Source organism: Alsobacter sp. R-9 (genome assembly GCF_054612375.1).
The window spans coordinates 75268-131066 of the sequence record NZ_JBTSWJ010000001.1; the positions used below are offsets into that span (position 1 = coordinate 75268).

A 55799-nucleotide genomic window follows, 5' to 3' on the forward strand; every position below is an offset into this window, starting at 1 on the left:
AGGTGGTCGCCAAGGTGGGCGGTCAGGAACTGGTCTGCGTCTTCCGCGAGCGAATCACGGCGAAGCCCGGCGAGTCCATCGGCATCGCGCCCGATCCGAATCTCGTGCATCTGTTCGACGGCGAGAGCGGCGCCCGCCTGAACTGAGATCCTCCGCGGGGGCGCCCGGCGAGGCCGGACGCCCCTGCAACGCCTCCGTCCCGGCCTCGAAGCCGGGTCGTTCAAACAGGGCCGGGAGGCCCACTCCAGGGAAGGACATGCCATGACGAACTTCGATCGTCGTTCCGTGATCAAGGCTGGCGCAACGCTGGGCATCGCCGGCGCCACCGGCCTGCTCGACTACGCGAAGGCCTGGGCGCAGGCCTCGCCGTTCAAGCCGGAGGCGAACGCCAAGATCAGCATCCTGCGCTGGAAGCGCTTCGTCGAAGCCGAGGACGCGCAGTTCATGAAGCTGGTCGACGCCTTCTCGAAGGCGACCGGCGTCCAGGTCGCCGTCTCCAACGAGTCCTTCGACGACATCCAGCCGAAGGCGTCCGTCGCGGCCAACACGGGCACCGGCCCCGACATGGTGTGGGGCCTCCACTCGCTGCCGCAGCTCTTCCCCGACAAGTGCCTCGAGGTGGGCGACGTCGCCGACTACCTCGGCAAGAAGTACGGCGGATGGGTGCCTGCCGCGGTGGCGACGGCCCAGCACAAGGGCAAGTGGATCGCGATCCCGGTCGCCTTCAACGGCGGCTACATCAACTATCGCATCTCGATGGTCGAGAAGGCCGGCTTCAAGGCCGTCCCCGGAGATACCGCGGGCTTCCTCGAGCTGATGCGGGCCCTGAAGAAGAACGGCACGCCTGGCGGCTTCGCCCTTGGCCATGCGACGGGCGACGGCAACGGCTGGGTCCACTGGCTGCTCTGGTCGCACGGCTCGTACCTCATCGACAAGGACGAGAAGGTCATCATCAACTCGCCCGAGACCGCCAAGGCGCTGGAGTACGGCAAGCAGCTCTACGAGACCTTCGTGCCCGGCACCGCGTCGTGGAACGACTCGTCGAACAACAAGGCGTTCCTCGCCGGCGAACTGTCGCTGACCGCGAACGGCATCTCGATCTACGCCACGGCCAAGGCGCAGAACATGACCGCCATCGCCGACGACATGAACCACGCGCTGTGGCCGGTCGGCCCGGTCGGCAAGCCGCAGGAGCTGCAGCTGCTGTTCCCGCTCCTCACCTTCAAGTTCACGAAGAACCCGAAGGCCTGCAAGGCGTTCGTGGCCTTCATGATGGAGGCGGAGAACTACAACCCGTGGCTGGAGGCCGCCGCAGGCTACCTGACGGGGCCGCTCAACGCCTTCGACAGCAACCCGGTCTGGACGAAGGACCCGAAGAACACCGTCTTCCGCGACGCCGGCAAGCGCACGCTGCCGGCCAGCGGCATCGGCCCGGTGAGCGAGAAGGCGGCCGCTGCCATCGCCGACTTCATCCTCGTCGACATGGTCGCCAACGTCTGCACGGGCCGCGAGGACGTGAAGGGTGCCATGGCCGTGGCGGAGCGGCAGGCCAAGCGCCTGTTCCGCTGACACTCGCTGAACCGGCCGCGCGGCGCTGCCGCGCGGCCGCGTTCCTCGTCCGCCGCGCGGACGCCCTCTGCCCGGGGTGAGCACGATGACCGACCGAACTGCGGGCAGCCTCGCCGCTGCGGCGCGCCGACCCTCTGCCTACGACCGCCTGCGCGTCAACCGGAACTGGCTCGGGTTCTGGTTCATGGTCCCGGCGGCGCTGATCCTCATCCTGTTCCTCGGCTATCCGCTGGCGAAGGGAGTCTGGCTCTCTTTCACGGACGCCAAGATCGGTCGGGACGGCCAGTGGATCGGGCTGGAGAACTACGAGTGGCTCGGGTTGCCGTGGTGGAAGGACCGCGACGGCATCTTCTGGCTGTCGGTCTTCAACACGCTCGTCTACACGATCGTCGCGTCCATCGTGAAGTTCGTGGTGGGCCTGTACCTTGCGCTGCTGCTCAACCAGCACTTGCCGTTCAAGGCGATCATCCGCTCCATCGTGCTGATCCCCTTCGTGGTGCCGACGGTGCTGTCGGCCATCGCCTTCTGGTGGATCTACGACAGCCAGTTCTCGATCATCTCGTGGTCGCTGCGCCAGATGGGCCTCATCGACCACAACATCAACTTCCTCGGCGACCCCAACAACGCGCGCGCCTCGCTCATCTTCGCCAACATCTGGCGCGGCGTGCCGTTCATCGCCATCACGCTGCTCGCGGGCCTGCAGACCGTGTCGCCCTCGCTCTACGAGGCGGCGACGCTGGACGGCGCGTCGAAGTGGCAGATCTTCCGGCACATCACCTTCCCGCTGCTGACGCCGATCATCGCGGTGGTGATGACCTTCTCGGTGCTCTTCACCTTCACCGACTTCCAGCTCGTCTGGGCGATGACGCGCGGCGGGCCGGTCAACGCCACCCACCTCATGGCGACGCTGTCCTACCAGCGCGCGATCCTGGCCGGAAACCTCGGGGAGGGGGCCGCCATCGCCACGGCGATGGTGCCGTTCCTGCTCTTCGCGATCATGGTGTCGTGGTTCGGGCTGCAGCGCCGCAAGTGGCAGCAGGGAGGCAGCGATGAGTGAGGCCACCGTCCAGGGCCGCGCGACCCTCACCGACACGTCGGAGGGCATGGCCTATCTCGACACGCTGCCGCGGCGGATCGTGACGGTCTACCTGCCCCTCTTCGTCATCATGGCCGTGCTGATCTTCCCGTTCTACTGGATGGTCCTCACGGCCATCAAACCGGACGAGCAGCTGATCGACATGGATACCTACAACCCGTTCTGGGTGGTGGGGCCGACGTTCAAGCACATCAACAAGCTGCTGTTCGAGAGCAACTATCCGCGGTGGCTCTGGAACACGATGTACGTCTCGGTGATCGCGACGCTGCTGTCGCTCTTCGCCAGCGTGCTGGCCGCCTACGCCATCGTTCGCATCCGCTACAGGGGCGCGCAGTGGGTCGGCGCCGCGATCTTCCTCGCCTACCTCGTGCCCCCGTCGATCCTGTTCATCCCGCTGGCGACCATCATCCAGTGGTACGGCCTGTTCGACAGCCCCCTGTCGCTGATCCTCGTCTATCCGACGATCCTGATCCCGTTCTCGACGTGGCTCCTGATGGGCTACTTCAAGACGATCCCCTACGAGCTCGAGGAGTGCGCCCTGATCGACGGTGCCTCGCGGTGGCAGATCCTCACCAAGATCATCCTGCCGCTGGCCGTGCCCGGGCTGATCTCGGCGTCGATCTTCTCGCTCACGCTGTGCTGGAACGAGTTCATCTACGCGCTGACGTTCCTCTCCTCGACCGAGAACAAGACCGTTCCCGTGGCGATCGTCAGCGAGTTCGTGGACGGCGACATCTATCGCTGGGGCTCGCTGATGGCCGGCGCCCTCGTCGGGTCACTGCCCCTCGTCATCCTCTACTCGTTCTTCGTGGAGCATTACGTCTCCGCCATGACGGGCGCCGTGAAGGAGTAAGCACGATGTCCACGCTCGTCGGTTTCGTGGGGCTCGGCGCCATGGGCCTGCCGATGGCGACCAACCTCGCGCGGCGGCAGTTCCGCGTGCGTGGCTTCGACATGCGCCGCGAGGCGATGGACGCGCTCGTGGCCGCAGGCGGCAGCGGCGCCGCTTCCGCCGCCGAGGCGGCGGCCGGGGCCGAGGTGCTGGTCCTCATGGTGGTCAATGCCGCGCAGGCCGAGGACGTGCTGTTCGGCGCCGGCGCGCTCGATGCGCTCGCCGCCGGAGCGAGTGTCGTCCTGATGGCGACCTGCCCTCCCAATGCGGTCGCGGCACTCGCGGGACGGGTGGCTGCGACCGGCCGCGCGCTTGTCGACGCGCCCGTCTCCGGCGGCGTGGTCGGCGCGACGAAGGGTACGCTGACGATCATGGTGGGCGCGCCGAAGGCCCAGGTGGAGCGGGTGCGACCGGTGCTCGACGCGCTCGGCGACAAGGTCTTCCACGTCGGCGAGACACCCGGCCAGGGTGCGGCCGTGAAGACCGTCAATCAGCTGTTGTGCGGCGTGCACATCGCGGCCGCGGCGGAGGGGCTGGCGCTGGCCGAGAAGGCGGGCGTCGACCCGGCCATGGCCTTGCCGATCCTGCAGGGCTCGGCCGCCGGCAGCTGGATGCTGAATGACCGCGGCCCGCGCATGCTGGAGGACCAGCCGCGGGTCACAAGTGCGGTCGACATCTTCGTCAAGGACCTGTCGATCGTGCTCGACGCCGGGCGGGCAGGAAAGGTGGCCACGCCGCTCGCCGCGGTCGCGCACCAGATGTTCCTCGCGGCCTCGGCCCAGGGCCTCGGCCACGAGGACGACAGCCAGGTGATCGAGGTCTACCGGCAGCTCGCGGGGCTGGACGACTAGGTGGTCCCGCCTGCCGCGGCGGAAGGTCTTGCCTGCAGCGAGAACCGCCGGACGTCTTCAACCAGCGCGATGAAGCGTGCTGCCGCGTGGTCGACGAAGGCGCGGCCGATCTCGGCGCTTGCCGCGGAAGCGTCGCCGAGGGCGCCTGCGGGGTGAAGGTCCTGCGCCATCCACGCGAAGCCGGCGGGGCGGGTGGCGCGAAGGACCGAAAAGGCCGCCTCCATCTCCCTGCCGCGCGAGGCAAAATCCGCCGCGCGGTCCATCCGCACGAGGTCGGGGCGGTGGGCCAGCATGATCGATGTCTCGACGAGTCCGCCGTGCCAGTCGTGCTGAAGGTCCACCTCCGCCACGACGCCCGGCGGCGCGCCGAGGCGTGACCACGAGGTGGTGACGGCCACCATCCCGCAGCGGACGCGCAGGGCCTGGGCGACGATCTCCATGGCGGCGCTGTTGCCGCCGTGGGAGCTGACGAGGACGATCCGGCCGCATCCGGCGCGATGCACCGCCTCGCCGAGGGCCGTCCAGGCGGGGATGGCGAGGGTCGGGGTGAGGTTCAGAGTCCCGGGAAACGCGAGATGCTCGTCCGACGCGCCTACGGATTGCACCGGCAGTACCACCAGAGGCAGTTCAGATGGGGCAGTTGCCAGCACCTGTTGCAGATGCGCGTCCATGATGAAGCGATCGACGCCCAGCGGGAGGTGAGGGCCGTGCTGCTCGACGGCGGCGAGGGGGAGCACGGCGACCGCTGCGAAGAGGGCGCCGGAGTCGAGGTCGGAGCGGGAGAGTTCAGTCCAGTGGCGTGGCAGCATCGGCCGTCCGGCAGGGCGCTTCGAGGTCACGGTGCGTCGCAAGGGCGGGTGCCGATGGCGTGCAGGACGCACTATATGGGGAGCGCCGCGCGACGCCGAGCCCTCTTCGGTCCCGCCGCGGCGAGTCGAGGGTCCCGATGCCGCTTCCTGTCGCCGACTGTCTGAAAAACCTTGCCTTCGCAACTTTCGCGCTGGTCGGTTCCGTGACCGCGGCCGCGGCGCTCGACAAGGTGACGTTCGGCACGAACTGGGTGGCGCAGCCCGAGCACGGCGGATTCTACCAGGCTGTGGCCGACGGCACCTATGCCCGCTACGGGCTCGACGTGACGATCGTGCCGGGGGGGCCGCAGGTGAACAACCGCCTGCTGCTGCCGACGGGGAAGATCGACTTCTACATGGGTGGCAACCTGATCCAGGCCTTTTCGGCGGTGGAGCAGGGCATCCCGACTCTCGTCGTCGCGGCGATGTTCCAGAAGGAACCGCAGGTGATCCTCGCCCATCCGGGGCAGAACTTCGAGCGCTTCGAGGATCTCAGGACGGCGACGCTGTTCCTGTCCAAGCAGACCGTGGCGTCCACCTTTCAATGGATGAAGGCGGAGTGGGGGTTCCGGGACGAGCAGGTGAAACCCTACGCGTTCTCGGTGGCGCCGTTCCTGGCGGACAAGCGGTCGGCGCAACAGGGATACGTGACGTCGGAGCCGCTGGCGATCCGCAAGGCGGGCGGCTTCGAGCCGAAGGTCTTCCTGCTCGCCGACTACGGCTTCGACACGTACTCGACGACCATCGAGACGCGCCGGGAGCTCGTCGATCGCAATCCCGACCTCGTCCGGCGGTTCGTCGAGGCCTCCATCGTCGGCTGGTACACGTACCTCTACGGCGACAACACGCGCGGCAACGCGCTGATCAAGCGCGAAAACCCCGACATCACCGACGAGCTCATCGCCTACTCGGTGAAGGCGATGAAGGACTACGGCATCGTCGATTCCGGCGAGACGCTGGAGAAGGGGATCGGGGCGATGAACGACGCCCGTTTCCGCAGCTTCTACGACCGGATGGTGAAATCGGGGGTCGTTAAGCCCGGGCTCGACATCTCCCGCGCGTACACTCTCTCCTTCGTCAACCGCGGCATCGGGCGCGACCTGAGGCCGAAACCGTGAGCGAGGGGGCGGACACTCGGTCCATTCTCGCTCTCTCGAGCGTCGGAAAGAGCTTTCCCGGCGGCGCCGAGGCCCTCTCCGGCGTCTCCCTCACCCTTCGCCCGGGCGAATTCCTGTCGATCCTCGGCCCGTCCGGCTGCGGAAAGACGACGCTGCTGCGGATCATGGCCGGGCTGGACGAGCCTACCGCCGGCACGATCCACGGCATGGTCTCCCCGGCGTCCGCGGCGGACACCGTCCCCATCGGCTATGTCTTCCAGGATCCGACGCTGATGCCGTGGGCGAGCGCGTGGGACAACGTATTCCTGCCCCTGAGGATTGCAGGAGCGGGACGGCAGGCCGCCGCCGACCGCGTCGCGGCGACGCTCGACTTCGTCGGTCTCGCCGGCTTCGCGGATGCCCTCCCGCACCAGCTCTCCGGAGGCATGCGGATGCGCGTTTCGATAGCGCGCGCCTTGGTTACGCAACCCAAGATTTTGCTGATGGACGAGCCCTTCGCGGCGCTCGACGAGATCACCCGGTTCCGGCTGAACGACGACCTGCTGCGCAGCGTCGCCGCCACGGGTTGCACCGTGGTCTTCGTCACGCACTCGGTCTACGAGAGCGTCTACCTGTCCACCCGCATCGCGGTCATGACCCCGCGCCCGGGCCGCATCGCCGCCGAGATTCCTGTCGCCCTGCCGCACGGGCGGGACGCGGCGCTGCGCGGCGATCCACGCTACCTCGCCGCGGTCGCCGCCGTGTCGGGGGCCCTGCATGCGGCGATGGCCGACGAAGCGGAGCGGGCGGCGTGAGCGCGTCCACCCTTCCGCGCGGCGTCGCGGTCGGCTTGCCTGTGGCCGTGCTGGGACTGGCGGTGGCGGGCTGGGAAGCGGCGGTGCGGCTCGCGGGCATCCCGCCCTACGTGCTGCCGGCTCCGTCGGCGGTCCTCGCGGCGCTGTGGACCGACCGGGCGATCCTTCTGCCGGCGCTGGGCGTCACGCTCGGCATCACGGCGCTGGCCTTCGCTTCGGCGCTGGCGGGCGGGCTGCTGCTCGGCATCGCGCTCACCCGCTCGCCCTGGGCAGAGGCGGCCTTCGCGCCGTTCGCCGTGATCCTCCAGGTGACGCCGCTGGTGGCGCTGGCGCCGGTGCTCGTCATCTACGCCGGCACCGAGGGCACTGTGGCGATCAGCGCCTTCCTCGTCGCGTTCTTCCCGGTGCTGGCGGGAACCATGGTGGGGCTGCAGTCGGCGGACCGCGGCCTGCGCGACCTGTTCCGGCTGCACCGGGCGAAACCGTGGCAGCGGCTCCTGTGGCTGGAGCTGCCCACCGCCGTGCCCTTCGTCGTCGCGGGCGTCCGCACTGCGGCCGGCCTGTCGCTGATCGGTGCCGTGGTGGCCGAGTTCGTCGCGGGCACCGGGGGCGCGCGGGCGGGCCTCGCCTACCGGCTGGTCGAGGCGAGCTACCGGCTCAACGTGCCGCGGCTGTTCGCCGCCGCGGTGCTCATCGGGCTTGCGGGGGTCGCCATCTACGGGGCGGTCGGCCTCGTGTCGCGGATGGTCCTGCGGCGGTGGCGGCCGGGCTGACGCTGAACGCGGAGCACCCCCGCACCATACTTTCCCCGCACGGGGGAGGGGAGCCGGATCCCGAGATGTGGCGGGTCCAGCGTCGCGGTGGGTGCATGACGCGGTGCCGAACGCGGGATACCGGGGCGCCGCCGCATGCTTTACGGTGCCGGCGTTTCGGACGGGCGGGTGGATGACGGTAGGGACCACGGTAACGGGTGACGCGGCTGCGCGGCGCGAGCGGCTCATCGGCATCCTGCTGATGTGCAGCGCCGTGCTGTGCTTCTCCGGACTCGACACGACGGCGAAGTTCCTCAGCCGCGAGTTGCCGACGGCGCAGGTGGTTTGGGCGCGCTACTTCGCCAACGTCATGATCGTGCTCGCCGTGCTGAACCCCGTCACCCAACCCGGCGTGCTGCGCTCGTCGCGCCTCGGGCTGCAGATCGTGCGGTCGGCTCTGCTGCTGAGCTCCACGGGGCTGAACTTCATCGCGCTGCGCTACCTGCAACTCGCCGAGACGACGGCCATCACCTTCATGACGCCGCTCCTCGTCGTGCTGCTGGCAGCGCCGATCCTGGGCGAGAAGATCGGCGCGCGGCGGCTGGGGGCGATCGTCGTCGGGTTCGTCGGCGTGCTCGTGGTGACGCGGCCCTTCGTCGGCGGGATGCATCCTGCCGCGCTCTTCTCCGTGCTGGGCTGTTTCGCCTACGCGACCTACGCCATCACCACGCGGATGCTGGCGCACGCAGACAAACCGCAGACGACGCTGGTGTATTCGGGGCTCGCCGGCGTGCTCGTGCTGACGCCGCTGCTGCCTCTGTTCTGGGTCGACCCGCCCTCGTGGCGCACCTGGGCCTTCATGGCTTCGATGGGCGTCTACGCAGCCGTCGGCCACTACTTCCTCATCCTCGCGCACCAGCGGGCCCCGGCAGGCATCCTCTCGCCGTTCATGTACTCGCAGCTGCTGTGGATGGTGGCGCTGGGCTACGTCGTCTTCGGCGACATCCCGGACGCGTTCACGCTCGCGGGCGGGATCATCGTCGTGGCGTCCGGGCTCTATCTGCTGTCGCTGGAACGGCGGCGCGGGTAGGGGTAGTGCAGCCCTTCACCCAAGTCACCCTGCGTGCGTTGGCGCGACCGGCACGCCCCAGCCCCTCCCCATAAGGCGGCGGGCGGTGCAGCCTGACGCGGACGGGACCTGCCGGTGTCCGGCGCGCGTGCCTTTCATCGCCGCGATTCAGTTGAAGGCCTCTGTCGACCTCCCTCCCGCTTGTGGGGAGGGATCGAGGGTGGAGGCCTTCGGTTCGTGGGGAGCGGCCCGGACGCCCGCAGCCCCGTCACACCGCCACGGAGTGCCGGGCAGCGCCCTTGCGCAGGTAGCTGTCGAAGGCGGCGGCGGCGAGGCGCATGAAGGGGCGGCCAGCCGGCGTGAGGCGGAGGCGGCGGCCGTCCAGCACGAGGACGCCGTCGCGCTGCAGCGCCTCGAGGTCCGGGATGGCATCGTCCAGCGCATCGGCATGGCCGTAGCCGGCGTCGGCGGCGGCGCCGAAGTCCACGGCGAAGTCACACATCAGGCGCTCGATCACGCCGGCGCGGACGTGGTCGTCCGGCGAGAAGGCGATGCCCCGCACGATGGGGAGGCGGCCTTCCTCGACGGCGCGGCGCCAGTTGCCGACGTCGGGAGCATTCTGGACGAAGCCCTGCGGCAGCCGGCCAATCGACGAGGCGCCCAAGCCGAGCAGGGCGTCGGCGACGTCGGTCGTGTAGCCCTGGAAGTTGCGGCGCAGCGTGCCCTCGCGGGCGGCGACTGCCATGGGATCGTCCGGACGGGCGAAGTGGTCGAGGCCGATGACCTCGTAACCCTGGGCCAGCAGGGCGCGGGTCGCGGCGTCGGCCTGCTCAAGCCGCTCGCCCGCGCCGGGCAGCGTGGCGGCGTCGATGAGGCGCTGGTGCGTCTTGAACCACGGCACGTGGGCGTAGCCGAAAATCGCCAGCCGCGACGGCGACAGGCTGGCAGCGAGTTCCGCCGTGTGGATGACGTTGGCGACGCTCTGCTTCGGCAGGCCGTACATGAGGTCGAGGTTGATGGCGTCGATGCCCTGCGCGCGCAGAAGGCCGACGCACTGGGCGACGACCTCGAAGGGCTGCACGCGGCCGATGGCCTCCTGCACGTGCAGGTTGAGGTCCTGCACGCCGAGGCTGGCGCGGTTGACGCCCATGCGGGCCAGGCCCTCGACCAGCGCGGCGTCGACCGTACGCGGGTCGAGCTCGATCGCGTGCTCCTCCACGGCGGAGAGGTCGAACCTCTCGCGCAGCCGGCCGACGAGGCGGTTGAGCCGGTCGGGCCCCAGCAGGCTCGGCGTGCCGCCGCCCCAGTGGATGTGGGTGACGCGCCGTGCCGCGGTGGCGCGGGCCAGCCCGTCGATCTCCTGCAGCAGCGTCTCGGTGTACGTGTCCAGCGGGTCGTCGCGGCGGGCGGCCTTGGTGTGGCAGCCGCAATAGGTGCAGATCGAGCGACAGTACGGGACGTGGAGGTACAGCGAGAGGCTCGCGTCCTCCGGCAGCCCGGCCATCCAGCCGGCGGCCACGGCAGCATCGACTTCGGCGTTGAAATGGGGAGCGGTCGGGTAGCTCGTGTAGCGAGGAACCGACTTCTCGGCGAGGACGAGGGGGGACAGGGGAGCGTTCATGCGCGCACTGTCGCGCGCAGGCCCGGACCGTTCGTTGATCAGGATCAAGGAACGGGACGGTGGGTGGGGGCGGTCTTCATCGCGGCGGTCGTGACCCCCACCCCCAACCCCTCCCCACAAGGGGGAGGGGAGCGGTAAGGTGGCGGTGTCGTGAACGGAGCGCTGCCGCAGGCCGTTTCGGCACCAAAGCCGGCAGCGCGTCCGGGAGTTGAAGCGAGCGGGGCGTCGTCCCCCTCCCCCCTTGTGGGGAGGGGCAAGGGGTGGGGGTTTCGCCGGCTCTTCCCGGACGACCTCCGACCGTGCGCGGAAAGGCGGAAGAAGGACCGCTCAGTCCTTCAGGCCGTTGCGGCGTGCGACGGCGGTGGCGAGCATGGGGACGTAGTCGTCGTCGCCGCCGGCGTTGACGGCCAGCGCGTAGCTGCCCTTCACGGCGTTGCCCAGGGCGTTCGCGACCTCCGCGGCGTTGGCCATCGACTCGAGGTAGCGCATGTCCTTGTAGGCGTTGCGCAGCGTGAACTTGTGGGCGTCGCGATCCTGCTCCAGCGTCCACTTCATGAAGGTCTGGTAGAAGCCGCAGTCCATGCGCCCGCCACGGATGACGCTGTCGAAGCGCTGCGGCGTGATGCCCACCTTGCGGGCCAGCGCCAGTGCCTCGGCGTAGAGCGCGCCGTAGCCCATGGCGATGAAGTTGTTGAGGAGCTTCATGCGGTGGCCGTCGCCGGGGCCGCCGATGTGGATGACGCGGCCGGCCCAGGTGTCGAGCACGGGCTTCAGCCGGACGAAGTCGGCGTCCGTCGCGCCGACCATGGTGTCGAGCGTGCCCTCCCACGCCTCCTTGGGCGTGCGCGACAGCGGCGCGTCGACGAGGCTGACGCCGACGGCGGCGAGCTCGGCGGCGAGCGCGGCGGTCGAGGTGGGGTCGGCAGTCGAGCAGTCGACGACGATGGAGCCGGGGGCGAGGCCCTCCTTCAGCCCGCCGGGGCCGCGGATCACGGCCTCGACCTCGGGCGACCCGGTGACGCAGACGAAGACGATGGTGGAGGCGCGGGCGACCTCGGCGGCGGAGGCGGCCTCGCGCGCGCCGCGCTTCACGAGGTCTTCGACGGGGGCGCGGTTGCGGTGGCCGACGATGGTCAGGGGGTAGCCCTTCTCGACGATGTTCTTCGCCATGCCGTGGCCCATGAGGCCTACGCCGACGAAGCCGATCCGCTCTCCCGATGACGCGTTCGTCATGGTCGTCCCTCCCGATGTCGCATTGCCGACTTGGTTTCAATCGATATGATCAAGGGATTAGAGCATGCCGCGTATCGGGGAAAGCCCACCGCAAAGGGGACCGGCGCAGCGGCGTGCCGGTCGCCGGGCCGCACCGGCGCGGCAAGGGGAGGCGACGGGGGTGGGGATCGAGCAGGGGCGCGTGACGCTGCAGGTGATCGCCGATCGCCTCGACGTCTCCACCGCGACGGTGTCGCTGGCCCTGCGCGGCAGCCCGGTCGTCGCCGATGCCACCCGCGAGCGGGTCCAGGCGCTCGCGCGCGAGCTGGGCTACATCTACAACCGCAGCGCCGCCAGCCTGCGCACCGCGCGCACCAACATGATCGCGGTGGGCTTCCACGACATCACCAACCCCTATTTCGCCGAGTTGCTCTCGGCCATCGAGGACGCCGCCTCCGAGGCGGGCAAGACGATCCTGCTCGGCACCTACGGCGAAAGCCTGCCGCGGCAGGAGCGGGTGCTCGGCTCGCTGCGCGAGTACCGCCCCGACGGCATGATCCTGTGCGCCGCCGGCGGCACGGGGCACGAGACGGTGGAGCACTTCCTCGCCGCGCGCATCCCGGTGGTGCAACTGTCGCGACTCGTGGAAGGGCTCGACCTGGACTTCGTCGGCGCCGACGACCGAAAAGGTGCGGAGGGCGCGGTGGCGCACCTGCATGGGCTCGGCCACCGGCGCATCGCCATGATCGGCGGGACGGACCTCACCTCGACCGGCCGCAACCGGCGGCAGGGCTACCGCGACGGGCTCGCACGGCACGGGCTGGCGTTCGATCCGGCGCTGGTGGTGGACGGCTTCGGCACGCGCGAGACGGGGCTGCGCGGGATCCTGGAACTGCTCGACCGGCCGGATCCGCCGACGGCGGCGCTGTGCTTCAACGACCTCATTGCCTTCGGCGCCATGCTGGGCCTGCGCCACCGTGGGCTGGAGGCGGGGCCGGCGTTCTCGATCGTCGGCTGCGACGACGTGAAGGAGGCGGCGCTGTGGTACCCCGCGCTGACCACCATCCACAACCGCCAGGACGAGATGGGCCGCGGCGCCGCCGAGGTGCTGGTCGCGCGCATCGAGGACCCGTCCCGGCCGACGCGCCGGATCCTGCTGGAGCCGCGGCTCGTGGTGCGCGGCACGACCGCCCCGCCCGCCGCGCGGACGCGCTGAAGTCGGCGCGCCCGGGGGCCTTGCCAGCGGCAGCGGGGCCGTGTTCCCTCCGGGGGACGCCACCCGCCCGGAGCTTCCGATGACCGACTATCCCCGCGACATGACCGGCTACGGCCGCTCGACGCCCGATCCGCGCTGGCCGGGGGGCGCGCATGTCTGCGTGCAGTTCGTCATCAACTACGAGGAGGGCGGCGAGAACAACGTCCTGCACGGCGACGCCGCGTCCGAGGCGTTCCTGTCCGAGATCGTCGGCGCGCAGGCCTGGCCGGGACAGCGGCACTGGAACATGGAGTCGATCTACGAGTACGGCGCGCGCGCCGGCTTCTGGCGGCTGTGGCGCATGTTCACCCGCCGCGCCATGCCGGTGACGGTGTACGGCGTCGCCACCGCGCTGATGCGCGGGCGCGAGCAGGTCGCCGCCATGCAGGAAGCCGGCTGGGAGATCGCGTCGCACGGCTACAAGTGGATCGAGTACAAGGACATGCCGGAGGAGGAGGAGCGCCGCCACCTCTCCGAGGCGATCCGCATCCATGCCGAGGTCACGGGCACTCGGCCGACCGGCTGGTACCTCGGCCGCTGTTCCATGAACACGACCCGGCTGGTGATGGAGGAGGGCGGCTTCGCCTACTCGTCCGACAGCTATGCCGACGACCTGCCCTACTGGGTGCAGGGGCCGAAGGGCCCGCACCTGATCGTCCCCTACACGCTCGACGCCAACGACATGCGCTTCGCCACGCCGCAGGGGTTCAACAGCGGCGACCAGTTCTTCAGCTACCTGAAGGACACGTTCGACGTGCTGTGGCGCGAGGGCGCCGAGGGGGTGCCGAAGATGTTCAACGTCGGCCTGCACTGCCGGCTCGTCGGCCGCCCCGGCCGCGCCGCCGCGCTGGAGCGGTTCCTCGACTACGTGCAGTCGCACGACAAGGTGTGGGTGGCGCGGCGCATCGACATCGCCGACCACTGGCGCGCCGTGCACCCCGCGGGGTGAGGCAGGCGGCAGGGCGGCGGAATCCTTCGGGTCGACTCTTCGCGCCCCCAGCGGGCCCCCACCACCAATCCCTCTCCACGAGGGGGAGCGGAGCGGACAGCGCGAGGCTGCGACGCGTCCGGACATGCGCCGAAGACGGGCCTCCCCTCCCCCTCATGGGGAGAGGCAGGGATGGGGTTAGGGACGCCGGATCGACGCCCCGCCTCACTCCGCCTTCCAGGGGAAGGTCCACGTCTCCGTGAGGGCGCGGTTCCCGGCCTTGAGGAAGGCGCGGATGTCCGTGGACTGGCCCTTCTCCAGCGCCACGTCGATGGCGGCGCGGAAGCCCTCGGTCTTGGGATTGGGCGTGAGCCAGGTGCGGACGATGCGGCCATTGGAGACGGACGGCACGATCTGCACCTTCTCCGGATCGCCGAGATAGTAGGCGAGGTCGCCGCCGGAGAAGTCGATGATGAAGCGGCGCGTGTTGGGCGGCGGCTGCTCGGCGGAGCCGAGCGCACGGGGCGAGGTCTGCCACGTGTTCAGGGCCGCGCCGCCGGGGTGCAGCTCGAAGTCCTTGGTGACCGCGCTGATGCGGTAGCGCCAGACGAGGTTCTGCCCCGGCTCGGGGACGGCCTTCGGCGTCCAGTACGCCACGATGTTGTCGTTGGTCTCGTCGCCTGTGGGGATCTCGACGAGGTCGATGCGGCCCTCGCCCCAGTTGTCGCGCGGCTCCACCCAGTAGCTCGGCCGCAGCTCGTAGCCGAGATCGAGGTCCTGGTAGTGCTCGAAGGTGCGGTCGCGCTGCATGAGGCCGAAGCCGCGCGGGTTGGTGTCGAGGAAGCTCGACACGCTGATCTCGCGCGTGTTGCGCAGCGGGCGCCAGATCCACTCGCCGGCGCCGGTGTGCATCAGCAGTCCGTCGCTGTCGTGCAACTCGGGGCGGAAGTCGTCGAAGAAGCGGCGGTCGTTCTCGCCGACGTAGAACATCGAGGTGAGCGGCGCGATGCCGATGCGCGGCACCGGCCGCCGCGGGACGATGGTGGCGGTGACATCGACGACCGTCTGCGTCGCCGGGTAGACGAAGAACTGGAAGGCGCCCGTCAGTGAGGCGGAGTCCATCAGCGCGTAGACGACGGCGCGGTCGGCGTCGGCGCCCGGCGCCTCGATCCAGAACTCCTTGAAGATCGGGAATTCCTCGGTCTCCTTGGCGCCCACGCCGATGGCGAGGCCGCGAGCGGAGAGGCCGTAGCGCTGGCCGCGGCCGAGGAAGCGGAAGTAGCTCGCGCCGAGGAACGAGATCAGCTCGTCCTGCACCTTGGGATCGTTGAGCGGGTAATGCAGGCGAAAGCCGGCGAAGCCGAGGTTGACCGGCAGCGCCCGGTCGAACTTGTTGCGGCCGTAGTCGAACAGCGAGGCCGAGTAGGGCACCGGCGTCGGGATGCCGTCGCGGATCAGGTTCACCGTCACCGTGCGGGTGAACAGGAAGCCCGGATGGAACATCTGCATCCGGTAGGCGCCGCCGTTCTGGCCGAGCAGCGCCTTGTCCGGACGGAAGCGGATGTCGCGGTAGCTGTCATAGTCGAGCTTGCCCAGCGCGTCCGGCAGCGCCGGCACCGTCGCGTCGTAGGGCAGGGCCGCGAGGTCGCGGGCGCGTCGGACGACGTCATCGTAGCCGAATCGGGTCGGAGCCCCGGCGGCTGGCGCCGGTTGGGTCTGGGCAAAGGCCGGAGAAGCCAGGATGGCGGCGGAGAGGCTCCCGAGGCTCTCGATGAAGCTGCGGCGGGACAGGCGCATGGGGACGGTCTCGGCGGATGGAGGCGGAGGCGTTGCGGGAGGCGATTCGAGCAGGCGGCGGGCCTTTGCCACCGTACCGTCCGGCAGCGCCCGGGGCGCGGCGCGAGGACGAGGCGGTTCGGCCCGTGTTCCACCCGGTTATCAGAGACTTAGAGACGATGTTAGTCATTTTCGAGAGACGCTGAAAAAACGCTTGAATGCGACAGGCAACGCGCCTATCTCTCCCTCGCCCAATTTCGCACGTGCCTGTGGTCGCGTGCTGGTCGGTGGGCATCCGGACAAGAGGCCGGACAGCCGCCCGGGACAGGATCGGGACCAATGGGGTGGGAACCCCGCTGGCGATGATCCCGGCAGCAATGCCGCGTTCCGAACCCTGACCAGCAGCCGGAGGCGAAACCGGCGTACCCTGCTCTCCCCAGGGGACGCGACTTAAAGCAACGACGGAGCGGGCTTTTTTGGTCTCGTCCGGCCCTCCAAAGGCCGGGTCACCGAAGAGGCTTGTCCTTCTTGCCAGGCGTGCGGAGCGGGATCTTCCCGGTCCAATCCAAGGCAGTTCATCGCGGGTGACCTCACCCGGCATCGGCGTCTCCATCGCGCCGTGCCGCGGGACCGTCGCCCGGGTTCGACTCACCGGCGGCGCGAGCCGTCGACCTTGGCCATGCGGCGCCAGCCGCAACTTGATCCCGGGAGGACGTGCCATGACCGCACGCATCCGCGAATTCCTGCGCAACCGACGCGAGGACGGCCCCTGCATGGTCCTCGACCTCGATGTCGTGCGCGACAACTACAACGCCTTCGCCCGGGCGCTGCCGGACACGCGCGTGTTCTACGCCGTGAAGGCGAACCCGGCGCCGGAGGTGCTGCACCTCCTGGCCACGCTCGGCTCCTGCTTCGACACCGCCTCGGTCGCCGAGATCGAGATGGCGCTCGCGGCCGGCGCCACGGCGGAGCGCATCTCCTTCGGCAACACCATCAAGAAGGAGCGCGACATCGCGCGCGCCTTCGCGCTGGGCGTCCGCCTCTTCGCCGTCGACTGCACGGCGGAGGTCGAGAAGGTGGCGCGCGCGGCTCCGGGCTCGAAGGTGTTCTGCCGGATCCTGTGCGACGGCGCGGGTGCCGAGTGGCCCCTGTCGCGCAAGTTCGGCTGCGTGCCGGAGATGGCCACGGACGTGCTGGAGCACGCCCATCGGCTCGGCCTCGAGGCCTATGGCGTTTCGTTCCACGTCGGTTCGCAGCAGTGCAACACCGGGGCGTGGGACCAGGCGCTGGCTTCGGCGTCGGCGATCTTCCGCGAGTGCGCGGAGCGGGGCATCCGCCTGTCGATGGTCAACCTCGGCGGCGGCTTCCCGACGAAGTACCTGAAGAAGATTCCCGGGGTCCAGTCCTACGGGAACGCCATCTTCCAGGCGCTCTCCAAGCACTTCGGCAACCGCCTGCCGGAAACGATCATCGAGCCCGGTCGCGGGATGGTCGGCAATGCCGGCGTCATCGAGGCCGAGGTCGTGCTCGTGTCCAAGAAGGCGGAGACCGACGACGTGCGCTGGGTCTATCTCGACATCGGCAAGTTTGGCGGTCTCGCCGAGACGATGGACGAGGCGATCCGCTACCCGATCCGCACCGAGCACGACGGGGACGACAAGGTCCCCTGCGTGCTCGCCGGGCCGACCTGTGACTCGGCGGACGTCATGTACGAGAAGACCCCGTACTGGCTGCCGGTGAGCCTCGAGATTGGCGACAAGGTGCTGATCGAAGGCACGGGCGCGTACACGACGACCTACTCGGCCGTCGCCTTCAACGGATTCCCGCCGCTGCGATCCTATGTGATCTGACGCGGCGGGCTCCGGCCCACCCGGCGATCCATCGCCTGACGGCTCCAGGCTGGCGACAGCGCAAGGCCCGGCGCGCACCTTCCCGCGCCCTCCACCGGACCCCCGGGTCCGGCTCCCCACCCTGACGGATCGGGACCCCGCCGGCGAAGAGCCCGGCGGAGACGGAGCACGGCCATGAAAGAGATCATCATCCGCACCGAGACGACGGCCGACATGCCGGCGCGCGAGGCCCTCCTCGACGCGGCGTTCGGGCCCGCCCGCTTCCTCAAGACCTGCGAGCGGCTGCGCGAGGGCCGGCTGCCGGCGTTCGCGCTGAGCGCCGAGGACGAGGCCGGCCGCCTCGTCGGGACGGTCCGGCTGTGGCCGGTCGCGGCCGGGCCGGGCCGCCCGGCGCTGATGCTCGGCCCGCTGGCGGTCGACGCGGCGGCGCGCGAGCGCGGCATCGGCGCCTCGCTGATGCGCGCCGGGCTGAACCGCGCCGCGGGGGCGGGCCACGGCGCCGTGCTGCTGGTCGGCGACGCGCCCTACTACGCCCGGTTCGGTTTCTCGGCCGACCTCACGGAGGGCCTGTGGATGCCGGGGCCGGTGGAGCGCGAGCGCTTCCTCGGGCTGGAACTGCAGGCCGGCGCGCTGGCCGGGGCCCGCGGCTTCGTCAGCCCCACCGGCATGGCTGCGCCACGGCCCGACCTCGCCGCCCTCGTCGCCGCGGCCCGCACCGAGCGCGACGTGGCGATTGCGGCGTGACTAGGCAAGTCCTGCCGGAACACAGCGGAGGCCTGTCGCCAGCAGACCCGCATTGCGCACTAGAGGCACGATCGGCCTCCCTCCCCCTTGTGGGGAGGGATTGAGGGTGGGGGTGTCGGGAAGCCAGAGACCGTTTTTCGCGGAAGCTCGGCCAAGCGAACCGTCGATCTGCAGAGACCCCCACCCCTGCCCCTCCCCACAAGGGGGAGGGGAAGCGTCCTTGCTCCTGTCCCGCAGCACGTTCCGCTCCAAACAAGAGGCCGCGTCGACAGCGCGGCGGATTGCGATCCTGCCACGATCCGCTCTATGTCTGCGCCAGACCCCGTGATCCAGAGCGACCGATGACCGATTCCCCGCCCGACCGCCTCTCCGCCAACCCGACGAGCCCGTTCTACGACGAGGCGCTGCTGGAGCGCGGAATCGGCGTGCGCTTCAAGGGCGTGGAGAAGACCAACGTCGACGAGTACTGCGTCAGCGAGGGCTGGATCCGGGTGCAGGCCGGCACGGCCAAGGACCGGCGCGGCAACCCGATGACGATCCTGCTCAAGGGACCGGTCGAAGTCTGGTTCAAGGACGCCGAAGGCGGCTGAGGCCCGGCGGGGGCGGTGCCCCGCGGGCCTGGACCTCATCCGACCGGGCGCTCGTCGGCAATGACCTTGCCGTCGTTGGGCAGGCTGCCAGGGGCGACGAGCTCGATGCGTCCCTTGAGCTTGGTGACGGCCTGCAGCGTCTCACCGAGCGCGGCGACGAAGGCGTCCGAGCACGTCGTCGTCTCGGCGCGCAGCGTCATCTGGTCCTGCTCGTCGGCGCGCGTCACCACGAGGCGGAGCTTCGCCACCTCCGGGTGGCGGCGGGCCACCTCGGCGACCTGCTCGGGCCGCACGAACATGCCCTTCACCTTCGCCGTCTGGTCCGCGCGGCCCATCCAGCCCCGGATGCGCATGTTGGTGCGGCCGCAGGGCGAGGGCCCTTCCATCACCGCCGACAGGTCGCCGAGCGCCAGCCGGATGACAGGGTGGTGCGGATCGAGTGTCGTGACGACGATCTCGCCGACCTCGCCCGGCGCTACCGGGTCACCGGTGCCCGGGCGCACGATCTCGAGGATCGTGTCCTCGCTGACGACGAGGCCGTCGCGCGCCGGCGTCTCGTAGGCGATCACGCCGACGTCGGCGGTCGCGTAGGCCTGGTAGGCGGCGACGCCGCGCGAGGCCAGTTCGTCGCGCAGCGAGGCGGGGAAGGCGGCGCCGGAGACCAGCGCCTTGCGGATGCTCGACGCGTCGCGGCCGACCTCCTTCGCCTTGTCGAGGATGATCTTGAGGAAGTCCGGCGTGCCGGCGTAGCCGACCGGTCGCAGGTGGGCGATGACGTCGAGCTGCTGCTCGGTGTTGCCCGGCCCCGCCGGGATCACCGGGCAGCCCAGCGCGCGGCCGCCGCCATCCATGATGAAGCCGCCGGGCGTGAGGTGGTAGCTGAAGGTATTCAGCAGCACGTCGCCGCGCCGGAAGCCGGCGGCAAAGAGGGCGCGCGCCGCCTGCCACGGGTCGTCGTGGCGGCACTCCGGCTCGAAGATCGGCCCGGGGGAGGTGAACAGCCGCCCGAACGAGTCCAGCGGCGAGGAGATGAAGCCGGCGAAGGGCGGGTCCGCCTTCTGCAGGCCCGGGAGGTCCGCCTTGCGCAGGACCGGAAGGCGGGCCAGCGCGGCTCGCGAGGTCACGGTGGCGGGGTCGACGGCGCCGAGGTGGCGGGCCCAGCCGGGCGCCGCGAGGGCCTTGGCGAGGACGGCCGGCAGGCGGCCGAAGAGGTCGGCCTCCCGCTCGGCCGGGGCGCGGGTCTCGCGGGCGTCGTGGTGCTCTGTCATGGTCGGCCTTCGGACGTTCTGGAGCGGGTCAGGCCAACCAGCGCTTGCGGCGCTTGTAGCTCTTCACCTCGCGGAAGCTCTTGCGGTCGTCGCCGGCGACGCCGAGGTAGAATTCCTTGACGTCCTCGTTTTCGCGCAGGCTGTCGGCGGCGCCGTCCATCACCACGCGCCCGGTCTCCAGGATGTAGCCGTAGGTGGCGTATCGCAGGGCGATGTTGGTGTTCTGCTCGGCGAGCAGGAAGGACACGCCCTCGTTGGCGTTGAGCTTGCGGACGATCTCGAAGATTTCCTCCACCACCTGCGGAGCAAGGCCCATTGACGGCTCGTCGAGGAGGATCATGCGCGGCTTCGACATCATGGCGCGGCCGATGGCGCACATCTGCTGCTCGCCGCCGGAGGTGTAGCCGGCCATCGACCCGCGACGCTGCCGCAGCCGCGGGAAGTACTCGTAGATCGCCTCGAGGTCGCGCTTGATGGCGGCGTTGCCGTCGCGACGGGTGAAGGCGCCGGTGAGCAGGTTTTCCTCGATGGTGAGGTGACCGAAGCAGTGGCGGCCCTCCATCACCTGGATGCAGCCGCGCTTGACCAGTTCGTTGGGCGACATGCGGTCGACGCGCGTGCCCTCGAACTCGATCGAGCCCTTGGTGACCTCGCCGCGCTCCGCGCGCAGCAGGTTGGAGATGGCCTTCAGCGTCGTGGTCTTGCCGGCGCCGTTGGCGCCGAGGATCGCCACGATGCCGCCGCGCGGCACCGTCAGCGACACGCCCTTCAGCACGAGGATGACGTGGTCGTACACCACCTCGATGTTGTTGACCGAGAGGATGGTGTCGGTTCCCGCCGCCGTCGCGGCCACGGCCGAAGCGCTCATGCTGGCTCCATGGGTTGGTGCGGTGCCCGGTTGACGGGCACTCCGGGCGGTGCCGCGCCACCCCCACCCCCGGCCCCTCCCCACAAGGGGGAGGGGTGAGGGTCGAGGGGAGGCGGGAGAGGTCCGGGCCTTACGAGCCCTTCTCGCAGGCCTCGGTGCGCTGCGGCCAGCCGGCGTTCGACTTGGCGTAGTCGGTCGCAGCGGCCTCCAGCAGCGGACGCACCTTGTCCTTCATCGGGGCGAACCACTCGGAGCCCTTCACGTACTTGGTGCCGTCCCATTGGGCGACGTAGACGTTGTTGTGCCCGTTGTGGTCGTCGCAGGTGATCTTCACGGGGGCGGCGAAGCCCTCCATGCCGAGTTCCTTGAGACGGGCCTCGGTGATGTTGAGCGCCTCGAAGCCGCGCCGCACGTCCTCGCCGGTCACCGCCTTCTTTCCGGTGATCTTCTGCGCCGTGCGGATGGCCTCGGCGATCAGCATCGAGTTGTAGACGCCGCGGTTGTAGAGGTTCTCGCCGATCTTCTCCTTCGGCGCGGTGCTCTTCCCCTTGTCGGCGACGTTCTTGATGATGTCCTGGATCACGGGGAAGTTGGCGCCCGCGGCATGGAAGTTAAGGCTCTTGTAGCCCTTGGCGCCCTCGCCGCCCGCGCGGGCGTCGTCGTCGCCGCCGGCCCACCAGACGCCGACCAGCTTCTCCATCGGGTAGTTGTTCTTCACCGCTTCCTTGACGGCCGTCGGGTTCATCGCACCCCAGCCCTGGTTGTAGATCCAGTCCGGGCGGTCACGACGGATGGCGAGCCAGGTGGAACCCTGGTTCTGCATGTCCGCCGCGGCGATGGGGTAGAGCTTCAGCTCGAAGCCGTACTCCTTGGAGAGGTTCTCGAGCAGCGCGATCGGCTCCTTGCCGAAGGGCGCGTCCAGGTGGATGAGGCCGATCTTCTTGCCCTTCAGCTTGTCGAGCCCACCCTCTTTGTCGGCGACGTGCTTGATGAAGGCCGAGGCGCCGTCCCAGTAGGTGACCGGCGGGTTGAATATCCACGGGAACACGTTGCCCACCGCCGAGGCGGAAAGGCCATAGGCCATCGACAGGACCGGAATCTTGTCGACCGAGGCCTTGGGGATCAGCTGCAGGGTGATGCCGGTCGAGTAGGGGTTCACCACGACCGGGTTCTTGCCCTTCAGCGACTCGTAGCACTCGACGCCCTTCTTGGTGTCGTAGCCGGTCTCGCATTCCTCGATCACGAGACGCGCGCCGCCGATGCCGCCGTCGCGCTCGTTGAGCATGCGCAGGTAGTCGCCCATGCCGTCGGCGATCGGGATGCCCGAGCCGGCGAAGGGGCCGGTGCGGTAGGTGAGCAGCGGCACGAAGATCTGGTCCTGCGCCGAGGCCGGCGCCACGGCGACGGTGCCGGCGGTCATCACGGCCGCAACCGTGCCGAGCATGAGTGAGCGAAGTGTCATTCGTCGTCCTCCCAGGATGTCCGCGCCCCTTGGGGGCTTGCGGAGCACAGTGACCGGACGGACCGACCCGGCCCGCCCGCCGTTTCGAACCTCGGCCGTCCTAGTAGGGGAACGGCCAGATGCGCAGTTTCTGCTTCCCGATCTGCCAGAGCCGCGCGAGGCCGTGCGGCTCCACGATCAGGAAGAAGATGATGAGCGAGCCCACCATCAGGAAGGTCAGGTGCTCGGCCGTGGCGCCGGCGAGCGGGATGCCGATGGCCGGCAGGCCGAACTTCAGGATGGTCGGCAGCATGGAGATGAAGGCGGCGCCGAAGAACGAGCCGATGAGGCTGCCCAGCCCGCCGATGATCACCATGAAGAGGATGTTGAAGCTCTGGTTGATGTTGAAGGCGTCGTTGGCCTCGCCGCCGCCGTACCAGAGGAACATCATCACCGCGCCGGCGACGCCGCAGTAGAACGACGACACGGCGAAGGCGAGAAGCTTGGTCGGCAGGAGCTTGATGCCCATCAGCTCGGCGGCGATGTCCATGTCGCGCACCGCCATCCACGAGCGGCCGACGCGGCCGTGGACGAGGTTCGAGGCGAACCAGGTGAGCACCACCACGATGGAGAGCAGCACGAGGTAGCGCGTTTCGACCGTCGCGTTGGCGCCCGTGATGGGCATTCCGAACAGGGTCCGCTGCGGCACCTCGATCGCGCCCGACGCGTTGTAGTTGTAGAGCCAAGGGATGCGGACGAAGCACCACTGCAGGAAGAACTGCGCGGCGAGCGTCGCCACGGCGAGGTAGAAGCCCTTGATGCGCAGGCTCGGCAGGCCGAAGAGCACGCCCACGGCGGCCGACACGAAGCCCGAGGCGACGATCCAGATGATGACGTTCACGCCCGGGAAGATCGTCGTCAGCTTGTAGCAGGCGTAGGCGCCCACGCCCATGAAGGCGCCCGTGCCGAGCGAGATCAGGCCGGTGTAGCCGGTGAGGATGTTGAGCCCGATCGCCGCCAGCGAGAAGACGAGCATCGGGATCATCACGCTCGACAGCAGGAACTCGTTGCCGAACAGCGGGATTCCGACGAAGGCGATCAGCAGGATGACGGCGATGCCGATCCGGTCCTGCAGGATCGGGAAGACCGCCATGTCGGCGGCGTAGCTCGTCTTGTACTGGCCTGCTTCCCTGTAGAACACGTGCGCCGTTCCCTCAGATACGCTCGATGATCTTCTCGCCGAACAGGCCCTGCGGCCTGAACATGAGGAAGAGCAGCGCGATGAAATAGGCGAGCCAGCTCTCGATGCCGCCGCCGACCAGGGGACCCCAGTAGAACTCGCCGAGCTTCTCGCCGATGCCGATGATGAGGCCGCCGACGATGGCGCCCGGCACCGAGGTGAAGCCACCGAGGATCAGCACCGGCAGCGCCTTGAGCGCGATGACGGAGAGCGCGAAGGACACGTCCGAGCGCGCGCCCCACATGATGCCGGTGACGAGGGCGACGATGCCCGCCGTGAACCAGACGATGACCCAGATCTGGTTGAGCGAGATGCCCACCGACAGGGCCGCCTTGTGGCTGTCGGCGACGGCGCGCAGCGCCCGGCCGATGCGCGTCTTCTGGAAGAAGAAGGCGAGCGCGGCGATCATCAGCGCGGCGATCACGGCGGCGGCTATGTCGATCTTCTGGAAGGCCACGAAGCCGCCCAGCATCTGCACCTCGAGCGCGCCCTTGGGCAGCATCAGCTGCTCGGCGATCATCTGCTTCGGGTTCCCGCCGAAGATCAGCTCGCCGAAGCCGATGAGGAAGTAGGTGATGCCGAACGTTGCCATGAACAGGATGATGTCCGGCTGGTTCACCAGCGGGCGCAGCACAACGCGCTCCACCGCCACGGCCAGCAGGAACATCACGCCCAGCGTCAGGATGACGGCGAGGAACGCCGGCACGCCCATCTCGTAGAGGCCGACAAGGGTGAGGCCGGCGAACACCACCATGATGCCCTGGGCGAAGTTGAACACGCCCGAGGCCTTGAAGATGAGCACGAAGCCCAGCGCGATCAGCGCGTAGAGCACGCCGGAGACGAGCCCTTCCCAGATCGTCTGCACGAAGAGGTCCGGCGCGTCCTTCATCTGCCGGAACGGGTCGATGACGATCTTGTCGAGGATGTCGCCCTTGGAGATGACGCCCGTCAGGCTGGCGAGGACGATCAGGGCGAGGACCGCCCCGATGCCCAGCAGCGTCCAGCCGCTGGGGGAGAGACGGAGGGGCGGGTTCGGGGCTTCGATCGCGCTCATGTCGTCCCTCAGTGCGGCACGCCGAGATAGGCGTCGATGACCGCCTGGTCGCTCTTCACCTCGGCCGGCGTGCCGTCGGCGATCTTGCGTCCGTACTCGAGCACGACGACGCGGTCGGACAGGTCCATGACGACCCCCATGTCGTGCTCGATGAGCGCGATGGTGGTGCCGTACTGATTGTTCACGTCGAGGATGAAGCGGGACATGTCCTCCTTCTCCTCGAGGTTCATGCCCGCCATCGGCTCGTCGAGCAGGAGCAGTTCCGGCTCCATCGCCAGCGCGCGGCCGAGTTCGACCCGCTTCTGCAAGCCGTAAGGCAGCTTGCCCACCGGCACCTTGCGGATGTGCTGGATCTCGAGGAAGTCGATGATCTCCTCGACGACCTGGCGGTGCTCGATTTCCTCCCGCATCGCCGGGCCGTGGCGGAAGAGCTGCCAGAAGAAGCTGCCGCGCATCTTCAGGGTGCGGCCGGCCATGATGTTGTCGAGCGTCGTCATGCCCTTGAAGAGCGCGACGTTCTGGAAGGTGCGGGCGATGCCCTGCGAGGCCGCGACGTGCGGTCGCATGCGCTGGCGCGTGGCGCCCTTGAAGGTGATGCGCCCCTGCTGCGGGTGGTAGAAGCCGTTGATGACGTTGAGCATCGACGTCTTGCCCGCGCCGTTCGGGCCGATGATCGCGCGGATCTCGCCCTTGCGGATGTCGAAGGACACGTCGGTGATGGCCTTGACGCCGCCGAAGGCGAGCGAGACGCCGTCCACCGCAAGGAGGACGTCGCCCGCGGCGATTCCCTTGTCCGATCCCGGGGCCCTCATGCCGCGGTCTCCAAAGAGCGGGCCGGAGCCGCCACTGGCTGCACCGTGCAGTCGCGGATCTTCACCCGCGCCGCGATGACGCCCTTGCGACCGTCCTCGAAGGTCACTTCCGTGCGGATGTCGGCCTCCTTCGATCCGTCGTAGAGCGCGGTCACCAGCGGCCCGTACCGCTCGGCGATGAAGCCGCGGCGCACCTTCTGCGTGCGGGTGAGCTCGCCGTCGTCGGCGTCGAGCTCCTTGTGGAGGATAAGGAAGCGCTTTACCTGCGCGCCGCCCATGCGCGGCTCGACGGCCAGCGAGCGGTTCACCTCGTCCACGTGGGCGGCGATCATGTCGTAGACGAGCGGATGGCCGGCCAGCTCCTGGTAGGAGGCGTAGACCACGTTGTTGCGCTCGGCCCAGTTGCCGACGGCCGTGAGGTCGATGTTGATGAAGCAGGAGACGAAGTCCTCCCCGTTGCCGAAGGCCACGACCTCCTTGATGTTCGGGTAGAACTTCAGCTTGTTCTCGACGTATTTCGGCGGGAACAGCGACCCGTCGCGCATCCGCCCCACGTCCTTGGCGCGGTCGATGATCTTCAGGTGGCCGGTGGCGTCGAAGAAGCCGGCGTCGCCCGAGTGCACCCAGCCGTCCGGGGTCTTGGTCCGAGCCGTCGCGTCCGGGTCCTTGAAGTAGGACTGGAAGACCCCGGGCGAGCGGAACAGCACCTCGCCGTCGTCCGCGATCCTCACCTCGACGTCCGGGGCGGGGCGGCCCACGGTGTCGGCCTTGATCTCGCCGTCCGGCTGCATGGTGATGTAGACCGACGCCTCGGTCTGTCCGTAGAGCTGCTTCAGGTTGATGCCGAGCGAGCGGAAAAACCGGAAGATCTCCGGCCCGATGGCCTCGCCGGCCGTGTAGGCCACCTTCACGCGCGACAGGCCGAAGCGGTTCTTGAGCGGCCCGAAGACGAGGATCTCGCCGAGCCCGTAGAGCAACCGGTCGGAGAACGGCACCGGCTTGCCGTCGAGGATCTGCTCGCCGCAGCGCTTCGCCACCCCGAGGAAGTAGTGGAACATCCGCCGCTTGAGGCCTGCCGCGTCCTCCATGCGCACCATGGTGAGCGTCAGCAGGTTCTCGTAGACGCGCGGGGGCGCGAAGGCGTAGGTCGTGCCGATCTCTCGGCGGTCCTCGACCACGGTCTCCGGGCTCTCGGGGCAGTTGACGCAGAAGCCGGCGACGATCGACTGCGCGTAGGAGAAGATGTGGTCGCCGACCCAGGCGAGCGGGAGGTAGGCGATGACCTCCTCCGTCTCGTCGAGCTGGTCGAAGGCGCAACCGTTCCGGGCGGAAATGACCACATTGTCGTAGGTCAGCATCACGCCCTTGGGACGGCCGGTCGTGCCCGAGGTGTAGAGGATGATGGCGAGGTCGGAGCCCGTGCCGGCGGCAATCGACGCGTCGAGGGCGGAGGTGGCCGCGGCGTCCTGGAGCCGCTTCCCGCCGTCGACGATGACGGTGTCGAGGTCGTGGAGGCGGGAATGGTCGTAGTCGCGCAGCCCGCGCGGCTCGTCATAGACGATCTGGCGAAGGGTGGGCACGCGGTCGGCGATCGAGAGCAGCTTGTCGACCTGCTCCTGGTCCTGCACGACGGCGAGCTTCACCTCGGCGTGGGCGAGGACGTAGGCCATCTCCTCGGCGACCGAGTCGGCGTAGACCGGCACCGGCACGGCGCCGAGCATCTGGCTGGCCATCATGGCCCAGTACAGGCGCGGACGGTTCGAGCCGACGATGGCGACCGTGTCGCCGCGCTGGAGGCCTGCTTCCGAGAGGCCGGCCGCGAAGCGGAGGCAGATGTCGTGCACCTGCGCCCAGGTCCACGTCTGCCAGATGCCGAGGTCCTTGTGGCGGATGGCGGGACGGGCGCCGCGCACGCGGGCATTGCGCGCAAGCAGCTTCGGAAACGTGTCCTCGCGTGAAGCCGGCGTGGCTGTCACTTCCATCCTCCTCCCTGGTCCCGGACGTGTCCCGGGCAGTCGCTCGGCCGGCTGTTGGTCGCGGCTCGCTCGACTGGTCGTTCCAAGCGGTTCTCGGCCTTCTTGGATCAGGCCTTCCGCTCTCGTTTCTCTTCTTGTCGCATCATCCCGTCCGCCAGCCGGTCTCCACCTGGCGGAATGATGCGAGAGACATGGAATGCCGCTCTTGCGGCGGCAAGACCGTGTCCGCATCCGAAAGGGTAGTTCGCGCGGTCGCGTTGGCAAGGCCGACTTTGGTCACGGGGCGGCCCCCGAGGAGCGAACTCCAAGCGAATTCGGCCGACAGCGGGCCGAATCCGAGCCTTCTGCCTATTCCGCAGCCAGAGCGCGCGTCGTCTCGGGCGACCGGAAGCGCTCCAGCAGATCGGCCTGCCGGGCCTTCGCCGCGGCGAGGTTGCGGTCCTTCACGTGGCCGAAGCCGCGGATCGTCTGCGGCAGCTCGGCGAGGGCGACGGCGGCGGGAAGGTTCGCCGCGGACAGGTCGCGGGCGATGTCGTCGAGCAGCGCCTCGAACTCCGCGACGAGCCGGCGCTCGGTCCGGCGCTCCTGCGTGTAGCCGAAGACGTCGAATGCAGTCCCGCGCAGGCCCTTGAGCTTTGCAAGAACGCCCATGGCGCGCAGCATCCATGGGCCGAAGGTCGTCTTGCGGGGCAGGCCGGTCGTCTCGTCGCGGCGTGCGAGCAGCGGCGGGGCCAGATGGACGCTGATCCGCAGGTCGCCGTCGAACTGGCCGCGCAGCGTCTTCAGAAACTCGCCGTCCGAATAGAGCCGACCCACCTCGTACTCGTCCTTGTAGGCCATCAGCTTGGCGAGGCTGCGGGCGGCCGCTTCCGTCAGCGCGGTCGAGCCCGGCGCGAAATGCCGCTCGGCGGCGCGGACGCGGTCGATGCGGTCGGCGAAGCGCTTCGCGTAGGCCGCGTCCTGGTAGGCCGTGAGGAGCGCGACGCGGCGCGCGATCACCTCGTCGAGGGAGGTGGAGAGATGCCGGTCGCCGTGGTGCTGCACGGACTGCGTCGGGCCCGCGATCAGCGCCTCCACCGATGCCGGGTCGTGGGCGGCGCGGCGGCCCCAGGCGAAGGCTGCCTTGTTCATGGCGACGGCCTCGCCGTTGAGCTCGATGGCCCGTTCCAGCGCTGCGGCCGAGAGCGGAATCCGGCCCAGCTGATACGCGAAGCCGAGCATGAACATGTTGGCGGCAATGGCATTGCCGGTGAGCGCGGTGGCGATGCGGGTCGCGTCGACGAAGAAGGCGTTGCCGGAGCCCGTCGCGCCGGCGACGGCGCGGCGGACGCGCTCCGCCGGGAGCGAGAAGTCCGGGTTGCGCGTGAAGTCGCCTGGCAGCACTTCCGCGGTGTTGACGACGACCGCCGTCTGTCCCTGCCGGACCGCCGCGAGCACCTTGCGCGTGCCGGTGACGACGAGGTCGCAGCCCAGCACGAGGTCCGCCTCGCCGGCTGCGACGCGAATGGAGTGGATGTCTTCCGGGCGCGGAGCGAGCTTGACGTGGCTGTAGACGGCGCCGCCCTTCTGGGCGAGGCCCGCCATGTCGATCATGCCGCAGCCCTTGTCCTCGAGGTGGGCCGCCATGCCGAGGATCGCGCCGATGGTGACGACGCCGGTCCCGCCCACGCCGGTGACGATGATCGCGTAGGTGCCGTCGAGCGGCGGGAGGGTGGGCTCGGGCAGGTCGCCGGCGCCGTGCAGCACGCCGCCCTTCGGCTCGGCCTTGCGGATCCTGGCCCCCTCGACGGTGACAAAGGAGGGGCAGAACCCCTCGAGGCAGGAGAAGTCCTTGTTGCAGTTCGACTGGTCGATCTGCCGCTTGCGCCCGAACTCGGTCTCGACGGGCTGCACGGACACGCAGTTCGACTTGACGCCGCAGTCGCCGCAGCCCTCGCACACGCGGGTGTTGATAAAGACTCGCTTGTCGGGATCGGGGTACTCGCCCCGCTTGCGGCGGCGGCGCTTCTCGGCGGCGCAGGTCTGGTCGTAGATGACGGCGGTGACGCCGGGCTCCGCCGCGAGGTCGCGCTGCACGGCGTCGAGCTCGTCGCGGTGGTGCCGCGTCATGCCGGGAGGCCAGGCGGTCGCCGGCGGGTACTTGTCGGGGTCGTCGGAGACGAGCGCGATGCGGGTGACGCCCTCGGCCGCCACCTGCCGGGCCAGCATGTCGACGGTCAGGTTGTTGTCGAGGTGCTGCCCGCCGGTCATCGCGACGGCATCGTTGAACAGGATCTTGTAGGTGACGTTCACGCCGGCGGCGTGGGCGAAGCGCAGGGCGAGGATGCCCGAATGGTTCCACGTGCCGTCCCCGAGGTTCTGGAACACGTGGTTGCGAGTGGAGAAGCTCGACTCGCCCACCCAGTTGGCGCCCTCGCCCCCCATCTGGGTGAAACCGTCGGTCGCGCGGTCCATCCACTGCACCATGTAGTGGCAGCCGATGCCGGCATAGGCGCGCATTCCCTCGGGCACCTTGGTCGAGGAGTTGTGCGGGCAGCCGGAGCAGAAGTACGGGGTGCGGGTGGCGACGTCCTTCGTCTCCGCCAGCTGGGCCTGCGCCTGCTTCAGCCGCGCGACGCGGGCCTGCAGCTCCTCATCGGGGCGGACGGCGAGCAGGCGTTCGCCGATGGTGATCGCGATGTCATTGGGATCGAGCGCGCCCTTCACGGGGAAGAGCCAGCGGCCCTGCTCGTCTTTCTTGCCGATGCAGGTGGGCTGGTTGGCGGCGCCGTAGAGCTCCTCGCGGACCTGCACCTCGATGAGCGAGCGCTTCTCCTCGACGACGATGACGAGGTCGAGGCCCTTCACGAAGTCCTTCAGGCCGACAGGGTCGAGCGGCCAGGGGCAGGCGATCTTGTAGAGTCGCAGGCCGAGGTCGTTGGCACGCACCTCGTCGATGCCGAGGTCGTCCAGCGCCTGGCGCACGTCAAGATAGGACTTGCCGACGGTGATGACGCCGATGCGGGCGTCGCGGCCGCCGGTGGTGATGATCCGGTTGAGCCTGTTGGCCTGCACGAAGGCGAGCATGGCGTCGCGCTTCCAGTCGTGCAGCCGCGCCTCCATGTCGAGGATGCCGTCGCGCGGGCGGATGTTGAGGCCGCCGGGCGGCAGCTCGATCTCCGGGCGGATGATGCTCACCCGGTCGAGGCTGCCGTCGACGATGGCGGTCGACTCCACCGTGTCCTTCATGCCCTTGAGCGCCAGCCACGTCCCGCAGAAGCGGCTCATGGCGTAGCCGTAGAGCCCGTAGTCGAGGATTTCCTGAACCCCGGCCGGGTTCAGGATCGGGATCATCACGTCGACGAAGTGGAACTCCGACTGGTGCGCCGTGGTCGAGCTCTCGGCGGTGTGGTCGTCGCCCATCAGCGCCAGCACGCCGCCGTGCGGCGAGGTGCCGGCCATGTTGGCGTGGCGGAACACGTCGCCTGAGCGGTCGACGCCGGGGCCCTTGCCGTACCACAGGGCGAAAACACCGTCATACTTGCCCTCGCCGCGCATCTCGGCCTGCTGCGTGCCCCAGCACGCGGTCGCGGCGAGTTCCTCGTTCAGTCCGGATCGGAACAGGATGTTGCGGGGCTCGAGCTGGCGGCGCGCCTTCATGACCTGCTGGTCGAGGCCGCCGAGCGGCGAGCCGCGGTAGCCGCTGACGAAGCCGGCGGTGTTGAGCCCGGCGCGCCGATCGCGCTCGTGCTGCATCAGCAGCAGGCGGACGATGGCCTGGGTCCCGGTGAGAAAGATGCGGTCCTTCGACAGGTCGTACTTGTCGTCGAGGGACACGTCCCTGAGGCCCGACCCCGACACGCCTGCGTTGCCGTCGCGCATCTCATCCTCCGCCTCTTGTAACGCCGATGGGGCGTTCCGGGGTCCGTGCCACTGCGCGGCCGAACCTTCTCACTCTAATCCGTCTTCTTCGACTTCAGTATAGGACAGTCATACTGACCTATCAATCGGTTTCTCGCAGGCCTGCCGCCAGTCAGGGTACGCATGGACGCGGTGGACGTACTCGTGCTGGCGATCCACCTCGCCGAAGGGGGCGACCGTCCAGTCCCATGCCTCGTCGGGCGGCGGCAGGACGACCCCGCGCATCAGGTCGAGCGTGTCCGTCACGGCGCCCTCGCGGTCCTTCTCGGTCATGACGATGTCGGTGAGCAGGCAGACCGTGCAACGGAACGCAGCGAGATCGTCGAGGTGGCCGCGGACGCTGCGGGCAAGCAGGTCGTCCGGCAGCTGCGCCGCGGAGTCCGGGCGGGTTTCGAGGGCCGTCTGGACCCCGATGGGAATCTGGGAGAGCAGGTTCGCCGAAACGACGAAGTCAACGGACGGGTCGGCAGCAAGCGCCGTCACCGGCTGGCCCCTGCCCTCGGCCGCACCGTCGAGCCAGTCGGCCATGCCGGAGAGGTCGAGCGTGACGAACTCTACCTGCTTCGCGAAGGCGTAGCGCAGGCGAACGGTCGGCAGGTGCACGGCATCGACCAGCACGACGCGCTGGAAGGCGGTAAGGAGTTCCGCCATCGGCACGTCGCGCGCAAGCCCCGACCCAAGCACCACCGCGGTGCGGCGGGACGGCAGGCCCGCGATGGACCGGCGCACGACGGCACGGCACCGCTCGTAGTGCGGACCCCAATGCCTGGCCTGGCGCGCGCCGCGCGACCACAGACCCACGCTCCCCGTCACCAGCCCCATCCTGCGGATGGCGCGCCGGGCTGGCGTGATCGCGGTCAGGAGCAGTTCGGGCAGCATCGGGGCTCGATTCGGCGTCGGCCCAGTGTGCCGGCGTGGTGTGGGCAGGCAAGCGGTGGTGGAGCAGGGCGTCCGGTGAGATCGTCGATGACTTCGCGCCGGTGTCCCTCCTTCGCCCCTTCGGGACACGTTCTCCCCGCCGTGCGGGGAGAAGAGCGGGCGGAGCCGCAACGCTGTCCTCCTGCCTTCCGGTCCGGGACGGACCGCGACGGTGCCACGCCCTTCTCCCCGCGGGCGGGGAGAAGGTGGTCCGCAGGACCGGATGAGGGGTTGCCTGGCGTGGGGCGCCACGAGGAGGGGAGGGCGAGAAAACCGACTGCCATCCCGCCCAATTCGTGCTTTATGCCGGCTCGCCAGCCTTGGAGACGTCCATGTCGACTGCCCGCGCCGCCATCGTCCCCGTCACGCCCTTCCAGCAGAACTGCACGCTCGTCTGGTCGGACGCCACGAAGGTCGGCGCCGTCGTCGATCCCGGCGGCGACGTCGACCGCATCCGCGCCGCCATCGAGCAGGTCGGGATCACCATCGAAAAGATCCTGATCACCCATGGCCACATCGACCATGCCGGCGGGGCGGCGGAACTGGCCGAGGCGCTGGGCGTGCCGGTCGAGGGGCCGCACCGGGCCGACGCCGCGCTGCTGGCGACGCTGCCGGAATCGGGCCTTCGCTTCGGCCTCACCGGTGCACGGCCGCTCACACCGGACCGCTGGCTCGAGGAGGGCGACACGGTGACGGTCTCCGACCTCACCTTCTCCGTGCTCCACTGCCCCGGGCACTCGCCGGGCAGCGTGGTGCTGTTCAACGAGGCCAACCGCTTGGCGCTGATGGGCGACGTGCTGTTCCGCGGCTCCATCGGGCGCACGGACCTGCCGGGCGGCAACCACCAGCAGCTGATCGACAGCATCACCACCAAGGTCCTGCCGCTCGGCGACGACGTCGCCTTCATCTGCGGGCACGGCCCGACCAGCACGATCGGCCAGGAACGGGCTTCGAATCCCTTCATCGCCTGAAGCGGACGAGCCGCTGGCGCGGCCCGTGCATCGCGTGGTCACGCAAGGCCCCGCTCCGGGGTTGACGCAGACCGTCATGACTGTTTCTTACCGGCGCCTTTTCCTTTGCCGGCCATCGCAGGCGCGTCGCCGCCTGCCCTGATCCTGGGAGACCCGTTCATGAGCCATCCCGTCCATGCCCGCATCGATGGCCCCATCGTCATGATCGGCTTCGGCTCGATCGGCCGCGGCACCCTTCCGCTCATCGAGCGGCACTTCGCCTACGACCGTTCGAAGCTCACCGTGATCGATCCGGATGACAGCCATCGCGAGCTGCTGCAGAAGCACGGCGTGACGTTCATCCACCAGCCGGTGACGCGCGACAACTACAAGCACCTTCTCGGCCCGCTGCTGACGGCCGGACCGGGGCAGGGCTTCTGCGTCAACCTTTCGGTCGACACCTCCTCGCTCGACCTCATGGAGTACTGCCGCGAGATCGGCGCGCTCTACATCGACACGGTCGTCGAGCCGTGGGTGGGCTTCTATTTCGACAAGTCGAAGGGGCCTGAGTCCCGCTCCAACTACGCCCTGCGCGAGACCGTGCTGGAGGCACGGCGCCGCAACCCCGGCGGCACGACCGCCGTGTCGTGCTGCGGCGCAAACCCCGGCATGGTCTCGTGGTTCGTGAAGCAGGCGCTGGTGAACCTGAAGACGGACATCGGCCTGCCGGGCGACATCCCGGCGACGAAGGATGGATGGGCCGCGCTCGCCCGCGACCTTGGCGTGAAGGGCATCCACATCGCCGAGCGCGACACGCAGCGCGCCAAGTCGCCGAAGCCGCGGCAGGTGTTCGTCAACACGTGGTCGGTCGAAGGCTTCGTGTCCGAGGGCCTGCAGCCGGCCGAGCTCGGCTGGGGCACGCACGAGCGCTGGATGCCCGAGAACGGCCGCACCCACGCCACCGGCTGCGGCTCTGCGATCTACCTGCTGCAGCCCGGCGCCAACACGCGCGTCCGCTCGTGGACCCCGACGGCGCAGGCCCAGTACGGCTTCCTCGTCACGCACAACGAGTCGATCTCGATCGCGGACTACCTCACCGTGCGAGACGGTTCCGGGAAGGCTGTCTACCGGCCGACGTGCCACTACGCCTACCACCCTTGCAATGACGCGGTGCTGTCGCTGCACGAGATGTTCGGGCAGGAGGGCGTCCGCCAGCCGGACTGGCACATCCTCGACGAGAACGAGATCGTCGACGGCATCGACGAACTCGGCGTGCTCCTCTACGGCCACGGCCGCAATGCCTACTGGTACGGCTCGCAGCTCTCCATCGAGGAGACGCGCATGATCGCGCCCTACCAGAACGCAACCGGCCTGCAGGTGTCGTCCGCGGTGCTCGCCGGCATGGTGTGGGCGCTCGAGAACCCGAAGGCCGGCATCGTCGAGGCCGACGACATGGACTACAAGCGCTGCCTCGAGGTGCAGATGCCGTATCTGGGCCCGGTTGTCGGCGTCTACACCGACTGGACGCCGCTCTCCAACCGCCCGGGCCTGTTCCCCGAGGACATCGACACGTCCGACCCCTGGCAGTTTCGCAACGTGCTCGTGCGCTGAACCGGCCGTCGAGGCTCAGGCGGCGCGGACGCGCCGCCGGCGGCCGAAGGGCCAGGCGAAAAGCCGCATCGCGCCCCAGCCTCCGGCCAGCCCGGCGGCTGCCGCGGCCGCGCCCTCGGCGGTCGTCGGCACGGCGGGCTCGTAGGTTCGCACGGTTCCCCGCAGCACCTGCGGGTCGGGGTCCGACGCCAGCACGGCGATGCGGCCGAAAGGACCGGCCGCCGCCATTGCCTGCTGCTGGCCCTTGAGTGCGTCGAGCCGCTCGGCCGTGACCCGTGCGTCCCTTGCGCGCTGCGCGGCGAGGGGATCGACGTTGCCGGAGAGGCGGGCGATCGCTGCCGCCCGGTCGAGCCCGTACTGCCGGGCATCGGCATCGAAGCGGTCGACGACGGTCTGCAACTCGTCGATCGCGCCGCCCAGTCTCTGCCTGTACTGCTGGGCGAACTCGGGAGCCTGTGAGGCCAGCACCGCGGCCAGGAGACCTGTGGCGAGGCTGAGCGTCCGGGCGAACATGGCTTCAGTCCGACGGTGCGAGGAGCGCCTTCTCGACGAGAGGGCGCGTCTGCACGACCAGACTTCCGCGCAAACGATACGCCTGCGTCTTGCGGCCGGACCGCATCACGAGGATCACCGTCTCCAGCCCAGGGCAGGACGGATCGTTGCAGGTGATCTCGCTCACGGTGACCTCGTCTGCCTCGGCGAGCAGGAGGATCTCGCGGACCCAGTCCTTCACGCGCTGAACGTCCTCGGGGTCGGGCCGGTTCGGCCGAAAGCGGGAGAGGAGGTCCGACAGCGCCATCGCGTCAGCCCGGCAGGGTGAGCAGTCCCGCGGCGCCGCCTTCGGTGCCGAAGACGAGACGCTTGCCGCGTCGGTCCCACGCCAGCGCGGTCACTGCGCCGCGCTCGGGCTCGGCACGGCGAACCAGCAACTCGCCGTTGTCGGTGAGGCGGCACAGGAGGATGAACCCGTCCTCGTAGCCGACGGCCAGCACCAGTGCGCCGGGGTGGAAGGCGACACGCGACACCTTCGCAGGGCGGATCCCGCACTCGCGCGGCGTCTTGCCCATGGGGCCGTCCTTGCTGGCGAACGGCCAGACGATGGCCGCGTCGGCGCCGGAGGTCGCGAGCCATTGCCCATCGTGGGACCACGAGAAGGAGCGCGTCTTCGACGGGTAGCCGGACATGCGCATGTCCGCCTTCTCCGGGAGGCGCCAGCCGTGCAGCGTGTTCTCCTGCATGGAGGTGACGACGAAGCGGCCGTCGCCGGACCATGTCACGTCGAGGTGGGACCCCTTCCACGGCAGCACGTCGGGAGGCGTCTCGGTGTTGGGGAACCAGAGGCTCACGCCGTTGTAGTGGCTCACCGCCAGGCGGTAGCCCTTCGGAGCGAAGGCGAGGCCCTGCGGCGTCGACGGCGCCGTCCACTGGCGCAGGCGGCCCTTGTCGTCGCGGGCGGTCACCTGCTTGCCGGCGGACCACGCCACACCGCCGCCCTGCGCGGCGACGGCGTCGATCCAGCGCCCCTTCGCCTCGCCGAGCTCCGTCGTGCCGCCGTCCGGCGCGATGCGGACGACGCGGCCGTCGTCGCCGCCGGTCACGAGCCCGTCCGCGTCGGCCGTGCCGACGAGAAGGCCCGCGTCGGGGTGGGCGGCGACGCGCTTAGGATCGGCGGTGCCGAGCGACACCGTGCCGTCGCCGAGGCCCAGCATCGGGACGTCACGAACGACCGCGGCCACCACCACGTGCTCGCCGCACGCGATCGGCTCGACGCTCTCGGTGAGCGACGGCAGGCCGGACGCAGGAGGGGACAACCGGGGACCGCTCATTGAACCGCGCAGGCCTCGGCACCCTTGCGGATCGCCTCTCCGTCGAGGTCGCGGCCGATGAAGACGAGCCGGGACTCGCGCGCCTCGCCGGGCTTCCACTCGCGCTGCAGGTCGCCGTCGAGGATCATGTGCACGCCCTGGAAGACGAAGCGGCGCGGCTCGTTAGGGAACGCGACGATGCCCTTGCAGCGCAGGATGTTCGGCCCTTCGCGCTGCGTCAGGTCGTTGATCCACGGCATGAAGCGCTCGGGATCCACCTCGCCGAGGCGCACCGAGATCGACTGCATGTGCTCGTCGTGGAAGTGCTTCAGCCCGCCGTGGTGATGGTGGTCGTGGTCGCAGCCCGGCCCGCACTCGTGGTCGTGATCATGATCGTGGTGGTGATGGTGGTGGCCGTCGTCCTCCTCGAGGAAGGCGGGCTCGATCTCGAGGATGCGGTCGAGGTCGAAGGCGTTGCGGCCGAGCACGGCGTCGAGCGGCACGGCGGCGCGCTGGGTCCGGTGCAGGGTCGCGTAGGGGTTGATGGCGCGGATGCGTCCCTCGACCTCCGCGAGTTCCTGCGGCGACACGAGGTCGGTCTTGTTGAGGATGATGACGTCGGCAAAGGCGATCTGGTTCTTGGCCTCGGGCGCGTCCTTCAGCCGGTCGGAGAGCCACTTGGCGTCCGCGACCGTGACGACGGCGTCGAGCCGCGCCTTGTCGGAGACGTCCTGGTCGACGAAGAAGGTCTGCGCCACCGGCGCCGGGTCGGCGAGGCCGGTCGTCTCGACGATGATGGCGTCGAACTTGCCGCGCCGCTTCATCAGCCCCTCGATGATGCGGATGAGGTCGCCGCGGACGGTGCAGCAGATGCACCCGTTGTTCATCTCGAACACTTCCTCGTCGGCGCCGACGACGAGGTCGTTGTCGATTCCGATCTCGCCGAACTCGTTGACGATGACGGCGAAGCGCTTGCCGTGGTCCTCGGTGAGGATCCGGTTGAGCAGGGTCGTCTTGCCGGCACCGAGGTAGCCGGTGAGGACGGTGACGGGGATTTTCTCGGTCATGGTGGTCTCCTTGCCGGGCGGGATCAGCGCAGCGCCGCTGCGCCCGGCCTCGTGCCTTGCCTGTTCAACTTGTCGAAGCGCGCCAGCAGGCGCTCCCGCCTGAGCCGCGACAGCCGGGCGATCCAGAAGACGCCGTCGCACTGCTCGATCTCGTGCTGGACGCAGGCGGCCATGAAGCCGTCGAACGTCTCCTCGCTCCATTCCCCGTCGACGGTCTGCCAGCCCACGACGACGCGGGCGGGACGCTCGACCGACTCGTGGAGGCCGGGCAGCGAGACGCTGCCCTCCTCGTGGACCTGCGTCACCGTGGACGCCGAAAGCACCTCGGGATTGACCATGACGAGCGGCTGCGGCTTGCCGCCCGGCTTCAGGTCGATCGCCACGATCCGGCGCATGATGCCGAGATGGGGGCCGGCGAGGCCGCGGGCCGGGATTGTCCGCAGCCCGTCGAGCAGCCGCTCCACGTCGCGCCGGAGCGCGTCGTCGAAGGCCTCCACGCGCGCAGCCGGCCGGCGCAGGCGCGGGTCGGGGTAGAGGACGGCGGTCTCGGGCACGGCGGCAGGTCCAGCGGGTCGGCCCGCCCGTCACGACGACAGGGCGGTGGTCAGTTCCCTTATATTGGACCGCATCATGTCGATGTAAGTCCCGGCAATGCCGTCCGGCGCGGAGAGCGCATCTGAATAGAGCCTCCCGCCGACCTTGGCCCCCGTCTCGCGGGTGATGCGGTCCATCAGCCTGGGATCCGTGACGTTCTCGAGGAAGACGGCGGGAATGGCCTCGGCCCTGATCTGCCGGATGATGCGCGCCACGTCGCGGGCCGAGGCCTCGGCTTCGGTCGAGACGCCGAGCGGGCTCACGAAGATGATCCCGTAGGCCTTTGCAAAGTAACCGAAGGCATCGTGCGAGGTGATGATCCTGCGGCGCGACGCAGGAATCCGCGCCACGGCCGCCCGGATCTCGGCGTCCAGAGCGTCGAGCCGGGCGAGATAGGAAGCGGCGTTCGCTTCGTAGGCTTCCTTGCCGGCCGGGTCGGCGGCGACGAGGGCATCGCGGACCTGCGCCACGTAGACCTTCGCATTGGGCACGCTCTGCCAGGCGTGCGGATCGAACCGCCCGTGGTCGTGGCCCTTGCCGTGGTCATGGCCGTCGTCCGTCGCGGCGATGGGCATGATGCCGTTCGTCGCCACCGCGACCGTGGCCTTCGTGCCGGAGGCCTTGACGAGGCGGTCCAGCCAGCCCTCGAAGCCGAGCCCGTTGACGACGACGAGCTTCGCGCCTGCCAGTGCCTTTGCGTCCGCCGGAGTCGGCTGGAACACGTGGGCGTCGCCGTTCGGCCCCACGAGCGTGGTGAGGGCGACGCGGTCACCACCCACGACCCGCACAAAGTCGCCGAGGATCGAGAAGGTCGCGACGACGGGGAGGCGGGTGGTCTGGGCACGCGCCGGAACGGCCGTTCCGGCGGCCAGCACGGCGGCGATGGCAACGAGAGCCCGGCGTCTGTCGATCATGGGGGATCTCCGGTTTCAGGCTTCCAGGTGGCGGCGCGGCAGGTGCCGCGTGACGAGCCCGCCCTGCGTGCCGAAGGCCAGCGAGGCGAGGTAGACCGTTCCGGCGGCGAGGATGATGGCGGGGCCGGCGGGCAGCCCGGCGTGGAACGACACCAGCAGCCCGGCCACGCCCGAGACGATGCCGAGCACCGTTGCGAGGGCGATCATCCGCGAGATGTCCTGCGTCCAGAAGCGCGCCGCGATGGCTGGCAGCATCATCAGTCCCACCGCGAGCAGCGTCCCGAGCGCGTGGAACCCGCCGACAAGATTGAGGACGACGAGCACCAGGAAGACGATGTGTGTCGGGCCGCCGGCGGCGCTGACGGAGCGAAGGAACCCGGCGTCGACGCACTCCAGCACGAGCGGGCGGTAGATCAGCGCGAGGACGATCATCGAGACCGTTGCCACGCCGGCGATGAGGAGCAGCGTCGGGTCGTCGAGGGCCAGCACGGTGCCGAAGAGCACGTGGAGGAGGTCGAGGTTCGAGCCGCGCAGCGACACCAGCGTCACGCCGAGCGCCAGCGAGATCAGGTAGAAGGCGGCGAGGGAGGCGTCTTCGCGCAGCGGCGTCGCCCGTGTCACGAACCCGGCGAGGAGCGCGACGGCGATGCCGGCCGCGAGACCCCCGACAGTCATCCAGCCGAGCGACAGGCCGGCGACGAGGTAGCCGACCGCCGCGCCCGGCAGGACGGCGTGCGCCATGGCGTCGCCGACGAGACTCATCCGGCGCAGCATCAGGAAGACGCCGACGGGTCCCGCCCCGAGAGAGAGCGCCACGCAACCGGCCAATGCCCGGCGCATGAACGCGAAATCGGCGAAGGGGCCGACGAGTAGCGCATAGAGGCCGGTGTCCTGTTCCATGGCGCAAGCGGACCTCGCCACGGCTCGCGCCGGGCCGAAGGGATGGACGGGAGCGGGCGGTCAGGCCGCGCGGCGGCAGGCGGCGGCGTCCGGGTCGGGCGCCTCGAGCATCCGGCGGGCCTTCAGCATGTTCTCGGCGGTGAGGACGGACGCCGTGTCGCCCCACGCGATCGCCTCGCGGGCGACGAGCAGCGTCTCGGGGAACATCGACCGCACCGTCTCGATGTCGTGCAGCACGGCGACGACCGTGCGCTCCTCGGCGTGCCAGCGTCGGACCAGGGCGAGAAGGTCGGCCGCAGTCTTGGCATCGATGGCGGTGAGCGGCTCGTCGAGGAGAATCACCCGGGCGTCCTGCAGCAGGAGCCGTGCGAAGAGCGCGCGCTGCATCTGCCCGCCCGAGAGCGTGCCGATGGCGCGGTCCTCGAAGCCGGTCAGGCCGACGGAGGCGATCGCCGCCTCGATGTCCGCCCGGTCCTTCCGGCCGATGCCGCCGAAGAGGCCGCGCCGGCGCAGGAGGCCCATGGCCACCATGTCGTAGACGTTGATCGGGAAGCTGCGGTCGACGTCCGCGGCCTGCGGCAGCCAGGCAACGGCCTGCGCCCCGCCCTCGACCGAGATGCGGCCCTGAAGCGGCTTCACCGCCCCCGCGATGCCCTTCAGAAGCGTCGACTTGCCCGCGCCGTTCGGACCGACCACGGCCGTGAGGCTGCCGCGCGCAATCGCGCCGTCGAGGTGGTGCACCACCGGATGGCGGTCGTAGCCAAGGGTCAGGTCATGGAAGCGGATGGCGCCGGTCATGACATCATCGCCCACGCCACGAGGCCCCAGAGGGCCGCGGCCAGACCAAGAGCGCCGCCCAGGCGGGTGGTCGCGGACAGCCGCAGCAGCGAGGCCGTCGGATGCGCCGCGAGGGCCGCGTGATGATGATGGTGATCGTGGGCCATGGCGTTCGGGAAGCAGGGCGGTCGGAGTGCCGCCCCGCATGTCCGGAACGTTATAACGTAACATCCGACGATCGCAAGTCGGATGTTACTATGTTACACAGGCTCGTGACGGGCCGTCCGGCTCAGAACGGATGGTACTGGTAGAGCCACGTCTCGCTGAGCACGGTGTCCCCCGACTTGAGGAACAGCCGCATTTCCACGGGGTCGGCGCCGTCGACCGTCAGGTCGAACTGGGCGCGCCAGTGGCCGGGCACGTCATTGGGCACGGCCTCGGTGAAGATGTAGGAGAAGCTCCCGCGGGACGCCCACAGCACCGGCTCGGGCTTCACGCCGAAGGGCAGCCGCGCAAGCACGTCGCCCTTGAACTCCACCATGAACTTGCGCACGCCCTTGGGCCGCGGCTGGCCGGGCTGGCCGCCGTTGCCCAGCCGCGTCGCGACGCAGCGCGCCAGATTTCCCGGGAAGGCCTCGTCGGCCATCCAGTGCAGCCGGTACTTGACGTCGATCGCCTGGCCGGCGGCGGTCGGCTCGGCCGGGACCCACATGGCCACGATGTTGTCGTGGATCTCGTCGTCGGTCGGGATCTCCGTGAGCTGGATAGCGCCCTTGCCCCACTTGCCCACCGGCTCGATCCAGGCGGACGGGCGAAGGTGGTAGCGCACGCCATCCTGGTAGTTGTTGAAGTCCCGGTCGCGCTGGCACAGCCCGTAGCCGCGAACGTCGGTATCGACGAAGCTCGACACCATGATCCGTGGCGGGTTGTTGAGGGGGCGCCAGATCCGCTCGCCGCTGCCCGTCCATATCGCGAGGCCGTCGGAATCGTGGATTTCCGGCCGCCAGTCGACGGCCGTCTGCTTCACGGTCTCGGAATACCAGTACATCGAGGTCAACGGCGCGAGGCCGAGCCGGTCGATCGGCCGGCGCAGGAACAGCGCCGCCTCGATGTCCATGATCACGCCCTTCGTCCGGCGCAGGCCGAACCGGTAGGCGCCGGTCAGGCTCGGGCCGTCGAGAAGGGCGCTGACGTAGAGCGGGTCGTCCTCCTTCGCTGCCGGCTCGAACCAGAACTCGACGAAGTCGGGGAACTCCTCCGGGCTCGCCGTGCCGGGCGCCAGCGCGATGCCGCGGGCCGAGAGGCCGACCTGGCCGAGCTCGCCGATGGCCCGGAAGTAGGATGCGCCAAGGAACGTCGCCCAGGGCTCGAGCTTCTTCCAGTTCGGGCCCGACCGGGTCTCGTGCACCCAGAAGCCGGCGAAGGCGGAGGGTTCCTCCGGCAGCTTGCGGGCGACATGGTCCGGGCCACCCATGAACAGCGCCGGGTTGTAGTGCACCTCGCGGGCCGAGCCGTTCTCGACCACGTGCATCCGCACCGTCTTGGGGAAATACATCCCGACGTGCTGGAAGCTGACCGGATAGACGCCCCCGCTGTTGCTCCACAAGGCAGACTCCAGCTTGTAGCGGAGCTTGCCATGCGCGTCGTAGTCGATCTGCTTGACGATCGACGGGTCGGGGCGGGGAGGCGCCACGTAGGACTTCTGCGCCCGCAGCTTCGCCAGCGCCTTCAGGCTGTCGTAGCTGAAGGGTGTCGCCGGGCCGTAGGTCAACGGCGGGGCCGCCGGCGGATCATCGGCCGCCGATGCGACGGAAGGCAGGAGTGCGGCGGCATTCACCGCGGCGGCGAGCTGGAGGAAATGGCGACGGTCGAGGCTCATGGCAGTCCGCATATTGGGCGCGACATCGATTTGCGCAACCGTCGGCGGCCGACGGTCCACCGCCAAAGGGCCGCCGCGAGCCGGGCGCGGCGCCTTTTCCTGGATCAATGTGGCGGCGGTCTGACCGCCGCGGGGCGCTCTCAGTCGCGGATGGGCTCGACCTGGATGGCCTTCTGCATGAAGCGATACATCGCGTACATGCCCACGGCGGCGAAGAGACCCATCAGCACGAACTCGATGTTGCGGCCGAACACGAGGTGGAGCTCGAACAGCCCGGACAGGGCCCAGCCGGCCGCCAGCGCCACGCCGATGATCTCGGTACCCACGAGGATCCCCAGGCTGACGATGGTCAGCAGGTTCCGTGTGTTGATGGTGCCCTTGTTGGCCACGCGCGGCTCCATGGTCGATCCGGCCTCTTCGACTATATGCTGCGCGGTCCCAAGGCAAGGCGGCGGCGCGCCGCGACCTCCAGCGAGAACCCCGTCCGATGTCCGATGATACCCCCGTCTTCGCCCGTGCCGCCGTCGCGGCCCCGCATGCCGCCGCCGCCGAAGCGGGCCGGGCGATCCTGGCCGAGGGGGGCAACGCCATCGAGGCCATGATGGCCATGGCCTCGACCATCGCCGTGGTCTACCCGCACATGAACGCCATCGGCGGCGACGGGTTCTGGATCGTCCGCGAGCCGGGCGGGCGGGTGCACGCCATCGAGGCCTGCGGCCCGGCGGGCGAGAGGGCCACCATCCGCCGCTACCGAGACAAGGGTCACGACACCATTCCCTCCCGCGGACCCGATGCCGCCGTGACGGTGGCCGGAACGCCGGGCGGCTGGGCCCTCGCCCAGGACCTCTCCCGCAGCCTCGGCGGTCGGCTGCCGTGGTCCGTCCTGCTCGGCGCAGCCATCGGCCACGCCCGCAACGGCTACGAAGTCTCTCCCTCAGAGGCGCGGACCCGCGCGAATGCGCCCGAGGCGCTGGCGGCCGCCCCCGGCTTTGCAGAAACCTTCCTCGTCGACGGCAAGACGCCCGCTGCTGGCACGCTGCGCCGGATGCCGGCGCTCGCCGGCATGCTGGATCACCTCGCGAGCGCGGGTCCGGACGACTTCTATCGGGGCGACGTGGGGCGCGAGATCGCGGCCGACCTCGACCGCATCGGCGCCCCCGTCACCCGCGCCGACCTCGAGCGTTTCCGCGCGCGGATGGTCGAACCGCTGTCGACGGCCATCCCCGGCGCCACGCTCTACAACTTCCCGCCGCCGACGCAGGGCCTCGCCTCGCTGATGATCCTCGGCATCTTCTCGCGGCTCGGCGTGCCCCGGGGAGAGGGCTTCGAGCACATCCACGGGCTCGTCGAGGCGACCAAGCGGGCCTTCCGCGTGCGCGATGCCGTCGTCACCGATCCGGACCGGCTGCGGCTCGATCCGCGCGCGTTCCTGACGCCGGAGCGGTTGGCGCGCGAGGCGGCGCAGGTGTCGATGGAGCGGGCGGCGCTCTTTCCGCTCGCCTGGGGCGAGGGCGACACGGTGTGGATGGGCGCGATCGACGGCAACGGCCTCGCGGTATCCTACATCCAGTCCATCTACTGGGAGTATGGCTCCGGCTGCGTCCTGCCGCGCACGGGCATCCACTGGCAGAACCGCGGCATCTCGTTCTCGCTGGACCCTTCCGCGGTGAACCCGCTGGAGCCGGGCCGCAAGCCGTTCCACACGCTGAACCCGGCGCTGGCGGCGTTGGACGACGGCCGCGTCATCTCCTACGGCAGCATGGGCGGGGACGGGCAGCCGCAGTTCCAGGCGACGATATTCACCCGCCATGCCCTGTTCGGCCGCGGCATTGCCGAAACCCTCGACGCGCCGCGCTTCCTGCTCGGCAAGACATGGGGCGATTCGGCCACCTCGCTGAAGCTGGAGAACCGCTTCGATCCATCGCTCGTGCGCGCGCTTGAGAAGGCGGGACACCACGTGGAGGTGGTGGCGGACGCCTATTCCGACGGCTTCGGCCATGCCGGCATGCTGTCGCGCAAGCCGCGCGACGGCTCTGTGGCCGCAGCGCACGATCCCCGGTCGGACGGCGGTTCGGCCGGCCTTTGAGAGGCTTGCCGCCGTCCCCGCGGCGGGTGAAGGTGGCGCCTCCGCCGTCTCACACCGGACTTCCCATGCTCGACGCCGACGATGCCGTCCACGCCTTCGTGCCCTATCCGCCCGCGCCGGTCGCCAGTGCCACCAGCGGTCCGCTGGAGGGCCTCACCCTCGCGGTGAAGGACATCTTCGACGTCGCCGGCTACCCGACGGGCTGCGGCAACCCGACCAAGCTCGCGCTCTCCGGCATCAAGACGGCGACCGCTCCCATCGCGCGGCGCTTTCTCGACGCGGGCGCGCGTTTCGTCGGGAAGACCCACACCGTCGAACTCGCCTACTCGCTGAACGGCCTCAACGACCATTTCGGCACGCCGACCAACCCGGCCGACCCGCAGCGCGTGCCGGGCGGCTCGTCCTCCGGCTCGGCGGCTGCGACGGCCGCGCGGCTGTGCGACATCGGGCTGGGCTCCGACACCGGGGGCTCGGTGCGCGGACCGGCCAGCTACTGCGGGATCTTCGGCATCCGCCCCACGCACGGGCGCCTGCCGCTGGACATGACGATGCCGCTGGCTCCGACCTTCGACACGCCCGGCTGGTTTACCCGCGACGCGAGGACCTTTGAGCGCGTGGCCGCTGCGATCTTCGACGCGGACACGGCGCCGCTGCCGGCCGAGGTGCGGCTGCTGAAGGCGGACGACTGCTTCGCGCTGGCGCAAGACGGCCCTCGGCGCGCCCTGGACGCGGTGGTCGCCCGCATCGACACGATGCTGCGTCCGGTGGAGGAGATCCGCGCCGTCCCCGGCGGGTTCGACCCGCTCTACTGGGCCTTCCGCCGGCTGCAGGGGACCGAATCGTGGCAGTCGCACGGCGACTTCATCACCCGCTGGCGCCCCGCGCTGATGCCAGCCATCGCCGACCGGTTCTTCTACGGCCGGGACGTGTCGAAGGCCGACGTGAAGGAGTCGGTTGCAGTCCGCAAGGCGTTCAGGGCGGCTTTCCGGTCGATGCTCGGCACAGACGGCGTGCTGCTGCTGCCGACCGTCCCGGGCCCTGCGCCGCGGCTCGACGCGTCGGGCGAGGCGCTGGAGGCCGACCGCGCGCAGGCGCTGCGGCTGCTCTGCCTGTCGGGCCTGTCGGGCTGCCCCCAGGTGTCGATCCCCGCCGGCTTCCAAGACGGCGCGCCGTTCGGCCTGTCGTTGATCGGCCCGGCGGGGTCGGACCTGTCGCTGGTGCGTCTCGCCGTGAAGGTCGCACGCGCCGCGGCGGTGCGGATCGCCTGAAGATACTAAAACTATACCAAGCCTCTTTGCTCGCTTTTCACGGGTGCCGAGCATCATGTAGCCTGAGGTTGCAGATGGCGGCCTCGGGAGGCTTCGATGAGGCAGGCGCTGCATTTCGCCCGTTACGTTCGCCGGATGCGGGAGGTCGAGAGCTACCGGCTCATCGACGTGCTGATCATTGCCGGCCTGACGGCGCTGCTCGTCATCCACGTTGCCAACTTCGCGCACGCGGTCGCCTGAGCCGACGCTTGGCGGCGCCGGTCCGCCGGCGCTAGTCTGCGCCAGGGCCGCCACGGTGCGGCAGGCAGGCGCGACATGGGCGGACATTCGCACGACCACGAACACGGACATGGCCACGGCGGGCATTCGCACGACCATGACCATGAGCATCACCACGACCATCATCACGACCACGACCATTCCGAACTGTCGGAGACGGCCCTTCGGGTCCGGGCGCTCGAGTCGATCCTGACCGAGAAGGGCCTGATCGACCCGGCGGCGCTCGACGTCCTGATCGAGACCTACGAGACGAAGATCGGGCCCCGGAATGGCGCGCAGGTGGTGGCCCGCGCCTGGAGCGATCCCGCCTATCTCGAGCGGCTGCGCCACGATGCGACGGCGGCCATCGCCGAACTCGGCTTCGGCGGGCGGCAGGGCGAGGACATGGTCATCGTCGAGAACACGCCCGACACCCACAACCTCGTCGTGTGCACCTTGTGCTCCTGCTACCCTTGGCCCGTGCTGGGGCTCCCGCCCGTCTGGTACAAGTCGGCGCCCTATCGCTCGCGCGCCGTCATCGACCCGCGCGGCGTGCTCGCCGACTGCGGCGTGACACTGCCCGAGGGCACGTCCATCCGCGTCTGGGACTCGACGGCCGAACTCCGCTATCTCGTGCTGCCGATGCGGCCCGCCGGCACGGAAGGATGGGATGAGGAGCGGCTCGCCGCGCTCGTCACCCGCGACAGCATGATCGGCACGGGGCTGCCGCTCGATCCCGCCGCGGTGCCGGCATGAACGGCGCCCAGGACCTCGGCGGCATGATGGGATTCGGGCCTGTCGTGCCGGAGATCGACGAGCCGCTGTTCCACGCGGCGTGGGAAAAGCGTGCGCTGGCGGTGACGATTGCGGCCGCCGGGCTCGGCGAGTGGAACCTCGACGTGAGCCGTCACGCTCGCGAGACGCTGCCGCCGCCCGAGTACCTGACGTCGAGCTACTACGAGATCTGGATCAAGGGCCTGACGAAGCTCCTGCGCGCCCGCGGTCTCGTCGACGACGACGAAATCGCCGCCGGACGGTCGCTGCGCCTGGCGCGGGCGACGGCTCGGCCGGCGATGACGGCCGAGGCGATGGAGGCGGCGCTGGCGCGCGGCGGTCCGTGCAGCCGGCCGGCGACGACCCCGGCCCGGTTCGCCGTCGGCGACCTTGTCCGCACGCTCAACATCCACCCGGTGGGCCACACCCGCCTGCCGCGCTACGCGCGCGGCAAGGTGGGGCGGATCGAGCGCGTGCATGGTGTGTTCGTCTTCCCGGACAGCAACGCCCATGGCAAGGGCGAGGACCCGCGCTGGTGCTACGGCGTCGTCTTCGACGGGCCGGAGCTGTGGGGACCGGGCAGCGACCCGACGCTCAGCGTCAGCGTCGATTGCTGGGAGCCCTATCTGGAGCCGGCGCCATGACCTCGCCCTCCGCCGCCGCCCGCGCCCTAGCCGCCGTTCCCTCCATCCCGTGCGACGCGGAAGGTCCCGTGTTCCGCGAGCCGTGGGAGGCGCAGGCCTTCGCCATGGCGTTGTCGCTGCACGAAGCGGGGCTGTTCACGTGGCCCGAGTGGGCCGACGCGCTCGCGGACCAGATCCGCAAGGCCGCGGCGGCGGGCGATCCGGACACCGGCGAGACGTACTATTCCCACTGGCTTGCGGCGCTCGAGGCGCTCGTGGTGGCCAAGGGCGCGGCGACGCAGGACGGCCTCGCGGCGCGGCGCGACGCGTGGGACCGCGCGGCCCGGGCGACGCCCCACGGGCAGCCGATCCTGCTCGAGAACGATCCACTCGCCCGGCGGGACTGAGCGTTGGTCGGTTCGAGCGGCGACGTCCGGCCCCCCTCTTCCGCCGCGACGTGGCGTCCGATGACGGAGCAGGACCTCGACGGCGTCTTCGCCGTCGCCTGCGCCATCCACGAGGCCTATCCGGAGCGGAGAGAGGTCTTCGCCGAGCGGCTGGCGCTGTTTCCCGGCGGGTGCTGGGTCCTCACCGGGTCGGCTGGTCCCGTTGGCGGCTATGCCGTCAGCCATCCGTGGCGGGCCGGCGAGCCCGTGCCGCTCGACGCGCTGATTGCCCCGCTGCCGGCGGAAGCCACGCGCTACATCCACGACATCGCCGTTCTGCCGCGGTTGCGCGGGGCGGGCGCCGCCGGAACGATCGTCCGCCGCATCGTGCGGGACGCCTACCGCGCCAACGCGCCGTCCGCCTCACTCGTGGCCGTGTCGGGGACGGTGCCGTTCTGGCAGGGGCACGGCTTCGTTGTCCAGGACGATCCACGGCTGGCGGAGAAACTCGCCGGCTACGGCGGCGACGCGCGCTACATGGTGCGCGACCTGCGGCTCTAGCCGCCGGCCTGAGACCAGAACCCCAGCAGCAGCGCGCTGCCCAGCGCCAGCACGGCGGCGGCGGCCACCACCTCCAGCGCTGACCCGGCCAGTGCCGCGCGCGGTCCGCTCGCCGCGGCGAGCCGCAGCGCGCCGGCCTTGGCGAAGACCGAGAAGGCGGCCAGCGCGCTCGTGACCAGGGCCGTGCCGAGGGCCATGGCGACGGTCGCGGCGACGCCGGCCGCAAATACCGACTGCGCCAGCGCGAAGACGAGCACGATGATCGCACCCGTGCAGGGACGCAGCCCGGCTGCGAGCACGACGCCCGCGGCGCCCTTCCAGCCCTGCGCCGACGCTGCCTCGGGGCCGGGCAGGTGGCCGTGGCTGCAGCCGGGACCGCAGGCCTCGCCCGGCGCATGGTTGTGGGCAACGAGGTCGGGCCAGAGCCGGCCGGCGAGGTCGCCGGCCTTGCGCCACAGCAGCCATGCCCCGACGGCGGCCACGGCGGCGAAGCTCAGCGTCTCCACGGCGCCGGTGACGTTCGTCATCGTCCGGGCAGTGGCGCCGATGGCGAGGCTCAGCACGCTCACAAGGGCGACTGCGACGACCGCCTGGAGGAGTGCCGCGGCGAAGGCCAGCCCGATGCCGCGCCGCAGCGCGCGTTCGTTGGCGAAGATCCAGGCGGAGATGACGGCCTTGCCGTGGCCGGGCCCTGCGGCATGGAACACGCCGTAAAGGAACCCAAGCCCGACGAGCGGCCACACGGAGCCTGCCTCCGAGGCGTAGCTGCGGACCAGTCCGGTGAACTGCCGGTAGAACCCGGCCTGCACCGCGAGGATCCATCCCACGATCCCGCCAGACGCGCCACCCCCCTCCCGGATGCCCACTCCGAAGGGGTTGCGCGGGGGCGGGGGCGGGGCGGGCCCGACGAGGAGGGTGAGGAGTGTTCCAGCCAGCAGCACCACGCCAAGGGCTGCCGCGGCGACGAGCGCGACCCGCACGGCGCGCGCGAGGCGGCCGACCCCCGCCGACGAGCGTGTCTCGAGCGCAGTCATGACGCGGAACCCCTCACGGGCACGCCACGAGCACCTTGCTCGCGAACTGGATGCCCATGTTGGCGTTCGCGAAATAATCCTCGCCGAGCTTCTGCTGGGCGGTGAGGTCCGGCTTCTTCGGCCGGGTGATCTGGACGGCGCAGCCGGCGGGCGCCCCCGCCAGGGTCACGGCCTTGTCGTCCGGCGCGTAGCTGAAGTCGACGAAGAAGGTCGGGTCGTAGACATCGAGGAAGAGGGTCCGCTTGGCGGCGGTCGGTGTCTTGACCGGCAGGAGGAAGGACAAGGTCAGGGACTTGCCGTCGTGATCGAGCACGGCGTCTCGCGGCGCGTCGAAGTCCTGCCGCTTCCCGTCCGCCTTGAGGACGGTGAAGTAACCGAACTCGGCGAGGGATTCCGTGTTCACCTTCGCGAGATCGGCCAGTTCCTCCTGCGAGTAGACGCCGTCCTTGTTGGCGTCGAGGCCCTGGATCGCGAAGGTCGTGTAGCCCTCGTCGAAGGTCCAGCGGTGCTTCACGGCCGTCACCGATCCGCCCGCGCCGTAGACGAGTTCGGCCCGCACCTCGACCCAGACATGGGGGTGCGCGGCAGCCGGCGTGACTGCCGTGGCGGCCCATCCGGCAGCCAGGGCGGCGAAGAAGGGGCGGACGATGCGATGCAAGGCGACCTCCTGAAGCCTGAACGCAACACCACCGAAGCGCGGCAGAACCGTGGCAAGCCTACCTGATTTGCTGGCTTTCAGCATCCGCCGGGCTGCGGCTGCGCTCTTGTCTCGCCTGCGGCAAGATTCCATTGTGGCGGCATCGGACCCTCATCCAGGAACAGCCCATGACGAACGTTTCCCGCCGCCGCGCGCTCGGCCTCGGCCTTTCGGCCGGTTTCTCGGTGTCGATGCTGTCCGGGTCGTCCGAGGAGGCCACCGCGGCATCGGCCAACACCGCGTTCACGCTGCTGCTGGTCAACGACATCTACAAGATGAACGGCGAGAAGGGCCGCGGCGGCTTTCCCCGGCTCGGGGCCATCGTGAAGGCCGAGCGCGCCCGCGGCGTGCCGATGCTCTTCTGCCACGCCGGCGACACGTTCTCGCCGTCGCTGATGTCCGGCTTCGACCAGGGCGCCCACATCGTCGAGCTGACCAACCTCGTGAAGCCGGACGTCTTCGTGCCCGGCAACCACGAGTTCGATTTCGGCAAGGACAACTACCTGAAGCTGATGGGCCAGTCGAAGTTCCCCTATTTCGGCGCCAACATGCGCCAGGCGGACGGCTCGCCCATTCCCGGCATGAAGGATTCCGAGGTCTTCCAGCTCGGCCCGGTGAAGGTCGGCGTGGTCGGCCTCGCGCTCGCGACGACGCCGCAGATGTCCCAGCCGGGCGACATCCGCTTCACCAACGAGCTTGAGGTGCTTCGCGCGCAGGCCGGTCGCCTGCGGCAGGCAGGAGCCGATATCCTCGTCGCGGTCACCCACACCGACCGCACGATGGACGAGGCCATCGTGCGCTCTCGCCTCGTCGACGTGCTGCTGTCTGGCCACGACCACGACCTGTGGATCACCTTCGACGGCAAGACCGTCGCGGTCGAGAGCAACGAGGAAGGCAACTTCGTCACGGCCATCGACTTCGTCGTGCAGTTGACGGGCGAGGGCAAGGACCGCAAGGTGGCGTGGTCGCCGAGCTTCCGCGTGCACGACAGCTCGACGGTGGATCCGGATCCCGAGGTCGCGGCCGTCGTCAAGAAGTACGAGGACATGCTCAGCAAGGAACTGGACGTCGAGATCGGCACCAGCCTGAACGAGCTGGACAGCCGCTCGGCGGTCGTGCGCTCGCAGGAGGCGGCGATCGGCAACCTGATCGCCGACGCGATCCGCTCCGCCACGGGCGCCGACGTGGCCGTCACCAACGGCGGCGGCATCCGCGCCAACAAGCAGTACCCGGCGGGCGTGAAGCTGACGCGCCGGGACATCCTCTCCGAGCTGCCGTTCGGCAACACGTCCGTCATGGTCGAGATCACGGGCGCCGACCTGCGCGCGGCGCTGGAGAACGGCGTTTCGCAGCTGGAGAACCGCGCGGGCCGCTTCCCGCAGGTATCCGGCCTCAAGGTCGAGGTCGACGCCAAGGCGCCGGCGGGCTCGCGCATCGTGTCGGTGAGCGTCAATGGCCAGCCGCTCGACCCGGCGAAGCTCTACAAGGTCGCCTCCAACAACTTCATGCTGTCCGGCGGCGACGGATACACCAGCCTCGGCAAGGGCAAGGTCCTGATCGGCGACACCGACGGCAAGCTGCTGGCGAACGAGGTCATGACCTACGTCCGCAAGTTGCAGACGGTCGACGCCAAGACGGAAGGCCGCATCGTCATCCGCTGATCGGATCCGCACGGCTCTTGTGGTCCGATCCTTTCGCAGGTGCGTAAGCGACCATGAGAGGTTGCCGGGTGGCCCTGCCACACGGGGCCGCATCGGACGGGACCCGGACCGGCGTGCCCCGCACGCCGGTCCCGTGCGTTCCGGGACGACAGGCGGCGCGACTTCCGGTAAGGGTGCGTCGGCGAGAGGTTGGTTTCGATGAACATGATCACGCGCCCCGACACGTCCTCGTTCCGCGCGATGGGTCCGCTGCCGGCCGGGCACCCGGACGTCAAGGCGGGCAAGATCGGGGTCCTGCTGCTCAACCTGGGCACGCCGGACGCGACCGACTACTGGTCGATGCGCCGTTACCTGAAGGAGTTCCTCTCCGACCGGCGCGTCATCGAGACCCCGCGCCTGGTCTGGTGGCCGATCCTCAACCTGATCATCCTGACCGTCCGGCCCGGTCCCAAGGGCAAGGACTACGACTCGATCTGGAACAAGGAGCGCAACGAAGGGCCGCTCAAGACGATCACCCGCTCTCAGGCGGAGCAGCTGGCCGCGCGTATCCGCGACCGCGACCCGCGGATCGTCGTCGACTGGGCCATGCGCTACGGCAACCCCTCGACGCCGGACCGGATCAAGTGGCTGCACGAGCAGGGCTGCGAGCGCATCCTGCTGGTCCCGCTCTACCCGCAGTCCTGCGCTGCGACCTCGGCGACGGCCTGCGACAAGGCCTTCGAGACGCTGATGGGGATGCGCTGGCAGCCGGCGGTACGCGTGGCCCCGCCGTGGCACGACGATCCCGTGTACATCGACGCGCTGGCCAAGACGGTGAAGGCGAAGCTCGCAGAGATCGACTTCGAGCCCGACATGCTGGTGGCGTCCTACCACGGCGTGCCGGAGGAATACCTGCTCAAGGGCGATCCCTACCACTGCCAGTGCCTGAAGACGTCGCGCCTGCTTCGCGAGACGCTCGGCTGGGACAAGGACCGCTTCATGACCTGCTTCCAGTCGCGCTTCGGCTCGGCTGAGTGGCTGAAGCCCTACCTGATCGACACCATGGGCGAGCTGCCGGCCAAGGGCGTGAAGAAGGTCCTCGTCATCGCCCCCGGCTTCTCGGCCGACTGCCTCGAGACGCTCGAGGAGATCGAGGGCGAGAACAAGGAGCACTTCCTCCACCACGGGGGCGAGCAGTTCGCCTACGTTCCGTGCCTCAACGACTCGCCCGAGGGCATGGACGTCATCGCCAACGTGGTCGAGCGCGAACTGCAGGGCTGGGCGACCCTCTAGGGGGCGACAGCGAGCCCGCTTGCCGCGACCGGGGCGGCATCGGAGACTGCGCCCGACGCGATTCGCCAGGGGCAGGGGGTTCGCATGCCGGTATCCGGTTTCACGATCTTCGCGATCGTGCTCGTCGTCTTCGTGATCGTGACCCTGATCGCCGGCATCAAGACGGTGCCGCAGGGCTACAACTACACGGTCGAGCGCTTCGGGCGCTATTCCCGCACGTTGACGCCGGGCCTGGGGCTGATCATCCCCTATGTCGAGAGCATCGGCTCCAAGATGAACATCATGGAGCAGGTCCTGGAGGTGCCCAGCCAGGAGGTGATCACCCGCGACAACGCGACGGTGACCGCCGACGGCGTCGCCTTCTACACCATCCTCGACGCCGCCCACGCCGCATACGAGGTCTCGAACCTGGAGCAGGCGATCCTCACGCTGACGATGACGAACATCCGCACCGTCATGGGCTCGATGGACCTCGACCAGCTGCTCTCGCACCGCGACGAGATCAACGATCGGCTGCTGCGCGTGGTCGACGCCGCCGCCTCGCCGTGGGGCGTCAAGATCAACCGCATCGAGATCAAGGACATCGTCCCGCCGAAGGACCTCGTCGACTCGATGGCACGCCAGATGAAGGCCGAGCGCGAGAAGCGCGCGGCGGTCCTGGAGGCCGAGGGACAGCGGCAGGCCGAGATCCTGCGGGCGGAGGGCCACAAGGCGGCACAGATCCTCGAGGCGGAGGGCCGCAAGGAGGCCGCGTTCCGCGACGCGGAGGCACGCGAACGCGCGGCGGAGGCCGAGGCAAAGGCCACGCTCGTCGTGAGCGAGGCGATCGGCCGCGGCGACATGGGGGCCATCAACTACTTCGTCGCGCAGCAATACGTGAAGGCGCTGCAGTCGCTGGCAAGCGCGCCCAACCAGAAGGTGCTGATGATGCCGGTCGAGGCCGGCGCCTTCATCGGCTCGCTGGGCGGCATCGCCGAGATCGCCAAGTCCGCCCTGTCGGACGGCGGTGCCGGACAGCCGGCGGCGAGGCGGGGGTCGGTCCCGCCCTCCGGCTCCGCGCCAGGCTGAGGCGCGGCCATGGCCATCCTCGATATCGGTCCCTGGGGGTGGGTGATCGGCGGCCTCGTCCTGATGGGGATCGAGCTGCTGGCGCCCGGAGCCTTCATGGTCTGGCTGGGTCTCGCCGCGCTGGTGACGGGCCTGCTGCTGTTCCTCGTCAAGCTGCCCGTCGAGATGACGCTGGTGTTGTTCGCCGTGCTCGCGGTCATCGCCGTGCTCACGGGCCGCCGGTTGATCGGCCCGCCGAGGCAGCGGGGCGAGAGCGCCCTGAACGACCGGGCCGCCAAGCTGCTTGGGCGCACATTCGTGCTGGAGGAGCCCATCTCCGAGGGGCGCGGACGTGTTCGCGTCGACGATACGCTCTGGCGGGTCGAGGGGCCCGATCTCCCGTCCGGCGCGCAGGTCCGCGTCGTCGGAATGGACGGCATGCTGCTGAAGGTGGAGCGAGCCTGAACGCTCAGGCCGCCCCGATCCGCAGCAGGTCCATGATGTGGACGAGCCCGACCGGCCGGCGGTCCTGCGTGACGACAAGCGACGTGATCCGTCGCGTCTCGATCATCTTGAGCGCCTCCGCCAGCAGCGTCTCGGGCGGGACCGTCTTCGGCGACGCGTTCATGATCGCCTCGACGGGCCGCGATGGCAGGTCCGGGCCCATGTGACGGCGCAGGTCGCCATCGGTGATGATGCCGGCGAGGGTCCCGTCCGGGCTCGTCACGAACACGCAGCCGAAGCTCTTGCGCGACATCTCGGCGACGGCGTCGGCCATGCTCGTACCGAGCGGCACGACCGGAAGCTCCTCGCCGCGGTGCATGATGCTGCCCACCTGCTTGAGCAGCGAACCGAGCTTCCCGCCGGGGTGGAAGACGAGGAAGTCCTTGGCGCCGAAGCCACGCGCCTCGAGCAGGGCGACCGCGAGCGCGTCGCCGAGCGCCAGCTGCATGGTCGTCGAGGTTGTCGGCGCGAGGCCGTTGGGGCAGGCCTCCGCGGTGCGGGGAAGAATCAGCCGGATGTCGGCCTGGCGCCCCAGCGCGCTCTCCGGGTTGGAGGTCATGCCGACGAGCTTGACCGAGAATCGGCGCGAATAGGCGACGATGTCGCTCAGTTCGGCCGTCTCGCCCGACCATGAGAGAGCGAGGATCACGTCGTCCGACTGAATCATGCCGAGGTCGCCGTGGCTCGCC

Annotated in this window: 52 protein-coding genes and 2 pseudogenes (1 of these 54 running past the window's edge); 27 read left to right on the forward strand and 27 right to left on the reverse strand. The window is 69.6% G+C overall.

The annotated features are described in order from the left end of the window. The 5 genes and pseudogenes from ACX9GQ_RS00385 to ACX9GQ_RS00405 form a co-directional block, all read left to right on the forward strand. Positions 1–146, forward strand: a pseudogene (locus ACX9GQ_RS00385) (sugar ABC transporter ATP-binding protein); the annotation flags it as partial. A 115-nt stretch (positions 147–261) separates the two neighbouring features. Further along, positions 262–1569, forward strand: coding sequence for an ABC transporter substrate-binding protein (locus ACX9GQ_RS00390; RefSeq protein WP_459627544.1), 1308 nt, complete (start codon positions 262–264; stop codon positions 1567–1569). An 85-nt stretch (positions 1570–1654) separates the two neighbouring features. After that, positions 1655–2626, forward strand: a complete 972-nt coding sequence (locus tag ACX9GQ_RS00395; protein ID WP_459627545.1) for a carbohydrate ABC transporter permease — start codon at positions 1655–1657, stop codon at positions 2624–2626. Beyond that, on the forward strand, positions 2619–3518 hold the full coding sequence (locus ACX9GQ_RS00400; RefSeq protein ID WP_459627546.1) for a carbohydrate ABC transporter permease: 900 nt from the start codon (positions 2619–2621) through the stop codon (positions 3516–3518). The genes ACX9GQ_RS00395 and ACX9GQ_RS00400 overlap by 8 nt, the downstream gene beginning before the upstream one ends. A 5-nt stretch (positions 3519–3523) precedes the next feature. After that, a complete protein-coding gene (locus ACX9GQ_RS00405; RefSeq protein ID WP_459627547.1) occupies positions 3524–4408 on the forward strand; it encodes an NAD(P)-dependent oxidoreductase in 885 nt (294 codons plus the stop codon). On the opposite strand, the gene ACX9GQ_RS00410 is transcribed toward ACX9GQ_RS00405, so the two are convergent. Beyond that, positions 4405–5217: a creatininase family protein gene (locus ACX9GQ_RS00410; protein ID WP_459627548.1), complete on the reverse strand. Its 813-nt coding sequence runs from the start codon at positions 5215–5217 to the stop codon at positions 4405–4407. The genes ACX9GQ_RS00405 and ACX9GQ_RS00410 overlap by 4 nt on opposite strands. A 137-nt stretch (positions 5218–5354) precedes the next feature. On the opposite strand from ACX9GQ_RS00410, the gene ACX9GQ_RS00415 reads away from it, so the two are divergent. The 4 genes from ACX9GQ_RS00415 (at position 5355) to ACX9GQ_RS00430 (ending at position 9010) form a co-directional block, all read left to right on the forward strand. Beyond that, entirely contained in the window at positions 5355–6374 is a 1020-nt protein-coding gene (locus tag ACX9GQ_RS00415) for an ABC transporter substrate-binding protein (protein ID WP_459627549.1), read from the forward strand. After that, positions 6371–7168, forward strand: a complete 798-nt coding sequence (locus ACX9GQ_RS00420) for an ABC transporter ATP-binding protein (RefSeq protein ID WP_459627550.1) — start codon at positions 6371–6373, stop codon at positions 7166–7168. The genes ACX9GQ_RS00415 and ACX9GQ_RS00420 overlap by 4 nt, the downstream gene beginning before the upstream one ends. Continuing rightward, positions 7165–7941: an ABC transporter permease gene (locus tag ACX9GQ_RS00425; protein WP_459627551.1), complete on the forward strand. Its 777-nt coding sequence runs from the start codon at positions 7165–7167 to the stop codon at positions 7939–7941. Before ACX9GQ_RS00420 ends, ACX9GQ_RS00425 begins: the two co-directional genes overlap by 4 nt. A gap of 172 nt (positions 7942–8113) precedes the next feature. Continuing rightward, positions 8114–9010, forward strand: a complete 897-nt coding sequence (locus ACX9GQ_RS00430) for a DMT family transporter (RefSeq protein WP_459627552.1) — start codon at positions 8114–8116, stop codon at positions 9008–9010. Between the two features lie 247 nt (positions 9011–9257). Here ACX9GQ_RS00430 and hemN read toward each other — a convergent pair whose 3' ends face one another. Then, complete coding sequence (gene hemN / locus ACX9GQ_RS00435) at positions 9258–10610, reverse strand: oxygen-independent coproporphyrinogen III oxidase (protein ID WP_459627553.1); 1353 nt, start codon at positions 10608–10610, stop codon at positions 9258–9260. A gap of 327 nt (positions 10611–10937) precedes the next feature. Continuing rightward, a complete protein-coding gene (locus ACX9GQ_RS00440; protein ID WP_459627554.1) occupies positions 10938–11843 on the reverse strand; it encodes an NAD(P)-dependent oxidoreductase in 906 nt (301 codons plus the stop codon). A 160-nt stretch (positions 11844–12003) separates the two neighbouring features. Between ACX9GQ_RS00440 and ACX9GQ_RS00445 the strand changes: the two genes are divergently transcribed. Continuing rightward, positions 12004–13038 (forward strand): LacI family DNA-binding transcriptional regulator, encoded by a 1035-nt coding sequence (locus tag ACX9GQ_RS00445; protein ID WP_459627555.1) that lies wholly within the window; start codon positions 12004–12006, stop codon positions 13036–13038. A 79-nt stretch (positions 13039–13117) separates the two neighbouring features. Continuing rightward, positions 13118–14014 (forward strand): annotated as a pseudogene (puuE, locus tag ACX9GQ_RS00450) (allantoinase PuuE); the annotation flags it as partial. A 216-nt stretch (positions 14015–14230) separates the two neighbouring features. On the opposite strand, the gene ACX9GQ_RS00455 reads toward puuE, so the two are convergent. Further along, positions 14231–15802, reverse strand: a complete 1572-nt coding sequence (locus tag ACX9GQ_RS00455) for an OpgD/OpgG family glucan biosynthesis protein (RefSeq protein WP_459627556.1) — start codon at positions 15800–15802, stop codon at positions 14231–14233. A 698-nt stretch (positions 15803–16500) separates the two neighbouring features. Here ACX9GQ_RS00455 and ACX9GQ_RS00460 point away from each other — a divergent pair. The 3 genes from ACX9GQ_RS00460 to ACX9GQ_RS00470 all read left to right on the forward strand — a co-directional run bounded on the left by ACX9GQ_RS00460 (position 16501) and on the right by ACX9GQ_RS00470 (position 18965). Beyond that, positions 16501–17631: a type III PLP-dependent enzyme gene (locus tag ACX9GQ_RS00460; RefSeq protein ID WP_459627557.1), complete on the forward strand. Its 1131-nt coding sequence runs from the start codon at positions 16501–16503 to the stop codon at positions 17629–17631. A gap of 174 nt (positions 17632–17805) precedes the next feature. Beyond that, entirely contained in the window at positions 17806–18375 is a 570-nt protein-coding gene (locus ACX9GQ_RS00465; protein WP_459627558.1) for a GNAT family N-acetyltransferase, read from the forward strand. A 341-nt stretch (positions 18376–18716) separates the two neighbouring features. Next, on the forward strand, positions 18717–18965 hold the full coding sequence (locus tag ACX9GQ_RS00470) for a DUF3297 family protein (RefSeq protein ID WP_459627559.1): 249 nt from the start codon (positions 18717–18719) through the stop codon (positions 18963–18965). Positions 18966–19000: 35 nt separating this feature from the next. Here ACX9GQ_RS00470 and ACX9GQ_RS00475 read toward each other — a convergent pair whose 3' ends face one another. The 9 genes from ACX9GQ_RS00475 to ACX9GQ_RS00515 form a co-directional block, all read right to left on the reverse strand. Beyond that, a complete protein-coding gene (locus tag ACX9GQ_RS00475; protein ID WP_459627560.1) occupies positions 19001–20233 on the reverse strand; it encodes a phenylacetate--CoA ligase family protein in 1233 nt (410 codons plus the stop codon). A gap of 28 nt (positions 20234–20261) precedes the next feature. Next, complete coding sequence (locus ACX9GQ_RS00480) at positions 20262–21101, reverse strand: ABC transporter ATP-binding protein (RefSeq protein ID WP_459627561.1); 840 nt, start codon at positions 21099–21101, stop codon at positions 20262–20264. A 130-nt stretch (positions 21102–21231) separates the two neighbouring features. Then, positions 21232–22563 (reverse strand): ABC transporter substrate-binding protein, encoded by a 1332-nt coding sequence (locus tag ACX9GQ_RS00485; RefSeq protein ID WP_459627562.1) that lies wholly within the window; start codon positions 22561–22563, stop codon positions 21232–21234. 100 nt (positions 22564–22663) lie between these two features. Beyond that, a complete protein-coding gene (locus ACX9GQ_RS00490; protein WP_459627563.1) occupies positions 22664–23743 on the reverse strand; it encodes a branched-chain amino acid ABC transporter permease in 1080 nt (359 codons plus the stop codon). 13 nt (positions 23744–23756) lie between these two features. After that, positions 23757–24707: a branched-chain amino acid ABC transporter permease gene (locus tag ACX9GQ_RS00495; protein WP_459627991.1), complete on the reverse strand. Its 951-nt coding sequence runs from the start codon at positions 24705–24707 to the stop codon at positions 23757–23759. 137 nt (positions 24708–24844) lie between these two features. Further along, a complete protein-coding gene (locus ACX9GQ_RS00500) occupies positions 24845–25648 on the reverse strand; it encodes an ABC transporter ATP-binding protein (protein WP_459627564.1) in 804 nt (267 codons plus the stop codon). After that, the gene (locus tag ACX9GQ_RS00505; protein WP_459627565.1) at positions 25645–27630 is read right to left on the reverse strand and encodes an AMP-dependent synthetase/ligase; all 1986 of its coding nucleotides are present in this window, start codon (positions 27628–27630) and stop codon (positions 25645–25647) included. The genes ACX9GQ_RS00500 and ACX9GQ_RS00505 overlap by 4 nt, the downstream gene beginning before the upstream one ends. Before the next feature lie 342 nt (positions 27631–27972). After that, positions 27973–31485 carry an indolepyruvate ferredoxin oxidoreductase family protein gene (locus ACX9GQ_RS00510; protein WP_459627566.1) on the reverse strand — a complete coding sequence of 1171 codons (3513 nt, stop codon included), beginning with the start codon at positions 31483–31485 and terminating at the stop codon, positions 27973–27975. 108 nt (positions 31486–31593) lie between these two features. After that, on the reverse strand, positions 31594–32403 hold the full coding sequence (locus ACX9GQ_RS00515) for a hypothetical protein (RefSeq protein WP_459627567.1): 810 nt from the start codon (positions 32401–32403) through the stop codon (positions 31594–31596). 371 nt (positions 32404–32774) lie between these two features. Between ACX9GQ_RS00515 and ACX9GQ_RS00520 the strand changes: the two genes are divergently transcribed. Then, a complete protein-coding gene (locus ACX9GQ_RS00520) occupies positions 32775–33413 on the forward strand; it encodes an MBL fold metallo-hydrolase (RefSeq protein ID WP_459627568.1) in 639 nt (212 codons plus the stop codon). 159 nt (positions 33414–33572) lie between these two features. Continuing rightward, positions 33573–35003 carry a homospermidine synthase gene (locus tag ACX9GQ_RS00525; RefSeq protein WP_459627569.1) on the forward strand — a complete coding sequence of 477 codons (1431 nt, stop codon included), beginning with the start codon at positions 33573–33575 and terminating at the stop codon, positions 35001–35003. Between the two features lie 15 nt (positions 35004–35018). Here ACX9GQ_RS00525 and ACX9GQ_RS00530 read toward each other — a convergent pair whose 3' ends face one another. From ACX9GQ_RS00530 to ACX9GQ_RS00580, 11 genes are all read right to left on the reverse strand, one after another. Then, a complete protein-coding gene (locus ACX9GQ_RS00530) occupies positions 35019–35516 on the reverse strand; it encodes a DUF2937 family protein (protein WP_459627570.1) in 498 nt (165 codons plus the stop codon). Positions 35517–35520: 4 nt separating this feature from the next. Then, positions 35521–35802: a hypothetical protein gene (locus ACX9GQ_RS00535; RefSeq protein ID WP_459627571.1), complete on the reverse strand. Its 282-nt coding sequence runs from the start codon at positions 35800–35802 to the stop codon at positions 35521–35523. Positions 35803–35806: 4 nt separating this feature from the next. Beyond that, positions 35807–36814: a WD40 repeat domain-containing protein gene (locus ACX9GQ_RS00540; protein ID WP_459627572.1), complete on the reverse strand. Its 1008-nt coding sequence runs from the start codon at positions 36812–36814 to the stop codon at positions 35807–35809. Between the two features lie 11 nt (positions 36815–36825). Then, positions 36826–37875, reverse strand: a complete 1050-nt coding sequence (locus tag ACX9GQ_RS00545; RefSeq protein ID WP_459627573.1) for a CobW family GTP-binding protein — start codon at positions 37873–37875, stop codon at positions 36826–36828. Between the two features lie 23 nt (positions 37876–37898). After that, complete coding sequence (locus ACX9GQ_RS00550) at positions 37899–38429, reverse strand: peptide deformylase (protein ID WP_459627574.1); 531 nt, start codon at positions 38427–38429, stop codon at positions 37899–37901. A 30-nt stretch (positions 38430–38459) separates the two neighbouring features. Beyond that, on the reverse strand, positions 38460–39383 hold the full coding sequence (locus ACX9GQ_RS00555; protein WP_459627575.1) for a metal ABC transporter substrate-binding protein: 924 nt from the start codon (positions 39381–39383) through the stop codon (positions 38460–38462). Positions 39384–39398: 15 nt separating this feature from the next. Then, positions 39399–40283: a metal ABC transporter permease gene (locus ACX9GQ_RS00560; RefSeq protein ID WP_459627576.1), complete on the reverse strand. Its 885-nt coding sequence runs from the start codon at positions 40281–40283 to the stop codon at positions 39399–39401. Positions 40284–40343: 60 nt separating this feature from the next. Then, positions 40344–41081 carry a zinc ABC transporter ATP-binding protein AztA gene (aztA, locus tag ACX9GQ_RS00565; RefSeq protein ID WP_459627577.1) on the reverse strand — a complete coding sequence of 246 codons (738 nt, stop codon included), beginning with the start codon at positions 41079–41081 and terminating at the stop codon, positions 40344–40346. Next, positions 41078–41227 (reverse strand): hypothetical protein, encoded by a 150-nt coding sequence (locus tag ACX9GQ_RS00570; RefSeq protein WP_459627578.1) that lies wholly within the window; start codon positions 41225–41227, stop codon positions 41078–41080. The genes aztA and ACX9GQ_RS00570 overlap by 4 nt, the downstream gene beginning before the upstream one ends. A 122-nt stretch (positions 41228–41349) precedes the next feature. Next, positions 41350–42939 (reverse strand): OpgD/OpgG family glucan biosynthesis protein, encoded by a 1590-nt coding sequence (locus tag ACX9GQ_RS00575; RefSeq protein ID WP_459627579.1) that lies wholly within the window; start codon positions 42937–42939, stop codon positions 41350–41352. 140 nt (positions 42940–43079) lie between these two features. After that, positions 43080–43340, reverse strand: coding sequence for a hypothetical protein (locus ACX9GQ_RS00580; RefSeq protein WP_459627580.1), 261 nt, complete (start codon positions 43338–43340; stop codon positions 43080–43082). Positions 43341–43426: 86 nt separating this feature from the next. On the opposite strand from ACX9GQ_RS00580, the gene ACX9GQ_RS00585 reads away from it, so the two are divergent. The 7 genes from ACX9GQ_RS00585 to ACX9GQ_RS00615 all read left to right on the forward strand — a co-directional run bounded on the left by ACX9GQ_RS00585 (position 43427) and on the right by ACX9GQ_RS00615 (position 48895). Next, positions 43427–45025, forward strand: coding sequence for a gamma-glutamyltransferase family protein (locus ACX9GQ_RS00585; protein WP_459627581.1), 1599 nt, complete (start codon positions 43427–43429; stop codon positions 45023–45025). 65 nt (positions 45026–45090) lie between these two features. Then, entirely contained in the window at positions 45091–46293 is a 1203-nt protein-coding gene (locus ACX9GQ_RS00590; protein ID WP_459627582.1) for an amidase, read from the forward strand. A 96-nt stretch (positions 46294–46389) separates the two neighbouring features. Next, positions 46390–46533, forward strand: coding sequence for a hypothetical protein (locus tag ACX9GQ_RS00595; protein WP_459627583.1), 144 nt, complete (start codon positions 46390–46392; stop codon positions 46531–46533). Positions 46534–46608: 75 nt separating this feature from the next. Then, the gene (gene nthA, locus ACX9GQ_RS00600; protein ID WP_459627584.1) at positions 46609–47307 is read left to right on the forward strand and encodes a nitrile hydratase subunit alpha; all 699 of its coding nucleotides are present in this window, start codon (positions 46609–46611) and stop codon (positions 47305–47307) included. Beyond that, positions 47304–47969: a nitrile hydratase subunit beta gene (gene nthB / locus ACX9GQ_RS00605; protein WP_459627585.1), complete on the forward strand. Its 666-nt coding sequence runs from the start codon at positions 47304–47306 to the stop codon at positions 47967–47969. Before nthA ends, nthB begins: the two co-directional genes overlap by 4 nt. Further along, on the forward strand, positions 47966–48355 hold the full coding sequence (locus ACX9GQ_RS00610; protein WP_459627586.1) for a nitrile hydratase accessory protein: 390 nt from the start codon (positions 47966–47968) through the stop codon (positions 48353–48355). Before nthB ends, ACX9GQ_RS00610 begins: the two co-directional genes overlap by 4 nt. Before the next feature lie 60 nt (positions 48356–48415). Then, complete coding sequence (locus ACX9GQ_RS00615; RefSeq protein WP_459627587.1) at positions 48416–48895, forward strand: GNAT family N-acetyltransferase; 480 nt, start codon at positions 48416–48418, stop codon at positions 48893–48895. Here the strand turns inward: ACX9GQ_RS00615 and ACX9GQ_RS00620 are convergent. Further along, positions 48892–49929 carry a nickel/cobalt transporter gene (locus tag ACX9GQ_RS00620; RefSeq protein WP_459627588.1) on the reverse strand — a complete coding sequence of 346 codons (1038 nt, stop codon included), beginning with the start codon at positions 49927–49929 and terminating at the stop codon, positions 48892–48894. The genes ACX9GQ_RS00615 and ACX9GQ_RS00620 overlap by 4 nt on opposite strands. A 13-nt stretch (positions 49930–49942) precedes the next feature. Next, positions 49943–50587 carry a DUF1007 family protein gene (locus tag ACX9GQ_RS00625; protein WP_459627589.1) on the reverse strand — a complete coding sequence of 215 codons (645 nt, stop codon included), beginning with the start codon at positions 50585–50587 and terminating at the stop codon, positions 49943–49945. Between the two features lie 167 nt (positions 50588–50754). Between ACX9GQ_RS00625 and ACX9GQ_RS00630 the strand changes: the two genes are divergently transcribed. The 4 genes from ACX9GQ_RS00630 (at position 50755) to ACX9GQ_RS00645 (ending at position 55071) form a co-directional block, all read left to right on the forward strand. Then, complete coding sequence (locus ACX9GQ_RS00630; RefSeq protein ID WP_459627590.1) at positions 50755–52287, forward strand: bifunctional metallophosphatase/5'-nucleotidase; 1533 nt, start codon at positions 50755–50757, stop codon at positions 52285–52287. Positions 52288–52485: 198 nt separating this feature from the next. Next, the gene (hemH, locus tag ACX9GQ_RS00635; RefSeq protein ID WP_459627591.1) at positions 52486–53559 is read left to right on the forward strand and encodes a ferrochelatase; all 1074 of its coding nucleotides are present in this window, start codon (positions 52486–52488) and stop codon (positions 53557–53559) included. Positions 53560–53643: 84 nt separating this feature from the next. Beyond that, on the forward strand, positions 53644–54627 hold the full coding sequence (locus tag ACX9GQ_RS00640; protein WP_459627592.1) for an SPFH domain-containing protein: 984 nt from the start codon (positions 53644–53646) through the stop codon (positions 54625–54627). Positions 54628–54636: 9 nt separating this feature from the next. After that, entirely contained in the window at positions 54637–55071 is a 435-nt protein-coding gene (locus ACX9GQ_RS00645) for an NfeD family protein (protein WP_459627593.1), read from the forward strand. Positions 55072–55075: 4 nt separating this feature from the next. Here ACX9GQ_RS00645 and ACX9GQ_RS00650 read toward each other — a convergent pair whose 3' ends face one another. After that, positions 55076–55799 carry the 3' portion of a KpsF/GutQ family sugar-phosphate isomerase gene (locus ACX9GQ_RS00650; protein ID WP_459627594.1) on the reverse strand. Its footprint extends 257 nt past the window's final position, so the window shows 724 of its 981 coding nt (coding positions 258–981); the start codon falls outside the window, past its right edge; it ends in the stop codon at positions 55076–55078.

Coding starts and splice junctions, on each gene's coding strand:
- nthB (WP_459627585.1), top strand. CDS start 47,304: ATGAACGGCGCCCAGGACCTCGGCGGCATGATGGGATTCGGGCCTGTC.
- ACX9GQ_RS00485 (WP_459627562.1), bottom strand. CDS start 22,563: ATGACACTTCGCTCACTCATGCTCGGCACGGTTGCGGCCGTGATGACC.
- ACX9GQ_RS00505 (WP_459627565.1), bottom strand. CDS start 27,630: ATGGAAGTGACAGCCACGCCGGCTTCACGCGAGGACACGTTTCCGAAG.
- ACX9GQ_RS00610 (WP_459627586.1), top strand. CDS start 47,966: ATGACCTCGCCCTCCGCCGCCGCCCGCGCCCTAGCCGCCGTTCCCTCC.
- ACX9GQ_RS00620 (WP_459627588.1), bottom strand. CDS start 49,929: ATGACTGCGCTCGAGACACGCTCGTCGGCGGGGGTCGGCCGCCTCGCG.
- ACX9GQ_RS00440 (WP_459627554.1), bottom strand. CDS start 11,843: ATGACGAACGCGTCATCGGGAGAGCGGATCGGCTTCGTCGGCGTAGGC.
- ACX9GQ_RS00510 (WP_459627566.1), bottom strand. CDS start 31,485: ATGCGCGACGGCAACGCAGGCGTGTCGGGGTCGGGCCTCAGGGACGTG.
- aztA (WP_459627577.1), bottom strand. CDS start 41,081: ATGACCGGCGCCATCCGCTTCCATGACCTGACCCTTGGCTACGACCGC.
- ACX9GQ_RS00545 (WP_459627573.1), bottom strand. CDS start 37,875: ATGACCGAGAAAATCCCCGTCACCGTCCTCACCGGCTACCTCGGTGCC.
- hemN (WP_459627553.1), bottom strand. CDS start 10,610: ATGAACGCTCCCCTGTCCCCCCTCGTCCTCGCCGAGAAGTCGGTTCCT.
- ACX9GQ_RS00460 (WP_459627557.1), top strand. CDS start 16,501: ATGACCGCACGCATCCGCGAATTCCTGCGCAACCGACGCGAGGACGGC.
- ACX9GQ_RS00515 (WP_459627567.1), bottom strand. CDS start 32,403: ATGCTGCCCGAACTGCTCCTGACCGCGATCACGCCAGCCCGGCGCGCC.
- ACX9GQ_RS00570 (WP_459627578.1), bottom strand. CDS start 41,227: ATGGCCCACGATCACCATCATCATCACGCGGCCCTCGCGGCGCATCCG.
- ACX9GQ_RS00405 (WP_459627547.1), top strand. CDS start 3,524: ATGTCCACGCTCGTCGGTTTCGTGGGGCTCGGCGCCATGGGCCTGCCG.
- ACX9GQ_RS00640 (WP_459627592.1), top strand. CDS start 53,644: ATGCCGGTATCCGGTTTCACGATCTTCGCGATCGTGCTCGTCGTCTTC.
- ACX9GQ_RS00500 (WP_459627564.1), bottom strand. CDS start 25,648: ATGAGGGCCCCGGGATCGGACAAGGGAATCGCCGCGGGCGACGTCCTC.
- ACX9GQ_RS00555 (WP_459627575.1), bottom strand. CDS start 39,383: ATGATCGACAGACGCCGGGCTCTCGTTGCCATCGCCGCCGTGCTGGCC.
- ACX9GQ_RS00400 (WP_459627546.1), top strand. CDS start 2,619: ATGAGTGAGGCCACCGTCCAGGGCCGCGCGACCCTCACCGACACGTCG.
- ACX9GQ_RS00590 (WP_459627582.1), top strand. CDS start 45,091: ATGCTCGACGCCGACGATGCCGTCCACGCCTTCGTGCCCTATCCGCCC.
- ACX9GQ_RS00560 (WP_459627576.1), bottom strand. CDS start 40,283: ATGGAACAGGACACCGGCCTCTATGCGCTACTCGTCGGCCCCTTCGCC.
- ACX9GQ_RS00615 (WP_459627587.1), top strand. CDS start 48,416: ATGACGGAGCAGGACCTCGACGGCGTCTTCGCCGTCGCCTGCGCCATC.
- ACX9GQ_RS00475 (WP_459627560.1), bottom strand. CDS start 20,233: ATGACAGAGCACCACGACGCCCGCGAGACCCGCGCCCCGGCCGAGCGG.
- ACX9GQ_RS00535 (WP_459627571.1), bottom strand. CDS start 35,802: ATGGCGCTGTCGGACCTCCTCTCCCGCTTTCGGCCGAACCGGCCCGAC.
- hemH (WP_459627591.1), top strand. CDS start 52,486: ATGAACATGATCACGCGCCCCGACACGTCCTCGTTCCGCGCGATGGGT.
- ACX9GQ_RS00395 (WP_459627545.1), top strand. CDS start 1,655: ATGACCGACCGAACTGCGGGCAGCCTCGCCGCTGCGGCGCGCCGACCC.
- ACX9GQ_RS00630 (WP_459627590.1), top strand. CDS start 50,755: ATGACGAACGTTTCCCGCCGCCGCGCGCTCGGCCTCGGCCTTTCGGCC.
- ACX9GQ_RS00575 (WP_459627579.1), bottom strand. CDS start 42,939: ATGAGCCTCGACCGTCGCCATTTCCTCCAGCTCGCCGCCGCGGTGAAT.
- nthA (WP_459627584.1), top strand. CDS start 46,609: ATGGGCGGACATTCGCACGACCACGAACACGGACATGGCCACGGCGGG.
- ACX9GQ_RS00415 (WP_459627549.1), top strand. CDS start 5,355: ATGCCGCTTCCTGTCGCCGACTGTCTGAAAAACCTTGCCTTCGCAACT.
- ACX9GQ_RS00580 (WP_459627580.1), bottom strand. CDS start 43,340: ATGGAGCCGCGCGTGGCCAACAAGGGCACCATCAACACACGGAACCTG.
- ACX9GQ_RS00595 (WP_459627583.1), top strand. CDS start 46,390: ATGAGGCAGGCGCTGCATTTCGCCCGTTACGTTCGCCGGATGCGGGAG.
- ACX9GQ_RS00520 (WP_459627568.1), top strand. CDS start 32,775: ATGTCGACTGCCCGCGCCGCCATCGTCCCCGTCACGCCCTTCCAGCAG.
- ACX9GQ_RS00410 (WP_459627548.1), bottom strand. CDS start 5,217: ATGCTGCCACGCCACTGGACTGAACTCTCCCGCTCCGACCTCGACTCC.
- ACX9GQ_RS00455 (WP_459627556.1), bottom strand. CDS start 15,802: ATGCGCCTGTCCCGCCGCAGCTTCATCGAGAGCCTCGGGAGCCTCTCC.
- ACX9GQ_RS00465 (WP_459627558.1), top strand. CDS start 17,806: ATGAAAGAGATCATCATCCGCACCGAGACGACGGCCGACATGCCGGCG.
- ACX9GQ_RS00390 (WP_459627544.1), top strand. CDS start 262: ATGACGAACTTCGATCGTCGTTCCGTGATCAAGGCTGGCGCAACGCTG.
- ACX9GQ_RS00470 (WP_459627559.1), top strand. CDS start 18,717: ATGACCGATTCCCCGCCCGACCGCCTCTCCGCCAACCCGACGAGCCCG.
- ACX9GQ_RS00525 (WP_459627569.1), top strand. CDS start 33,573: ATGAGCCATCCCGTCCATGCCCGCATCGATGGCCCCATCGTCATGATC.
- ACX9GQ_RS00480 (WP_459627561.1), bottom strand. CDS start 21,101: ATGAGCGCTTCGGCCGTGGCCGCGACGGCGGCGGGAACCGACACCATC.
- ACX9GQ_RS00585 (WP_459627581.1), top strand. CDS start 43,427: ATGTCCGATGATACCCCCGTCTTCGCCCGTGCCGCCGTCGCGGCCCCG.
- ACX9GQ_RS00430 (WP_459627552.1), top strand. CDS start 8,114: ATGACGGTAGGGACCACGGTAACGGGTGACGCGGCTGCGCGGCGCGAG.
- ACX9GQ_RS00530 (WP_459627570.1), bottom strand. CDS start 35,516: ATGTTCGCCCGGACGCTCAGCCTCGCCACAGGTCTCCTGGCCGCGGTG.
- ACX9GQ_RS00645 (WP_459627593.1), top strand. CDS start 54,637: ATGGCCATCCTCGATATCGGTCCCTGGGGGTGGGTGATCGGCGGCCTC.